Below are 49,881 nucleotides of genomic sequence, written 5' to 3'. Positions count from 1 at the left end.
AGAAGCTTTCGCCGGTCAATTTTGAGAAGCGGTACTTTGAGAGGCTCGCGAGTGTCTAGCAAACTCGTGGCGATTCAAAATTAGGCTTTTCACCTCATGCCATGAAGACCAACATTGCACGGTTTTTACGACTATGGAATTTACGGACGTGCGATCTGAGGAGTCGACTGTCTCCCTAAGAGTCGCTGTGAGTGTCCTGGCCGAATCCGACTTTTCTCATAGACTAAGTGGGTCATCGTGGCAAGTACGGCGCACCGATTCTGCTACCAATGCAACCAGCACGTATGCTGGCGTATTTCCCAACCTGGACGATCTTCCGCCGACTGAGGACAGCAATGCGATCACCGGTTTACTGATCACGATACAATCAGCAATCGGGAGGGCCTTGGTCGAAAATGGCGTCAGCCCCAAACAGGATACTGATCAGATTGGACGAGCTGGCGCCCGACAAATATAATCTTCGCCTCGCGAGACCGCTGGTCACCAACCCTGCACGCCGTTCCCCTACGATCAAGCGGGTCCTCCGCCTGAGCTGCACGATCGCTGTGCCGGCTAAGATAAAGTCAGTAGAAGATTTGTAATCGCAGATTGTCGCACCGTGGGGTGGCCATTGACCCGCAGAGCTTGCGGTCGGCCGTCGTTATGATCTTTTGCATTGGCCCTATTGAAGACTCTGTAGTGACTACAGGTCAAGCGGTTTGGAAATGAAAGAGAAAAGCAATCGATCGAGACTGGCGCTCACACCTTCATCGGACGATTCTGGCCAAGCGGTCTGCGTTCCAAGAATGATGTTTTTTGTTTGCAGGGGCCGGAGACAAACGTCGTAACAACCCGCGCGCCGGGGTAAATATGACCGGCAGCTGAGCGCCGTCGGTACTGTTGGCCAAAACCCAGTGCGTAACAGCTTGTGGCGCTGTCGGCCTCGCGTCCCAAAGCATCGTCGCGCCGCCTTCTTCCTCCGCTTCCTTCTTTAACGCTTCGTAGCTTGCAAGGCACACGCACGAAAAAATATGTGCAAGCATCCACGCTTTCCGCGGCACGGGCCAATCATCTGGATAGGGGGCGGGCCGTGCTTGCAGCCAGCCGAGGATGCCGAAGAATTCCAGCGGCTTTTGTTTCGCGTCCAAATACCTGGGCGTTCCGCACCCCTCCCATAGCATGCGCCAGCGGATAAACGACATGGCGGTGGGGCAGAAGCTCGAAGTTCTTGCGCCGCGCATGTCCCACCAGAGGTGCCGGCACGCGGACGCAACACACCGCCTATGCCCGCCCAGCTGCTGCAGAACTCTTCGTTTAACTGCACGGTATGTCTGCCTGACGACAGCCATTTCCTCTGTAGTCTGGAACCTGTGTTCTTCATCCGTACCCATGCAGTGTTCGCCAATAGACTCCGGTCCGGACCAGTTCAAGCCATAACGTGCCACTGATAGGGGGCTCAGCGGCAAACTCGACTGACCCTGATTTGACTCGAGCTCGGCGAGAACTTGAGCGACGAAAGCCAGGTAGCCAGGGGATTGCTGTTCGCTCCTTCCTGGCAACCGCAGGCTTGTGCAATGCTCGGTTAGCGTTGGTATCTGTTGGGCCGCGGCTATCATGTTGTCATGACCCCGTACATATTTTCGCATCATGTTGATGCGCGTAACGTGCTCAGTACGAACCTCGGGTACCCAGCTTCGAGCGTTCCGTAATCGTGGAGCAAGGTCAAACTGGCAGGTTGGGCATTGGAAAGGCTTTTCGAACGAAGCCGCACTGATTGTGTAGGGTATCGCGGATTCACATTGCACACATCGATCCAAGAGCGCCCGGTTGTGAATGGGACACTGGCTTACCGTGTGCATTTGCGTGACCGGCAGATGCAGGCCCCAAGCCATACACAGCTCACACCACTTAAGCTCCTTTGATGAAGCGCTGAGGTCGGCACATTCCGTGGTCACGAAAGCGGCTTCAACACTGCGTATGTCGGTTTTTAACGCACTTGCCATCTCTGCGAGGTCGAAGAGCCGATGTTCGCGCAGATCGACGTTGACGCTTCGGATCAGCGCCGACCGCTTGCCGCATTTACGGCTGACGAATTGCGTCGCCACTTCTTTACCTGTCAACGCATTGAGCAGCGCGAACTTCATCAGGAGCCCGAATGCCGAATCAAATCCTGTCATCCATTGCACGCGCCAGCACCATTCCGGCTTCGTGATCGCGAAGGTATCTTCGAAGATCCTCACTCTAGCGCCATTCAGGTAGGGGCAGCCCTAACCTAGTCTCTTCACAAGCGAGCACGTAGGTCGAGTCCAGTACAGCTTGATCCCAGATGGCTGTAGAGAAGTCGAATTCGTCGCTGTCGTATTGATAATGTTCGCTGAGTGCGCATTCGACAGCCCTGGCGAAATATGCCATTGGGATCTCTATCGAGTCTGTAAATCCGGCCCCGTGGTGGGCACGCTCGAACGCTTGCCAAACCGCGAGAGCGTGGTCTGCTAGCCGCAGGCCGGCAGCATAAGCACGCGGGTAGAAGAAACGGGTGAATTGCCACGTACTATCCGCTGGGTAGCACGACTGGTCATACGCGGCCAGACAGGTGGCGACCTCCTCAGCTGACCGCAACCCGCCAAATCGCATCTCGGTGACCATGAAGCGCAAAACGATCTGAGTATCGCGTGACTGCCGCAATGCGGACTTCTGATCCAGAATCTGTGGCTGGCCCACGAGAATCGTAATCATACGAATTCCCTTGTGCTCAAGCTGATCGTGAAGATCGCGCAGCCACTCATACTCTATTACCTGTAGTTTTTGGGCCTCATCCGCGAAAAAAACGATCCAGTCTTTTCCAGCTCGGTCGGCAAGCTCGCAGATAAACTCAATGAGCCGGATGCGCTTACGCGAAACTTGACCTGCGAGCGGCTCGCTGTGCCCTACCGCGGCAAGTAGCGAGCACAGGAATGCGCCTTCGGACCCGGCTCGATGCGTTTCACATCGGAAATTAACGCAAATGGCTCCCGGAAACACCTCCTTTAGATAGCGGATGATGTACCGGATCGCGGACGTCTTGCCAAATCGTGGATAGCCGTAAAGGATAGCCCCAGGGCTGCGCAAGCGAATCTGCTTGACAATTCGCCCTGTGACCGTATCGATCGTAGGGGTGGCCACGAGGTATCGCTTGCCGACAATTGGATGGTCGTCAATCTCTATTGGGCGTTGATAGGTCAAGTTCATGGCGCCGCCCCTAGAATGTAAACGTCTTGCGAACTACGAGATTCAATGGAACCACTTTTGCCAAAGCCGGTGCCTCGCTGCGTACCTCTTCGGGTTTCAGGGCCTTTGGGATCCCACGCCCCTGCTCCGCCGGGGCACTCGTTCGTAAGTCAACAAAGGGCTCTTCCTGAACCTCCGTTGGGCTTTGGGAGGGCGTGTTGGCGTCGTCAAGCCGTTGCTGTTTCGCGAGCTGTCCGGCGACGTGCTTGCGGTCTCGCTGTCCCATCCGTAGCCGGACCCACGCCTCCACAGGGTTGTCCCCGTCACGAATCTCCAGTTTTCGCTCGGCAACCAAGCGAAAAATCTCCTGTCTTACCTTGAGCGAGTGTGGAGGTATTCCCCAGGGACGAGCGGCAGTCAGCACACCTAGCTCCCCGCCGTCCGCAAAATACACTTTCACTGTTCGTATATCACGTGGATCGAAATACATCCGCAACTTCTTACCAATCAAAGCCGGACTGCTAGCGAGGATCGGATTTGTATAACGGACATTGCAAAAATTGATGTGCGGCCTGAGGCCCTTTTCACCAGTTCCCTTGACCGTGACGATCTTTGCCTCTTGAAGGATGCAGAGATCTGCCCTCGCGACCTGGGGCATGATCCGGATCTGGCTAGAATGGCGCGCAACGGAATTGGCCATTGCCTCCAGGGGTGTTCGGCCATCCAGTGCGGAATGCGGTTCCCCGTTGTAGTCCGCTACGAGTACTTCGATCATATCCTCGAGTTCTTCTAGCGTGACGAGCAGCCGCATGTTTCCCTTGGGGTCGCTCAGCGCGCGTTCGATGGCTAGCGGATTACTGCCAAGGTTTCCAGGCAAAGAATGGGCGAAGTGGCGCGACACCAGATGAAAAAAGCGCTCGATATGCGGGCGGTCGTTCGGCTCGCCTGGAGGTCCGACATGCGGCCAGCAACCAATGGTTTGGGTAAGCCTTTCGATCGTGTCAGCGGCCAGATGGGACTTCGCATTGTCGCATTTGAACCAGTCCCAACACGCGAATTGCGCCCCTTCCACAACGTCCGAAGGAAATCCGCCGCCTTTTCGGATTGCAAGCGTCGGAATGCCGTACTCCCGCGGCTTAAACGGTGTCAGCGCGGACTGTAACGCGCACGCGACATCGTGCTTCGAGTACTCCCGGCTAAGTGCCAAGTGATAGCCGATGACGCAGCGAGTCGCGACATCAAGGAGGACTAGAATCCATATGCGGTGCATTTCAACTGGCTGTTCGACACCGGTGCTACCACGTAACCTAACTGTCAGGCGCAGATCGATTTTATGTCCATCAAATTCGACCACTTCAAATGCGCGCGTCGCGGCCGGCGCGTGCGGCAAGGAAGAAGGTAACGCGCGCACGCGCAATCCTCCAGCATGCTTGACCGACATTTCGAACGACTCCTTAGAAAGAAACTCGAAGTAGGCATACAGCGAGCGAATGGCAAGGCGGCTTTCCGTAAATGGATACTCGTCTTGCTTGATGCCGGCTTCCTGGCAATGCCTACGGAAGGCCCGATGGATGGACCGCATGGATTTTCGGACCTCCTGTTCCGTTTGAATGTGCCGCGTGCGTTCGACGAACGCGCGTTTGAGATAGGCTTCAATTTCGGGATAGCGCTGCCTTAGTTGCCTAAAGGCCCCAGCTCTCCCCTGCTCATTAATGTGAATCGGGGCGAAGCGCTCATATTCCTTAATCCGAACTCCAGGAACGGCACCCCGGTAACCGTAAAGCCGTCCGTCCTTGTGCGTCGTGGTGCACCGAATGACCAGCCTGGCCAGCGTTTTTCTGTCAATCCCGGTCTCCGCGCTAATTGCGGCGACCGACAGCTCAGGAACTGTTAAATAGAGGGTCAATGCCTGAACTCGGTTTGCGTACACGCTGCGCCGAGCCGGCGAGAGCGCCGACGCGTCGACTGTAGGCCATGTATCCATTTGTCGATACGCTTCAGGAATCTGCTCGCGCCCGCCCTGGATGTGTCCGTAGAAGTGATGCGCGGTCATAGTGCAGAGAATGGTAACGAGCTGGAAAACGGCTGCTGCTCGATGCCTGCGCATGAAGCAAGGCCTCGATGCAGCAGACTGAACGATGCCACCTTCAACAGGATCGGATCGACCTTTGGATAGTGGAGTTGAAGTTCATCCAGCGTACGTGGCTTGGAAAGCTCGAGCAAGACTGAATCTGTCAGTTGCGTCGGGACATACCGGCCAAATGCCGATAGTTCACGTAAGACGTGTCCCCAATTATTAGTCATTATTTGGCGGTTGGACGACGCCGGCTCACTGTCGACTAGATGAACGGCGATCTCACTTTGGTGACACCACTGAACGAAGCCCGGTCCGAAAAGCTCCTGTGGACTGCAGTCAGGATCTTCTCCGGGCTTAAGGATAAAGGAGAGCTCTTCCTTTTCCTGCCGAATCGCGTAGAAATCCACAAGGCGCTTAAACTTACCATCGTTAATTCGTACCGGGCGCTCGCAGTACCAGGTAACGGCCGGGTCCCGCTCAAGATCAATCCATCTGTCGAGCGCTCGCGGGTGGAAAAATGTCAGTGAGCGGCCTATCTTGGGACCAAAGACATCATAGCGATGTGATTTGCCCGGACGCCGCGTTTCGGCTGGGATAGCGAATCGGATCTGCATTGCACAGCCTCTTTGTTATCTCTTCAATAGCCTTTCAACATAGTCTAGGTTATGTAAAAGTCAAGGCGAATTGTCAATACTTTGCGCTGTACAGGCAGAAAGGTTTCCCGGCGATGGGTTGGAATGTAACAGCTTCCAACGTCAGAAAGAAAACTGCAAATTCCGCGATCGGGAATGGCAAAATTTCTTCATCTTTTCGAGACGCGGCAACTCGTTCGCTTCATTGGGAGACGCGAGAATTGGTTGTGCTAAATTTGCTTATACGGACGACGGTGGGTTGGCTGAAAATTCCGCAATCGGGAAGTGGCAAAATTCCTTCAACTTATCGGGAAGTGGCATTTTTGCTTCAAGGATTTGTGAAGCAATAATGCCACTCAAATCGCGGCAACTGATGCGCTTCATAGGGAGACAAGAAATTCTAGCCGTGACAAATTTGCTTCAACGGACGAATATCGTGGGATTTCGACGGTCAGGTCAGCATCGGCTATGATCGCTTGACATGACAGCCGCGAGTGGCGTTCCACGCCCCATGCCCGGTCGAGCATATCTTCCTCGTCCTCGGTTGCGTCTCCGAAGGACGAGAATCCGTTGCGGACGATGACATGGCATGTCGTGCAAGCCCCTACCTTGCCGCACGCGTGCTCGACGTCGATCTTGTTGTCCAGTAGCGCATCACAGATGCTTATCCCAGTAGGGATGGTCAATTCCGCCCCCATTGGCGCAAGTTCTGGATGGGGCAATATCGTGACCTTAGGCATTTGCGCTCTCCCCGGTCCGTCCAGCCGGCTTTCGATATCGGCAGATAAGACACTTGCTGATCAGCGTGTTAGGTCTCCCTGTCACGACTGTTGTTCCAGGCACTGCACCGCTGTTCTCGTCCACGTCGATCATCTGCTCTCTCCGCCCACTTCTCTGACTTTCAGAGGTGTCTGCGACGCTCCCGGCCGCCATGGCGGTGTGTGAGCCAGTGCGGCCGAATTTATGCTCAAACATAAGCGCTCTCCAAGATATAGACAGGGTCACTCTAATCCTTCCAACGATGGAAAGGTCAAGCAGAACTTAACGCAGCTCGGACTTATCCTGAGAGATTGGTTACCGTGACTGTGTGCGGGACGATACAGGAAAAGCTGGTTGAATCGCGCTCAGCCGGAGTGGTCCCTTGCGTCGCGATCACTCGTCCACATCCGTTGCAAGTGGGTGGCCGCTGACACTGGACGGCCAGGAAGCTTTGCGCGGAAGGCGATCACGACTTCGGCGGAGCCGACGGCATTCGGAGCTTGCGCTTCGCGAAAAAAAATCGCCTACAGGCCTTGACCTTACCATCGTAGGAAGCTTCAAGCTATTCCTCAAACAAACATTCAAGAGGTAGTTCAATGGCTTCCGTTGCCCTCCAACAAGGCTCCAATCCATCCTTTTCCGGCGGCACTCGTCTGAGCCTGCAGGTCGACGGCATGACGTGTGCATCGTGTGTCGGGCGTGTCGAGCGCGCGCTGAAAGCGATCCCCGGTGTGCATACGGCCGCGGTCAATCTCGCCACAGAGCGCGCCGACATCACTTTCATCGGCTTGGCCGATTCGCAAGCGGTTGTCCGCGCTATCGAGAGCGCCGGCTACGTCGTCCGCGAAGAGACAACCGAGCTTACGATCGAGGACATGACCTGCGCCTCGTGTGTCGGCCGGGTTGAGAAGGCCCTCGCACAAATCCCGGGCGTGCTCGAGGCCAATGTCAACCTGGCGACCGAGCGCGCTCGGGTGCGCCACCTTGCAGGGATCGTCTCCACGGCTGACCTCGAAGCAGCGGTTGAACTGGCGGGTTACAAGTCCCGCCGCTTGTCCGCCGAGACGGCGAATGCGGCAGATCAGGATGCCGAGCGTCGGGAGATCGAGACGCGGGCGCTGCGGCGCGATTTGCTCATAGCATCCATCCTCACCGTGCCAGTCTTCATCCTCGAGATGGGCTCTCACCTCATTCCCGCCATGCACCATTGGGTGATGGGGATCCTCGGCGAGCAGACGAGCTGGTATCTGCAATTCGCGCTCGCCACCCTTGTCCTGTTCGGTCCGGGTCTGCGCTTCTTCCGCAAGGGCGTACCGGCGTTGCTACGCGGCGCCCCCGACATGAACTCGCTGGTCTCGCTCGGCACGGCGGCGGCTTACGGCTATTCGGTGGTCGCGACCTTCGTCCCCGACGCGCTTCCACCGGGCACCGCCAACGTCTATTTCGAAGCAGCCGTGGTCATCGTGACCTTGATCTTGCTCGGACGCACGCTGGAGGCGCGCGCCAAGGGGCGAACCTCGCAGGCGATCAAGCGCCTGGTCGGACTTCAGGCCAAGACCGCGCGCGTCGAGCGCAACGGCGATACTGTCGAGATTCCGCTCGATCAGGTGACAACGGGTGATGTCGTGCTCGTTCGTCCGGGCGAGAAGATTCCGGTCGACGGCGAGGTCGTCGAAGGCGCTTCTTATGTTGACGAGAGCATGATCACCGGCGAGCCGGTGCCCGTGTCGAAGGGGGTGGGCGCCGAAGTCGTCGGCGGCACGATCAACAAGACGGGCGCTTTCAGTTTCCGCGTCACCAAGGTCGGCGCGAACACGGTGCTCGCGCAGATCATCCGCCTGGTCGAGGAAGCGCAGGGTTCCAAGTTGCCGATCCAGGCGCTGGTCGACAAGGTAACAATGTGGTTCGTCCCGGCGGTGATGGCAGCGGCCACGCTGACCTTCCTCGTCTGGCTGATCTTCGGTCCGACACCGGCGCTGACCTTCGCGCTCGTGAATGCGGTTGCGGTTCTCATCATCGCCTGCCCGTGCGCCATGGGGCTCGCCACGCCGACCTCGATCATGGTCGGTACCGGCCGCGCGGCCGAGCTCGGCATTCTTTTCCGCAAGGGCGAAGCCTTGCAGGCGCTGCGCGATGTGAGCATCATCGCGCTCGACAAGACCGGCACTTTGACCAAAGGACGTCCCGAGTTGACCGACCTCGTTCTCGCCGAGGGCTTCGAATACAACGAGGTTCTGGCTCTCGTTGCGGCGGTCGAGTCCCGCTCCGAGCACCCGATCGCCGAAGCGATCGTGGTAGCCGCAAAGCAGCGGGACATAAGGCTCGCCCCCATCGAGGGTTTCGACGCCACACCGGGCTTCGGCGTGTCGGCCAAGGTCGCCGGCCGGACCGTTGCCGTCGGCGCGGACCGGTTCATGACGCAGCTCGGTCTTGATGTGTCGAGCTTCCTGCCGACCGCCCTGCGGCTCGGCGAGCAAGGCAAGAGTCCCCTCTATGCCGCAGTCGACGGACGCTTGGCGGCAGTGATCGCGGTCGCCGATCCGATCAAGGAGACGACGCCCGAGGCAATCAAGGCGCTGCACGCGCTTGGACTCAAGGTCGCGATGATCACCGGCGACAACGCCGCTACGGCCGCGGCGATCGCCAGGCAGCTCGGCATCGATGAAGTCGCGGCCGAGGTATTGCCCGACGGGAAGGTTGCGGCGATCAAGAAGTTCCGGATCAATGGCGCGCGGGTCGCCTTCGTTGGGGACGGCATCAACGACGCGCCGGCGCTCGCCGAAGCGGACGTTGGGCTCGCCATCGGCACGGGAACCGATGTGGCGATCGAGGCGGCTGACGTGGTGCTGATGTCCGGCGACCTGCGTGGCGTGCCGAATGCCATCGCGCTCAGCAAGGCGACGATCAGCAACATCAAGCAAAACCTGTTTTGGGCCTTCGCCTATAACGCCGTGCTGATCCCGGTCGCGGCGGGCGCGCTCTACCCGGTGAACGGCACGTTGCTGTCGCCGATCTTCGCCGCCGCCGCGATGGCGCTCTCCAGTGTCTTCGTGCTGGGCAACGCGCTCCGGCTCAAGCGCTTCCGGGCACCCATGACGGTTGAAACCCGTACCGAGGCGCCGGGGAGCGGGGCGGCATCGCTCAAGTCGGGCCTGGTGAATGATCGTTGATCCCGCACCGAAGCGCCGCCTGGCTGAACACCAAAACAAGATTGAGGAGGCCGTCATGGCTAGCGCATCTCATCCCCGAGTAATTATCTACACGACACCAACTTGCCCTGACTGCCGGACGCTAAAGGCTTGGCTCGAGGGAGAGGGGATCGCGTTCGAAGAACGCGACCTCTCCGCCCCCGAGACCATGGAGGAAGCCAAGGCGCGCACCGGTGTGCGTGTCGCACCGATCACCTTGGTTGGCGAGAAGGTCTTCTTCGGTACGTTCCCGTCACCACAACCGGGCCTGACGGTGGCACTCGGTCTGTCCAATACTGCCTGAGAGAGAACCATGACGAAACATATTGGGTTACGCCAGGCCGAACGCACCATCGCGGTACCGGAGGGCGTCACAATCCTCGAAGCGGCACTCGCCGACGGCATCGCCTATCCGCATGGTTGCCGCTCCGGCCGGTGCGGGGCCTGTAAGTCGCGCCTCGTCAGCGGTGAGGTCGATCTCCTTGATCATAGCCGCTTCGCGCTCTCGGACGAGGAGAAGGCGCAGGGGCTGATCCTCGCCTGCCGCGCGATTCCGGCAACGGATGCGAGCGTCGCCTGGCTTGGCGGCGACGAGGCGACCCCATCCCATCCACGCCGCCGTCTGAACTGCCGCGTGACGGAGATCGGGGACGCCACACACGACATCAAGCTTATCCGGCTCGCCATCGATGGGGCCGATCCGCTTGGCTTTACGGCGGGTCAATACGCTCGCCTCACATTCCCGGGTGCGCCCACCCGCGACTATTCAATGGCAAGCGCGCCGGGCGATCGAGAGTTCGAATTCCACATCCGCCGAGTGCCGGGTGGGGCTGCGAGCCAGCGCATTCACAAGCTGTTGAAGCTCGGCGATCCGGTGCTGATGGAAGGGCCATTCGGCTCTTCGTACCTGCGCGAGCAGCACGCCGGGCCGATCCTATGCGTCGCCGGCGGCTCGGGCCTTGCTCCGATCAAAGGGATCGTCGAGGCGGCAATGGCACGCTGCATGAAGCAGCCGATCCATGTCTATTTCGGCGCCCGCAGCGAATGCGATCTTTATCTGGTCGACCATTTCGAGGGTCTGGCGCAACGGCACCCCAACCTCACCTTCATGCCCGTCCTCTCCGACGCTCCAATGGAGACGCGCTTGCGCACCGGTTTCGTCACCGATGCCGTAGCCAAGGACCTGCACGATTTTGATGGCTGGAAGGCTTATGTGGCCGGGCCCCCACCGATGGTCGAAGCAGCTATGCAAGTCTGTAAGGCACGCGGGCTGCGGTCTGAGGACCTGCATGCCGATGTCTTCTTTACGCCCGAAGAAGCATCGCCGCGTAGGTAAGCCTGCGGTTTTTTCGGGTGGCATTTTATTAATTCTAGAAGGAGATGATGATGAATATCGGTCAAGCGGCGAAGTTCTCCGGTGTCTCGGCGAAGATGATTCGCTACTACGAACAGATTGGCTTAATCCCGAAAGCCATTCGTTCTGACGCAGGCTACCGAAATTACAGTTCGCCGGACGCACATACCCTGCTCTTCATCCGTCGCGCACGCGACTTTGGCTTTTCTGTCGAACAGATATCGGAACTGCTGGTCTTGTGGCGCGACCGCGACCGCGCGAGCGCCGACGTCAAGACGATGGCACTCTCCCATGTCGCCGGACTAAAGGCGAAGATCGCCGAACTGCAAGCGATGGCGCAAACGCTCGAACACCTCGCCGATCACTGCCACGGCGATGACCGCCCGGTTTGCCCGATCATTGCGGATTTGGCTGAGCAGACTGCCACAGCGGGGGCGGAACAGCCTCCACAGGCTCCACATAGGACGACTCGGTTTGGGGGCGACACGCCCGCCACGTCACGCTGTCGTCCCGCCAGGTTCACTCATTCGTGAGTGTAGGTGAACGCACACAAGCTTTCCCAGCACGATGTTACCCGGCCGAGGTCAGCTTCGTCGATGACCATCCCATCTCGGGTTCGCATAAGCGCGGGGCAGCGTATCGCCGTTGAAGTCCATATAGAAAATTTCGCTAAAAAGGTTTGACCTTGCCACGCTGTCAAACCTCATATTAGTCGGACACAATAACCAACCAGGAGATCAAGATGCTTCGTTTTCACATTCCAAACATGACCTGCGGCGGCTGCGCCAAGTCCGTCACGAAAGCGCTGCTGAGCGTCGACCCGCAAGCCCGCATCGAAACCGACCCGCCTGCGCGTGAAGTCCGAGTCGATAGCGCCTCGAACGAGAGCGCTTTCCGGGCGGCGCTTAGCGAGGCCGGGTATCCGGACAAGCAAGGCCCCGAAGCGAAAAGGGAGATTTGATATGGTTAAGTCCTCTCATACAAGCCAGCACGAGCATGGCGGCAGTTCCGGCAGCCCGTATCGGATGTTCTGGATTAACATGGCGCTCGGTCTGATCGTCATGTACGTCGTGATGTTCTCGATGATCGACGGCGTTCACGATTTTCGGAACAATCTCAACATGTTGTACATGGCGGTGACCATGTGGGCACCGATGGGAATTTTCATGCTGGCTACAATGCCGGGCATGTTTCCCCGAAAGAGCCTGAATACCGTACTCTACGCGGTATTCATTTTCCTCACCATCGCCTCTTTCGCCGCGACACGCGCGCAAACCCTGATCGATGATCGACAGTTCATCGACTCGATGGTCCCGCATCATTCGGGGGCGATTCTCATGTGCCGGGAGGCCGAGTTACGGAATGCGGAACTATTGAATTTATGCAGAGACATTATCGAGGCTCAGCGGAGCGAAATCGAGCAAATGCAGAGGATCAAGAGCCGCCTCGATCAGATTCGGTGACCCGCGCGGATGCTGGCAGCAATCCGGAGGGCATCTAGCTCGTCGAATCCTGCCGCGGCTACAGCGCGATCGAAGGCCGATTTGCCTTTAGTGAGCGTGTAGTCCAGCACGGCCGGGGTCAGGTTACCGTCGCTGCGGCGCCGGCAGGTGACCAGGGGATCTCGGCCGACAGGCGGGTTAGTATCGGTGAGGTTGAGAACGAGTGCGACCGCACGGTTGCGTAGGAAGCACCGTTCAGGCAGCCACGCGATCAACGTGGCTACCCGGCACTACTCACACATCGATCCCGGATGGTTATGCATCCGCGCGCGCGCTTCCGCGGGCATTGACCGCATGTGTTCGTGCATACGTTGCTGGGCGTCCGGCGGCATCGACTGCATCTGTGCATGCATGACCGCCATCCGCTCTTCCGGAGTCCTTGCGGCCATCATCTTCTCGCGCATGCCAGCGCACATCGCTTTCATATCGGCCATGTGCGCTGCCATCGCCCCTTTTTGCCCGCCGTGGCCCGCTTCGCCCTGCCTCATGTGCATCGGCATCGGCATGCAGCCACTCAGCAGGGTTGCCGCAAACGTCCCGCCGAGTGCGGCCCGTTTGAATGTTGTGAATTCCATGTTGCCCTCCACAAGTAATATCAAAGAACGCACAGCTACGCTGCACGCCTCGCACACGTCGGCAAGTCACTATTATGCTCCGATGCGCGCTGCGTGGGACGGTTCATTCACGTCTCCGCGCGCGCTCGCCGAAGTTCCCGCCTGCGCATCAACAGGTACACCGCCGGCACGACGAACATCGACAACAGCGGGGCCGTGATCATCCCGCCCACCATCGGCGCTGCGATGCGCTGCATGATTTCCGAACCGGTGCCGGACGCGATGACGATCGGGATCAGGCCCGCGACGATGACTGCCACCGTCATCGCCTTCGGCCGTACCCGAAGCACCGCGCCGTCGCGAATCGCATCGAGCAGGTCCGCTTCGGTATGTTTGCCGGCATGCACCCCGTCTTCCCACGCGTGCTTCAGGTAGATCAGCATGATGACGCCAAACTCGGCCGCCACGCCAGCCAGCGCAATGAAACCGACCGCACTCGCGACCGACAGGTTGTGCCCAAGTGCCCACAGCAGCCAGACCCCGCCGGCAAGCGCGAAGGGAAGCGTGGCCATGATCAGCACCGCCTCGTCGACACGTTTGAACGTCAGGTATAGCAGCACGAATATGATCAACAGCGTAGCGGGCACCACGACCTTGAGCTTGGCGCTGGCCCGCTCCATGTACTCGAACTGGCCGGACCACGACACGGAGTAACCCGCAGGCAGGTTCACTTCCTTGGCCACAACCTGCTGCATGTCGCGCACGACAGACCCCATGTCGCGGCCGCGGATGTCGACGTACACCCATCCGGACAAGCGTGCGTTCTCGCTCCGGAGCATTGGCGGACCATCGGTGATGCGGATGGTCGCGACATCGCCCAGGCGAATCTGGGCGCCACGCGGCGTGAGGACAGGCAGCTGGCGCAGCTTCTCGATCGAGTCGCGGTATTCGCGAGGATATCGCACGTTGATCGGGAAACGCTGCAGCCCTTCGATGTTCTCGCCAATGTTGTCGCCCCCAATCGCGGACGATACGACGCTGTGCACGTCAGCGATGTTCAGGCCATACCGCGCCGCCGTATCCCTGTTGATGTCAATGTCGATGTAGCGCCCGCCAGTAAGGCGTTCCGCGAGCGCTGACGAGACGCCGGGTACAGGCTTGACGATCCGTTCGATCGCACTGGCGATGCGGTCAATCTCGTGGAGGTCGGTGCCTGCAACCTTGATGCCAACCGGACTCTTGATGCCGGTAGCCAGCATGTCGATGCGGTTGCGGATTGGCGGTACCCAGATGTTGGAAAGGCCTGGAACCTTCACAATACGGTCAAGTTCGGCGACCAGCTTATCGGTCGTCATGCCCGCACGCCACTGGTCGCGCGGCTTGAACTGGATGGTGGTTTCGAACATCTCGAGCGGCGCCGGATCGGTCGCGGTTTCGGCGCGCCCGGCCTTGCCGAACACGCTGTGCACTTCAGGCACCGTCTTGATCAGGCGGTCGGTCTGCTGCAGCAGCTGCGCCACCTTGCCCGCCGATAGCCCAGGCAGCGCGGACGGCATGTACAGCAGGTCGCCCTCGTCAAGCGGCGGCATGAACTCGCCACCAAGCCTTGTCATCGGCCATACCGTCACGACAGCGATCAAGCCTGCCACCAACAGCGTCGCTTTGGGAAAGCGCAGTACCCATTCGAGCAATGGACGGTACAAGGCGATCAGAACCCGGTTGAGCGGATTTTTCTGCTCGTCCGGAATGCGTCCCCGGATCAGATAGCCCATCAAAACAGGAATGAGGGTCACCGCCAGACCCGCCGCCGCAGCCATCGCATAGGTCTTGGTGAATGCCAGCGGCGAGAACAGTCTTCCCTCCTGGGCCTCCAGGGTGAACACCGGGATGAATGACAGTACGATGATCAACAGCGAGAAGAACAGCGCCGGCCCCACCTCCGCCGCAGCGTCACCGATCACGCGCCAATGCTCCTTGCCTTCGAGCTTGCTGCCTGGGTGCGCATGGTTCCATACCTCGATGTGCTTGTGCGCGTTCTCGATCATGACAACAGCAGCGTCGACCATCGCACCGACCGCGATGGCGATCCCGCCCAGCGACATGATGTTGGCATTCACGCCCTGGTAATGCATGACGATGAACGAGATCAGGATCCCGATCGGCAGCGTGACGATGGCGACCAGCGCGGAACGCAGATGGAACAGGAAGACCGCGCAGACAATTGCGACCACGATAAATTCCTCGATCAGCTTTTCCTGAAGATTGCCGATCGCCCCCTTTATCAAGCCCGAACGGTCGTAGGTCGTGACAATCTCGACGCCCGCAGGCAGACTGGACCGAAGCGATTCCAGCTTGACCTTGACGGCATTGATCGTCTCCAATGCGTTCTTCCCCGACCGCATGACGATAACGCCTCCGGCCACCTCGCCTTCGCCATTCAGTTCAGCGATACCCCGCCGCATTTCCGGCCCCAGCTGAATCCGTGCCACATCCGCCAGGCGCACCGAAACTCCCGTTTCCGTGGTCGTCAACGGGATTTTCGCGAAGTCGTCGAGGGACTGCAGGTAACCGCTGGCGCGCACCATGTATTCGGCCTCGCCCAGTTCGAGCACCGAACCGCCGCTTTCCTGGTTCGCCTTCTGCACCGCGTCAACAACGACGCCGTGGGCGATGTTGTACGCCCGCATTTTGGCAGGGTCGAGCACGATCTGGTACTGGCGCACCATGCCGCCGATGCTCGCGACTTCTGCGACGTTCACCACCGTTTTGAGCTCATACTTGAGGAACCAGTCCTGCAGCGCGCGCAGTTGGGAAAGGTCCATCTTGCCGCTTCGGTCGACCAACGCATATTCATACACCCACCCTACCCCGCTGGCATCCGGTCCGAGCGCCGTCTTCGCCTGCGGCGGAAGGCGTGACTGTACCTGGTTCAGGTATTCCAGCACCCGCGAGCGCGCCCAGTAAGGGTCTGTGCCGTCCTCGAACAGGATGTACACGAAGGAGTCTCCAAAGAAGGAATAGCCGCGGACGGTTTTTGCGCCCGGCACCGACAGCATCGTGGTCGTCAGCGGGTACGTGACCTGGTTCTCGACAATTTGCGGCGCCTGCCCCGGGTAGGTGGTGCGGATGATTACCTGGACGTCTGACAGGTCAGGGAGTGCGTCGAGCGGCGCGCGCTGCAGCGACCAGATACCCCATGCCGTGACCATCACGGTTGCCAGCAATACCAGGAAGCGGTTGGAGATCGACCAGCGAATCAGCTTTGCGATCATTTCTTACCGCCTTCGCTTGTTGGCGTGATGGTAATGAGCTTGAACGCCCCATCCGTCGTTGGCCTGAACTCGAAGATCACCGTATCGCCCACTTTCATTGCCGTGGATACGCCACCTTCAGGACGCTGGAACCCCATTGTCATCGCTGGCCATTGCATGCTCGGTATCGGCCCATGGGACAAGGTGATTTCGTCCGCGTCGATACTTTCGATTTTGCCTTCGCCGCGGTGGACCGCGGCGTCAAGTTGCATTGGCTTGTCCGGCATGGGCATGTCGCTCATCCGAATAGCCGTTCCGCGCAGGCTGGCTTCAGAGTCGATCAGGAACTGCCCAGAAACGACAACCTTCTGCCCCACTTCCAAGCCCTTGCGGATCTCGGTCTGGCCATCGCCTTCCGCCCCGATTTCGACGTCGACCGGCGCGAACTTGCCGCCTTCCTGCGCCACCATCACGACGCTGCGCTTCCCGGTCTGGATCACCGCTTCGCTCGGAACGGTCAACACCTTGGAAGCCGCGGCGGGCGCGAACTGGATGGTCGCAAACATGCCCGGCACCAGACGACGACCTGGGTTGGCCAGCTCCACGCGCGCTTTCAGGGTTCGCGTCGCCGCCTCCACCTCGGGAAGAATCGCACTGACCTTGCCCTTCAATACAGTACCCGGCAATGCGGCCGCGCGCGCTTCGACGGCAGTACCTGGCCGCACCTGCGCGGCGACTGCTTCTGGCACCGCAGCGTTAACCCAAACGGTGTCGAGGCCGCTAATGCGGAACATTGGCGCACCCGACATGACGGTCATCCCTTCCTGCACGTTCAGTTCAGCGACGATCCCGCTGATGGGTGCGCGCACGGTCAGCCGCAGATGTACTTTGCCAGTCGAATCAATCAATCGGATCTGCGAATCGCTCATGCCGGCAAGGCGCATCCGTTGGCGCGCCGCATCCACCAGGGATTCCGTCCCGGCGCCACGCATCCGTTTGACGGCAAGGAATTCTTCCTGCGCTGCGACCCAGTCCGGCACATACAGCTCGGCTAGCGGCTGGCCCTTGTTTACCGGATCGAGCGGGGCACGTACGTACAGCCGCTCGACGTAGCCGTTGCTGCGCGCCTGGACGACCGCGACATCGCGCTCGTTGTAGGCAATGCTTCCGACCGCCTCAATCCCGAGCGAAAGCGTACCCCGGGTGACTTCGGCGGTACGGATCCCGAGGTTTTGCTGTACCCGTGGGCTGATGGATACGCCGCCTTCATCGGTGCTCTCATCGGCATACACGGGCACCAGTTGCATGTCCATGAACGGCGATTTGCCGGGCTTGTCGAACTTCTGGCCGGGGACCATCGGATCGTGCCAATACAAGACTTTCCTGCCGGTACCGGCATCGACGGCGCCCTTTGCTTGAGCCGCCGCCGGCGCTGGCGTCCCTGATTGGGTTGCCATCCCCTGCTGCTTCCCGAGCGTGTACAGCCCGTACCCCGCACTGCCGACCGCGATGGCCAAGATCAGCGCTACCATGACTTTCTTGTTTTTCATTTTGGGTCCTTGTACATGCGCGCGACTGAATGTGCCGGCCTGCTGTCTTGCGGAAATACGAAATTGAGCTGGGCCCATAGTTGGGCCGCCTCCGCCTCCAGCTGCAATGCCTCAAGACGCACCGCCAGCTCAGCGTTGCGCGCGGCGAGCACGTCGGCGAGCGCGGCTTTACCACCGCGGTACGCCGCCAACTGCGCGGCTGACCGGGACTGCGCCAGCGGAACGAGTTCCCGCTCGTAGCGGGTGTGCCGTTCGCGGCGGGTATGCCATTCATTCAACATTGCCCGCACTTCAGCCACCCTCTCTAGTAACGCGTCGTCACGCTCGGCTTTTGCCTGTTCGACCTGGGCGAGCTTCGACGCCAGCTCGCGGTCTTGCCGGTTCTTCTGATTCCACTGCAGCGGGACCGACACGCCGAGCGACACCATGTTCGAATAGGCCTGGCCGCGCTGCTGGAACGCCACTTCGACGGTCCAGTCTGCCTTTTTGTCGGCGCGCGCCAGCTTCGCTTCGGTCGCGCCGATTTCTTCCTGCTTGTTGAGTACGGCAATATTCGGGTGATCGGCGAGCTGGATCTCCAGTGTCGCCGGGTCGAGCCGGACGGCACTGGTTGCAGGCTTATCGGCGAGCGGCCGTTGCGCTGCGTCGCCTACACGGCGCGCCAGCTTAATGGTGGCGTCGGCAATGCTGCCACGGATTTCGCTCGCGCGGTCGTCGAACGCCACCAGCGCACTGCGCGCATTGAAGAGATCCGCCTGGGTGCCGCGGCCTGCACGGTAGGCAGCCTCCGCTGCCTGCACTTCGAGCTTCGCTTGCGCCGCCTGTTCGCTCACGGCAGAAGCCATCGCCTCGGCATAAGACCGCGCCAACCAGGCCATTGCTGTGTCGCGCTGGATTGCGGCCGACGCCGCCGCTTTTTCGGCAGCAGACTTTTCCGCTTCACGCTCGTAACGTTCGGTGCGCAGTTGCCGCTTGTCGGCGCGGGTAAGGTCCTGCATGAGGCCAATTCGCCGCTGGGTCATGAAGTCACGCGTCGTACTGAACTGGTCCGGCCCGTTGATCGGCAGGTTGTCGAGACCGATCTTCAGGACCGGGTCCGGTAGCCGGCCTGCGGCGACTGCCATTTCCCTCGAAGCCTGGGAAGCCAGGTCCTTTGCGGCAAGCAGGCGCGAGCGCTCGACGGCGAGCCGCGTAGCCTCTTCCAGCGTTAATGGGGCATCAAACGCAAACGCGACGTTGGACAGCGCGCCAAGTAAAGCGGCCAACACGACTGCGGCGGGCCAGCGAACAGCTGGGATTTGCGGCCGCCCGGCCGCTTTGAAAAACAGGGATGACATGAAGCCTCCAGAATGCAATGGACAACATCGCCAGCGCAAACGCGCAGCGATTAGAAAGCAAAGCAAGCTGGAGGATTAAATGCGGAAACAGCAGTTGCGAATGGCAAGCGGGGGCGCCGTCGCGTGGGTCAGGAAGGTCGTGCGCGGGAATGCGAAAGCAGGAGGATGAGTGGCATCCAGCGGAGTCACCGGAAGGCCAAAGCCGACCGCCAGGAATGGCTGCAGCGGCGGGACTGCTGGCTTGTCGAGCGACTGATTCCCGCTCTGGCCATACGCGTGACACAGGCTGGGCTGCTCCGGATCCATCTCGTGGCATCCCGCCATGTCTTCCATGGGCAGGGCAGCCATCGCCTGGCCATCATGCGACGGGCAGGCGTACGACGCGACAGCAAGCTGCATGAACAGGATGCTGAACAACGCGATAACCGCAGCTACCAGGCGGGATGAACGGGATAATTTCATGGTCAACGGCGATGCTACAAGGGCAAGCAGGTACTGTCAACACTTTGCTGGCGGCACACGAGACCGCAGTGAGAAACGCAGAGAGGACATGGTATCAGCCCTACGGGGCACGTTTGACCAGTGTCTGCAACGCCTGCGTTTGTTCTTTTCTCTCAGTTCCACTCGCCGTCAGGACGCTTCGGGTGCGCCACGTCGCTAGCGCTTGAACACGTCTATATAAAAAACTTGACCAATTGGATTAGGGACCTTATAAACCTTAAAGTAACTTTAAGGTCACGAACAATGCCACATACTTTGACAATTGGCCAATTGGCCACAGCGGCGACGACGCCAGCAGCGACGATCCGATACTACGAAAAGATTGGCTTACTTTCCGCGCCACTGCGATCTGGTAGCAACTATCGGCGTTACGGGAGCGAGGATCTTGCTCGTCTGGTTTTTGTTCGGCGGGCGCGTGATATCGGATTCACGATTGACCAGGTGCGGAGTCTCCTGGCCTTTTCTGACCAGCGCGACGGTGACTGCTGCACCGTCATGGCGTTGACTGAACAGCATCTGTCGGCCGTTGAACAAAAGATCGCTGACCTTGTCGCCATGAAAAATTATTTATCCAAGCTCTTACCTTTGTGTGGTGGCGGCCGTGTCGCCGATTGCCGAATTATCGACGCATTGACGCTGCCGAAGTAAGTACCGATGCCGACCCGCGATTGTGTTTAGATGCGTACCGATCCCGGCGCCTTTGGGTGTAAGCGCGCCTCGCGCTTGACGTTAAAGCAGGTTCAAGGTTTAACCTGCTTGTATTAGCGTTCAGGATGCCTCCCAATGAAACAAGATCATGCAAACGTATCAAGTCCCCGTCACAAGAGCGTGTTTTTTGTATCGAAGATGGACTGCCCCTCAGAAGAGAATCTGATCCGGCTTGCACTGGGAAAGGTCCCAGACATCGATAGGATGTCGTTCGATCTGGCCAACCGTACTGTGACTGTCCTGCATCAGGGCGAGTCAACTGCGCTTCTTGATGCGTTGCTACCTTTGCGGCTTGGCGCCGAGCTGCGCGACTCGATGCCTTCATCGGAACCGGGTAGTGGCGGCGCCGCGACCTACCGCGTGAGCACATTGGCGATTCCAAAGATGGACTGCCCATCCGAAGAGAATATGATCCGGATGGCGCTTGCCGATATCGATGACGTGAAATCTCTCGATTTCGATCTCGCCCAGCGACAGCTGCGCGTCTCACATACCGGCGCCGTGGCCCCAATTCTTGCGAAGCTGACGCCGCTTCAGCTCGGCACACGCCTCCTCGGCTCCGTTGAGGAACGTGGCAACATTGAATTGGGTGACGACGCCGCCGGAGACGCTTCCGAAGCACGGACGCTTCGTTTGCTGCTTGCCATCAACGGGCTAATGTTCGTGATTGAATTGGTATGGGGTCTGATCGCCGAGTCGGCTGGGCTAGTGGCCGACTCGCTTGATATGTTCGCCGACGCGGCCGTGTATGGCCTGGCGCTGTATGCTGTCGGGCGAGCGGCTTCGCTAAAGACACGCGCGGCACACCTCGCCGGCTGGCTGCAACTGGTGCTCGCGGTCGGCGCGTTGAGCGAAGTGGTAAGGCGAAGCTTCTTCGGAAGCGAACCAGAGTCGGCACTGATGATGGGTATCGGTGCTATCGCGTTAGTTGCGAACGTAAGCTGCCTGGTCCTGATCGCTAAAAAGCGTCACCGCGGCACCCACATGAAAGCGAGTTATATCTTCTCCGCAAACGACGTTGTCGCGAATATGGGTGTAATTGTTGCCGGCGCACTGGTCACCTGGACCGGGTCTGCATACCCGGATTTGATTGTCGGTACCATCATCGCCCTGATCGTTTTAAATGGTGCCCGACGCATCCTCAAGTTGAAGTAGTACTTGAGACTCATCCTCATGCTGATGCCGTTCGACCGGGCTCACTCGAACGGTTCCTCACCAAGCTGTTTGCGCTGTTCACTTCACACGGCGGTGCGACCGAATAAGCGCGGCTGCAAACGCAGTCCCGCAACGCAGCGGATGATCTTTGAACTGCATCACACATTGAGCCGGCGCGCCGCCCTGGTTCCAAGGTAGACTCAACCCTAATGAAACGCATTGTCATCATCTTCCTGATCGCTCTCCTCCCCCTCCATGCCGCGTGGTCGGCGGGAATGTGTGGCATGGCTGGCGACAATGGCGTCGCACCGCTTTCGTCAGTAGTCTTTGTCGACATCCAAGACCGTGAGACGCAAAAGCCCGGTTTCGTGGGCGATCCCGGTTGTTTTCCCACATGCCACTTCGTTTGCGAGCCACCTGCTGTTGCCCCAGTCGGTAGCGTCGATGCAAATATTCTCCTGCCTGTTGAGCGCCTGACACGTGCGTCTGCAGCGCATCTTTACGCTTCCCACATTCCCGACGGGCCGACACGGCCCAAATGGACGGCCGCCAGCTAAGCTGGCGGACGCCACCGGTACGGTTTGACCTGAAACAACATAACAGGTCACTTTCGACTTAGTCCGTGCGCTTATGCGCGCCCCTGAAGGCACCCCGCACATCGGCCTGCTTGGCTCAAACCTCCAAGCTACGTGACAGTGCGCGAACGCAAGCCATGGCCATGCGATCGGTCGCCACATGCATCGACGATAACTTGTGGTCAGGCATGCCATTGATCGCGGAGCGGTCAGCCCTGTCGCCACGGTGGCGCGCTCGTTCCTTCGCGACTGACGGTCGCTGGATTCAAGTCGCTGTCGAGCTTAGGGCCAGTTCCTACGCCATGAGGCGCGCGCACGGGCGTTGCCTGACTGTTTAAACGAGTAGTACGGCCGTCCTGGGGCACGGGCTACCGATGTTTCGGAAACCCGGTGCCGGGTAAAGCAAGGATGTTCTCGACAAAATAAAGGGTTAGGAATCCTACTTGAGCCGTAAATGAAGCACTGATTGCCCCACGCAATCGATTTTGATTGCCCCAACCAAAAGGAGTTCATGATGAAAACAACATCAATCGCAGCATTATCTTTTCTTGCCTGTCTTTCGATTTCTCAGACAGCCGCGCACGCATCAGAGCGCAACGACAGAGGGGCCCCTACTAACCAAGCCGACGAACGCGCGAACCGGCAACACCCGATAGCCGCGCCGTTCGGTTACGCAACGAATGCCACCCCAGAGCGGGTGATCACTGTGGTGCGCGGCAAGACCCGGCATATCAACGTTACTCGACTGGAATCTGTCCGCATTATTGACGGCGATTCGAGTGTCACTTGGATGTTCGATACGCTAGGCTTGCCGTCCTTTTCTCTCGAGAAAATTTTACCAGGGTCGACGGGCATTACAGTGTATGTAGACGAAAATCCAATGTACTCAGGGTAAGGTCGCGGCGTTAATCATTCCAGACTGATGGAAAAACCTCAGTTTGCGACCGATCCGCAAGGAGCATTTATGAGGGCCTTGCCTTAATGCCGGCAAGGCCTCATTCCAGCACTTCAGTATCAAACCTGCAAAGCGAACCACACGCATGCCGAACGGATTCAATGCACGAGTTAAGTGGACGAAAACCTAACCGCGTGTGCAAGGTCCGACTGTCGGCAGGCCATTGCGCCACGGCTCGCTTTCAACCTGGGATTGGCTGCCGTGACTGCATTATCCGTTAACCATGTTGCTCCGGCTCCCCAGATAGCTTCCTAAGAATGCCGCACTCGTTAGATAAACCTTCGCTCCGGCAGCGCGATCGCAGGGCATGTAGCTCCCGCTCGAGGACATGTAGCTCCCGTATTCGCTCAGACACCTGTTCAATATGCTGATCAATGACAGCGTCGACACCTCCACATGCTTCCGCCGGCGTGTCGGCAAGCTGCAAGAGCCGCCTGATCTCATCGAGGGACATGTCCAGCAACCGGCACTGCCTGATGAACTGCAGGCGCCGTATTAACGCGTCGTCATACAAACGATAGTTCCCTGCCGAACGGGATGGCGCCGGCAGCAACCCGTCGCGCTCATAGAATCTGATTGTCTCGACCAGGCAGCCCGCGCGCTGAGCTAATTCACCAATTTTTAGCATCTTAAACCTTCGTTGACATCGGTTCAGTGGATCGGATAAGGGTTGACCTTCAAGCAGCTACAAGGTGTTAAATGTCCCGATCCAAACATAAGCATGAGTTTCCCCATATGAAATACTCCATCTGGCGCAAGTTCCTCTTCATCGCCGTCCTGTACAGCTGTATGACCGGTGCGGCTAACGCAAATCCCAATTCGTCCGAGCAGAACGCCCGACAACTCTGGCAACTGCTCGATTATGTCGCGGTGGACTACAGCGGCGCGGTTCAGAACGGGACAGTTGTCAGTGCGATGGAATATCAGGAAATGCAAGAATTCTCCGCTCGAGCTGAAACCCAGACGCAGGCACTGCCCCGGCGCCCTCTGCATTCAGAACTAGCTGCGGTTGTGACCCAGCTTAATGAAGCGGTTCAGCGCAAGGACTCACCACAGCGCGTCAGCCAGCTAGCCAGGGAGGCGAACAGGCTGCTCTTGCTGGCCTACCCCTTCCCTGTTGCACCACGCAGCGCGCCAGACCTGTCCCGCGGGGCTGCACTGTACAAAGCGCAGTGCGCATCGTGCCATGGTGCTAACGGGGCCGGCGACGGAGGTCTTGCAAGCAGGCTTGAGCCAAAGCCTATCGCGTTCACCGATCGGGAACGAGCTCAGTCGCGTTCAGTCCTGGCACTATATCAGGTGATTAGTCAGGGTGTTGATGGCACCTCAATGCCAGCCTTTGCCAGTCTGTCAGAGCAAGACCGCTGGTCTCTGGCATTCTATGTCGGGACACTGGCCTTCGGCGACAAAGACCTTGAAGCCGGCGAGACGGCGTTCGCGCAAGAAAAGGCTATTTACAAAGCGCTACCGGACATGGGCGCACTCGTAATGGCAACGGAAGAGGAGCTTGCGAAGGGATTGCCAAAAGGTACCGCCGGAGCGGCGCTCGCATACGCCCGAACACATCCAGAGATCGTCAGGGAACACCAGGAGCGTACAGGAATCGACCTTGCACGCAAACTCCTGAAGGACAGCTTGCACGCGATGAAGGGCGGCGACCGCGCAACGGCAACAAAGCTGGCGTTGTCCGCGTACCTGGATGGTTTTGAACCGCTTGAGGCGACGCTCGACTCGACCGATCGCCAGCTGCTGGTCGACGTGGAGAGAACCATGCAGCTGTACAGGGGCGCGGTCGCGGAAGGTAACCTTGCACGTGCAACGGAAAACGCACAACAGCTGGACACTTACTTTGCGCGGGTGGAACTGGTCGTAGGCGAAAACAAGGCTAACGCCAGCACCACGTTCGTCGGTGCACTCACCATTCTCCTCCGCGAGGGCGTCGAAGCGCTGCTGATCGTGACCGCCATGGTCGCTTTCCTGCGTAAAGCCGAGCGCCCCCAGGCACTTCGATACGTTCATGCAGGTTGGATTTCCGCCCTGGGCGCCGGAGTGCTGACCTGGCTCATCGCTACCTACGTAGTCAGTATCAGTGGTGCAAGCCGCGAAGTAACCGAAGGTTTGTCGTCGCTGTTCGCCGCGGCGGTGCTACTGTCCGTGGGCCTTTGGATGCATCAAAAGGGTCAGGCTGGACAGTGGCAGGCTTACCTGAAGGAACACCTCACCGCGGCGACGCAAAAACGATCGGCATGGGCATTGTTTGCTCTTGCTTTCATCGCAGTGTACCGGGAAGTCTTCGAAACAGTTCTTTTCTACTCCGCGCTTGCGACCGAGGGCAACGGATCTGCTTTGCTCGGAGGATTCGTGACCGGGCTGGTTCTGCTGTCGGTGATTGCCGTCGTGTTCTTGCGCACCAGCGCACGCATGCCGATCGGTAAGTTCTTCTCGTTCAGCTCTGTGTTAGTGGCAGCTCTGGCAGTGGTGCTGGCCGGCAAAGGTATTGCGGGTCTCCAGGAAGCTGGATGGTTGATGGCCACACCGATGGATGGGCCGCGCTTGCCTGTACTTGGCATCTACCCGACCATTCAGACCTACGGAGCACAGGCCGCCCTGCTTCTTGCAGCAGGACTTGGGTTCGGCTTTAACCTGGTAAGAGTTCGCAGGTAAAGATTGGATAGCGCCCGGCGAGCACCTCACGCAAGCCCGGCGCGCAAAGATATGATCATTGCTTTCTGTCGGGTTTCATGCGGTAGCGCGGGCTCCGCGCAGCGCGTGAAGAACAATTGTCGCGGCACCCAGCGTAATGCCAATGTCAGCGATGTTAAAGGCCGGCCAGTGGTACGTCCCTGCGTAAATGTCGATCCAATCAACGACTCCCATGCGCGCAGTCCGATCGACAAGGTTGCCCACCGCACCGCCAAGAATCATCGCTAATCCAGCCCTTTCCGTAGACCCTGCTGCCGGTTTTCTTATCATATGGATCAGCAGCATCGATGCGAGCACGGCCACTGCGATGAAAAAGTAGCGTTGCCAGCCGCCCGCGTTAGCAAGAAGACCGAATGCTGAACCTTCGTTGACCGCGTGCACGATGTTTAAGGACTGCATCAACTCGATCTTGTGGCCGTACGGGAGTCGCTCGACCACAGCAGCCTTGCTTATAAGGTCAATAGCAGCGATCAGTCCGGCGAAAACTACCGCAACGAGCGGCGTGAAAGGCTTGTTCATGGTGTCGGTTGGGTATTGTTGACGGTCAGATGTTGAGGGCACGCTTGTCAACGGCAAGCGCAGCTTCCCTGATGGCTTCATAGAGAGTCGGGTGTGCGTGGCAGATGCGTGCGATGTCTTCGGATGACGCTGAAAATTCCAGGGCCATCGCCGCTTCGCCAATCATTTCCGAGGCCAGCGGACTGACGATATGCACCCCTAACACGAGGTCGGACTGGGCGTCGGCGAGCACCTTGACGAACCCCTGTGATTCTCCATGGCCCAGGGCGCGACCGTTCGCCGAAAATGGGAACTGTCCCGACTTGAAAGCACGGCCCTCGCGCGCCAGTTCCTGCGCTGTCTTGCCAACCCATGCAGCTTCCGGACTGGTGTATATAATGGACGGGATCGCGTTGTAGTTCACATGACCGGCCTGCCCTGCGATGATCTCGGCCACCATGATTGCTTCCTCTTCAGCCTTGTGCGCGAGCATCGGCCCACGAACGACGTCACCAATGGCGAACACCTTAGGTAGCGCAGTTCTGCAGCGCTCATCGACTGGGACATACCCGCGCTGGTCAAGCTCCAAGCCGATCGCATCGAGGTCGAGCCCGTCCGTACTTGGCACCCGTCCAATCGCAACAATTACCTTGTCGCATGTGAGCTCTTTGGACGCTCCTGCATGGTCACGGTACGAAATTCTGGCCCCTGCTCCATTGAGCGCGATATCGCCTATGGCCGCGCCAAGTTCAAACTTCATTCCCTGGCTCGACATCAGCTTGAGCATCTCCTTTGACACCGCGGTGTCGCAACCCGGCAGAAAGTCTGGCATAGCGTCCAGCAGGGTCACATCCGCGCCCAGCCGTCGCCATACCGAGCCCAGCTCTAGACCGATAACGCCAGCGCCGATAACGCACAGGTGCTTGGGTACCTCGCGAAAATCCAGTGCCCCTGCGTTGTCGCAGACAATCATATTGTCGATGCGGGTGCCGGGAAGCTGTCGCGGCTTTGATCCTGTTGCAATGATCACGTGCCGGGCCCCAATCCGTTGCGAGCGCCCCTCGCTCGATAGTTCGAGGTCATAGGTTTCGCCTTGCGTGCCGGCGAACCTCGCACGCGCTTTGATAAAGTCGACCTTGTTTTTCTTGAACAGATATTCGATACCTTTGGCCATCTTCGTAACCACGCCGTCTTTCCGGTCCACCATCTTGTTGACGTCAATCGTTGCATCGCCGGTGCTGATCCCGTGTTCCGCGGTATGGTGAACGACCTGTTCGTACAAATGGCTCGACGCAAGCAAGGCCTTGGACGGGATGCACCCCACGTTCAGGCACGTCCCGCCAGGACGCGGCTGGCCATCGGGGGCTGCATAAGGATTGGATTCAATGCAAGCGACCGATAGACCGAGCTGTCCGGCGCGGATTGCGGCGATATATCCCCCAGAACCCGCGCCAATGATCACTACGTCATATTCCTTATCCATGTCCGGACCTTTCCGATTTACGAGCATGAGGGGTGCCCCTGGTGGAACCTCAAATTCCTTCCGCAAAGCCGTCTTTTGGCCGTGCGAAGCGCTGATACAGCGTTGGCAGTACGAAGAGCGTCAGGATCGTCGCCGAGATCAGTCCGCCGATGACAACGGTCGCCAAGGGACGCTGTACCTCGGCACCGGCCCCGGTAGCAAGGGCCATCGGAACGAATCCAAGCGAGGCTACCAGCGCAGTCATCAATACAGGCCGCAGGCGCCGGAGTGCGCCTTCCCGCACTGCCTGCTCCCACGGCAAGCGTTTCGCGAGGTCGTCAATTGAGCCCGCCATCACCAGCCCGTTCAGGACAGCAACACCGGACAGCGCGATGAAACCGACAGCTGCCGAAATCGAGAACGGCAGCCCACGCAACCAGAGTGCCGCGATGCCTCCGATCAGAGCCAGTGGCACACCGGTGAACACCACGGCAGCAGCGGGCCAGGAGCCAACGGCTGAATAGAGCAAGACGACGATGAGCGCAAAGCAGGCCGGTACGACGACCGCCAGACGCAGGCGTGCGCGCTCTAGATTTTCAAACTGTCCACCCCAGGTGAGCCATACGCCGGCAGGAACACGCACGTCCGCATTGATACTGGCACGCGCCTCACTGACCACGCCGGCGATGTCGCGACCTCGCACGTTGGCCTGCACGACAACCCGTCGCTTGCCGTTCTCCCGGCTGATCTGGTTTGGCCCCTTGGCCGTTTCCAATATCGCGACCGACCCCAGCGGAACAAAGCTACCGCTCGGCGTCAGCACAGGCAGCAGGCGTAGGGCGTCCGCGTCGTTTCTGGTCTTTTCGCCCAGCTTGACCACTACGTCAAAGCGGCGGTCCCCCTCATAGATCGATCCGGCTTCGCGCCCCGCGACGGCTGCCGCCAGAGTGTCGTACACGTCTTGCGCGGTGAGCCCAACACGCGCCATGGCGTCTCGGTCCAGGCGGGCATCGAGCAGTGGGAGCCCCTGCACCTGTTCCACACGTACGTCTTCCGCACCCTCCACTGCGCGCAGTTTCGCCGCAACCTGTTCTGCTGTACGGACCATGACGTCGAAGTCGTCGCCAAACACCTTGACAGCGATGTCGCCACGCACGCCCGCCAACAGTTCGTTGAACCGCATCTGGATCGGTTGGGTCAACTCGTAGTTCTGGCCTGGAATGCTTGCGACAGCATGCTCGATCTTCTCCACGAGCTCGGCTTTGCTCATCCCAGGTTCCGGCCACTCCGAACGGTCCTTCACAATGACAAACGTATCGGTGATGTTTGGCGGCATCGGGTCAGCGGCCAACTCAGCCGTACCAGTTCGTGAAAAGACGAGCTTCACCTCGGGCAACTTCGCGACAGCCTTCTCTACCGCGAACTGCATGGCCTGGCTCTGGTCGACGGATGTGCCCGGAATCCGGGCCACTTGCAACAGCACGTCCTGCTCGTCCAACGTCGGAAGAAATTCCTGGCCAAGTGTGGAGAACAGGCCGATCGCGCCTGCAAAACCGACGGCAGCCAGTACCCCGGTCAGCTTGGGTCTGGCCAAAGCACGGTCCAGCCAGGGTGCATAACTCGACGAAACGGCTTTGACTAACTTGTTTTCTTTCTCGTCGACATGCCGGGACAGCCAGAGCGCGATCGCAGCCGGAACAAACGTGAGCGAGAGGATGAAAGCGAACACCAACGCAAGAATTACCGTCACGGCCATCGGTGCGAACATGCGGCCCTCCACGCCCTGGAATGTCAACAGTGGGACGTACACGAGAATAATGATCGCCTGACCATAGACGCTTGGGCGGATCATCTCGCGCGCGGCTGCCGCAACGGTTTCCAGCCGCTCGGACCGGGACAGCACCCGACCGGTGGAATGCTGGCGTTCCGCAATACGGCGAAGAGCATTTTCCACGATGATCACGGCGCCGTCGACGATCAGGCCAAAGTCCAGCGCCCCCAGACTCATCAGGTTGGCCGACAGCCCTGCTTCGAGCATGCCAGCCGAGGTCAGAAGCATGGTGACCGGGATGACCGCCGCGGCGATCAGTGCCGCACGCAGGTTCCCGAGGAGCGCGAACAGCACGGCGATCACCAGCAGCGCGCCCTCGGTCAGGTTCGTGGCCACTGTCTTGATGGTGGCGTCGACCAACCGGGTGCGATCGAGCACCGGCCGGATTACCATGTCCGGCGGCAGCGATCGCGCAATCTCCTTCAGACGGACATCCACCGCAGCGGCGACCGTCCGGCTGTTCTGGCCGATGCGCATCACAGCAGTGCCCACGACGACCTCCTGGCCGCCTTCAGACGCGGACCCGAACCGCACTTCCTGCCCTAGGCCGACAGTAGCGACGTGCGAAACAAGCACCGGCGTGCCGCTGCGTGTTGTGATGACGGTTTTTGACAGTTCCTCGGTTGAGGTAATGCGCGCGTCGGCCTTGACCGTGAGGGCCTCGCCGTTTTGGAATACCACGCCGGCGCCGACACTGGTGTTATTGCGCTCGAGCGCCTCGCCCAGCATGGTCAAACTGATGCCCAAAGCCGCAAGCCGTTGCGGATCGGGCGTCACTACGTACTGCTTGACGTAGCCGCCGATGACGTCCACACCGGCGAGCCCTTCGGTGTTCTTGAGCTGGGGCGCGACAATCCAGTCCTGCACTGTGCGCAGATAGGTAGCCTTTTCGGCCGGACTGCGCAGCACTTCCCCTTCCGGCGTGACATAGCTGCCATCGGCCCGCAGCCCGGCACCGGAGCCAGTTTTCGCCCCTGGCTTGGTTGCGAACTCCACCGTCCACATGTAGACATCCCCAAGGCCCGTGGCAATCGGTCCAAGGCTCGCGCTCGCGCCTGCTGGCAACGACCGCTCCACGGCGCGTAACCGCTCGGCCATCTGCTGACGCGCGAAATAGATGTCGGTGCCGTCCTTGAAGACCGTAGTTACCTGTGCGAATCCATGCCTGGTCAGCGACCGTGTGGACTCCAGTCCTGGTATCCCGGCAAACGCGGTTTCGATCGGATACGTGACCTGCCGCTCGACGTCGGCGGGCGCAAGGGAAGGCGCAACGACATTGATCTGCACCTGGGTGTTGGTAATGTCCGGTACCGCGTCGATGGGCAGGCGGGTTAACGCGAATGCGCCGACGATGGACAACAGGATCGTTCCGATGAGCACGTGCCACCGCCGGGCAACAGAGAAGTTGACGATGCGAGCTATCATGATTGGGTATCCTCGAGGAGCCGTTGGATGAGGTAATTAGTCATCGTCCCCTGCCTCGCCTTTGCCATGTTCGGCCTTTAAAACATAGGTATTGCTTACTGCGATCTGTTCGCTACCATCCAGGCCGGACAGCACCCTGACGTAGCCGGCCGCACTAGCGCCGAGGACAACGTGCTTGATCGCGAATCCTTCTTTCGCCCGAACGAATACGCTCGGCTTGTCCTCGACGGTTTGCACTGATGTACGTGGAATGGCCAGTTGGCCGGCGCCGGCGTTGCCCTCAAGTGCGATCGACGCCCGCACCGTTTCGCCGATGCGCCACGCCCCCTGCTCATTCGATAACCGCGCAATGGCGCGCACCTGGCGCGTGGCGGGATCTAGTACACGCGATACATGGGTAATGCGGCCCGCGCCAGTGCGGCCATCCGTTGAGACGGCCACGGCCGCTCCCACCGTCACGCGGGCTGCGTCGTCCGGCGAGAGCGAAAGTTCGGCTGACAGCTCGTTGAGATTTGCTACCTCGAACAGGTGCGCGTTTGGCTCGACGACGTCGCCCAGCGCGATCTGCCGTGCCGTCACGTGGCCCTTTATAGGCGAGCGCAACGTCAAGCGATTCAGCGGTCCACCGGACTCGCCTCCCGCGGCGGCAAGCTGCTGCTCGGCCAGCCGCAGACGCGTGCGGGCTTCCTGCGCGGCAGTGCGGGCGACTTCGAACTCCTGGCGCGAAGTCACTTTCTCGGCATACAACCGCTCCTCGCGTTTGAAGGTTGCCTGTCCCAGCTCATGTTGGCGCTTTGCAATCTCCACGTCCGCTTTGAGCTGGGCCACGTCGCGGCTCTCGATCACGGCCAGTGCGTCGCCTCGGCCGACCGCCTCACCAAGGTTGCGGCGAATTTCGACCACCCGGCCGCCTACTGAGCTGGACACGATCGCGGAATGCTTCGGATCCGCGGTGATCACCGCCGGGGCCTCGAACGCGCCAGCAAACGATTGACGTACCGGCAAGACGTCGATTCCGGCGGCGCGGATCTGCTGGTCAGAAAGCGCAACGAAGTCCTCCTTGCCCTCGCCTCCCCCTTCTTGCTGCGCAGACTCGGCATGCTCCTCGGCCTCGTCTTTCTCTGTCTGTATCTTCGGCTGTCCTTCGCTCTGCTTGGCGGTCGGTTCGTTTGGCTGTGTTGCTTCGGGCTTGGGAGAGCAGGCGCTCAACAGGATAATAGCGGCGCACAGGCCCGATCGGAATACCACTTGCATGGGTCAGTCCTTATAAATTGGTGAGTTGTAACCTTGTAACCAAGCCAGACGAGCCCGGGCAGTGTGCAGCGCCGCCAATGCATCAACGGCCGCCTCGCGTGTTTCGGCCACAGAGCGCTCGGCTTCGATCAGCTCGAATTGCGGGAATTTGCCCTCGACATAGCCAATCCGCGCGATACGCGCCGCTTCCTCAGCAGCGGCAAGTGCCGGACCGTTGGCAGCGCCGGCCGCTGCGAGCGCGTCGGCAACCTCACCGTCGGCCTGCGCAATGGACTGTTCGAACGCCAGCGCAACAACACTGCGCGCGGCATCCGCGCGCTCATATTCGGCTTGGGACCGTGCGAGCCCAGCATTGCCAGGGTTAAACAACGGCAACGGGATCGACAGCGACAGGACCGCCGCCTTGTCGGAAGACTCGCCGTAACGACGCATGCCGGCAGACAGCGTGACATCTGGAACGCGATCACGCCTGGCGGCGTCGACCCGGGCATTGGCGGCGGCTACTTCGGCCTCGGCCGCGGCGAACTCCAGCCCTTGCCCTGAGACAGTAGTGACATCGCCGCGTTCGATTTGCTCAAACCAGGCGGATGCGATGGTGACCGGCATCGAAGCGCCCGTATGGCGTGCAATCGTGGTACGCGCCAGCTCGGCTGCACGCGTGGCTTTGCCAAGGCGAACAGCCGCATTGATGCGAAGCACACCAGCTCGTTGTTCTTCGATCGGCGATGCCTTGCCAGCGCGCACGCGTTCTTGCGCGACTATAAGTGCGCGCTCGGCTAAGTCGTGGCTCGTGCGTGCGACCAACAGCCGCCGCTCACTGGCGGCAAGCGCGATGAATGCTTCGGTTACTCGAAGCGTGGCATCCGCTTGGGCCGTTCGCACTCCTATCGCGGCCGCCGTGCGCTCCGCCTCTGCTACGCGAACTCTGGCGCCGCGTTTGCCTGCCAACTCAAGCGGCATCGACAACGACACCGTCTTCTCTCCCGCTCCGAAACCAGCATAGCGGCCGGACCCCATCACGTTATCGGCCTCAACGGAAAGTGTAGGGTTCGGGCGTAGGCCGGACAGTTGCATGTTGGCGTCCGCCGCGCGTAAAGCCGCGGACGCCCCTTGCAGATGGGGTGCCTGAAGCTGTGCTTTCGCAACAGCCTCGCTAAGTGTGAGGGCAACGACCTCGGCCAAGGCCGGCCGTGCAGCTGCACAGATGACCAGCAGCGCTGCAACAGAGACGTGGATCTTGACGCGCATGATTTGCATTGACGGAATAGTAAAGTGACTTTATAAACCTTGAAGTCACTTTAAGGTCAAGTGCTTGCCAACTTTTACTGGGTAAGGCGCCGCTCGGCTGCGAAGGCCTTTGACCGTTAAACGCGGCCTATGACGAAGGCGCCCTGTGGATCGGTCAGGACATTAGGCGCGTAGCGGGGTAGCTGGGACATCTCGACCTGGGCACGACCATGGTGTACAGGGCACACGAGCCGCTGTTGTTGATCCTCGCCTCGAATAAGATCGTCCCTGCAACTTGCTGGTAAGGGGCCAGCCTGAAGACCCATCGAGGTCCTCGTAGATCCATTGCTGTCGATCAACAGCTGCGGGCTTTGTGGAAACCTCAAATTATCGGCGCACTATTATCTTGGTTTCATTCGCGAGCTTCCTGCAATTTCTCAGAGAGCCGCGCTGGCCGTTCACAGCGCCACGATGGTCGCTCGGGCCCTGATAATGAGTTAGCAGGATCAGCGGTCGGACTTGGACTGGCGACGACAGATTGCTACACTTGGCTAACGCGCGTTGCATTTTCCCGGATCAGCCTACCATCTCCTTTCGGACATCTTTCCTGGATAACTTTAATTGATGGAGGAATAAAATGGCAACCGAACAAAAAAATTTGAAGGAATGCATTGAAGCATGTGAGGAAGCGATCCACGCTTGCCAGTCGTGCGCTGCAGCAGATATCCGTGAAGGTAGCTCGAACTGCGCTTTGATCAATCTTGATTGCGCGGATATCTGTTCGGCGACGATGAATGCGTTGGCCCGGGGGTCGGAACATCACGGTGATTTCTGCGCGCTCTGCGCCCATATGTGCCGCGAGTGCGCGGCAGTTTGCGCTATGCATGCCAAGGAGCACGCGCACTGCGCACAATGCCAGAGCGCTTGCGAGAAGTGCGCGGCCGAATGTGACAAGCATGTAAAAGAGGCCGATATCTGAAGTCCTCGCGATCGAGATGTCCCGCGCGCTGCTTTGCAGGAGAACCGCCGCGCGCGGCGTTATATCAGTGGGAAGCATTAACGATCAGCATGCTGGTGTGCGCACAGTGTGTCTGGCGGCCACGAAACCAGTTATAATTAAACCCATGCTCAAGCGATTCCTTCAGATGCTAATTGTTGCACTAACGCTCCAGCTTACATGGGGCGTCTCCAGTGCCTATTGCATGCACGAGAGCGGAAAAGCAAGTCAGCACGTAGGGCATCATCAGCACCAACACCAAAGTTCAAACGCAGATGATGATGATGGCGACGATGCCAAGCCGTCGAAAATCGGAGGTGATCCCGATTGCGCGACATGCACGCACTCTTCAGTCGGCGTCTTTGCCTTCGACGCGACACAATTACTTCTTTCCACGTCTATTCACGAGATACCCCCCAATCTTGCTAGACAGCCGGCGCCCTATCTCGGTGCGCCGGAACGTCCTCAGTGGATGGTCGCCGCCTAATCCGGCGACCTGCTCCCTCCCTTTTCCAATGTAAGTTCGGATACGTGTAGGCGTACTTCGCCGGATTCTTCTATCAATCCATTGGAGAATCTATGCGATTTCAATTCGTGCCGCTTGGGCTTGCGGTGCTATTTCTACAGCCTATTTCAGCAGTTGCACAGAGTGCACCCGTCAGTTCAAAAACACCCTCATCCATAGTCTCGGACATGGATGAGCCAGCCGTCACGCTTTCGCTTGCGGCGGCGATCGAACGGGCGTTTCAACACAATCCTGGGCTACGCGTAGTCCAGCGAGATATTGACATAGCCCAGGGCCAGCGAATCCAAGCCGGCAAGATGCCCAACCCAGAGGTGTCGTATCTCCGTGAGGGCCAGCAAAAGGAGCAGCGCACTACTACTGTCCAAATCAATCAGGAGATTGAACTGGGCGGTAAGCGCGCGGCACGGATTGCGTCCGCTGAACGAGAGCGTGACATCGCTCTCGCAGACGTCGCTTCGTACCGTGCCGGCCTGCGCGCTGACGTTGTCACCGCCTTTTTTGATGTGCTGGCGGCGCAAGAACGTCTCACGCTTGCGGAAGCCTCCCAGGAATTATCTCAGCGGGCTACCGGGGCGGCAGCACGCCGGGTCCTTGCGGGCAAGGTGTCACCAGTTGAGGAAACCCGCGCACGGGTTGCCGAAGCGAGCACCAAGATCGAGCTTAGTCAGTCGGCCAACGAGCTAGCACTGGCAAAGCAACGCCTGAGCGCGACATGGGGCAGCAAGGTTGCGAGCTTTGACCGGGTTGAAGCTCCGTCTATCCCTGTCGGCGTACATCCGACAACGGCAGAGCTGCTCGAACACTTGCCTGGTGCGCCACAGCTGACCAGGGCGCGATTAGAGGTTGAGCGGCAAAGGGCGTTGTCTGACATTGAGCGCGCACGGCGCATCCCCAACCTGACATTAAGCGTGGGTAGCAAGCGTGATGAGCAGATTGGGGGCCGTCAGACAGTCGTCGGATTGGCCATTCCGCTTCCATTATTCGACCGGAATCAAGGCAATCTCTTGAGTGCATTGCGCCGCACTGACAAAGCGAAGGATGAACTAGTCGCTGTCGAAAACAACTTATCGGTCGAGCTCGCGCAGGCATCGCTTCGCCTCGACTCTGCCAGAGGCGAACTGGTGATCTTGCAAGGGGAAATTCTGCCCGGTGCGCAAAACGCCTATGAGGCAGCCACCAAGGGATTTGAGCTCGGCAAGTTCAGCTTCCTGGACGTGCTCGACGCACAGCGAACCCTTTTCCAGTCGAAAGCCCAATACATCCGCGCCCTTGCCGAGTCGCATCGCGCTGCGGCCGATATCGAACGAGTTGTCGGCAACGTCGAACAACATGGTCGCCTGTTGAACCCGGCCGTCCAGAATCAGGAACAAAAATGAAAATGCCAAACATCGATAAAAAAAGCCGTACCGCCATCGCAGCGGTCCTGGCCGTAGGCACAGTTCTGCTAGCACTCATACTCCTGGTAGGGAAAACCGATAACGCTGTCGAGCAAGATGAGGGGAAGGCAGCACACACCGAAGCAACTGGCCACGCCGACGTCGAACATCATGGAGCCGAAGGCGACACGAAGCACAAGGATGAAAAGGAACATGCAGACCAAGAGCATCACTCTTCAAAGTCCCAAACCGGCCCGCATGGGGGCAAACTTTTTGTTCAAGGCAAATTTGGGGTGGAGGTCTTGCTTGCCGAAGAAGGCGGCGAGGCCCGCCATCGCTTGTGGTTCTTCGACGATCGCAAACCTGTAGCGCCGGGGACAGTGGTCGTTACCGAAGAACTGAGGCGGCCGCTCGGTGAAATCGAAAAGATTGTTTTTGCGGTCGATAAGGATAGCCAGTTGTCGACAAAGCCAATCGCGGAACCACATATTTTCGAAGCAAGGTTTGTGGCGCGCCGAGGAGATGACGTCCTCCAGTTTGCAGTGGAAAGCGAAGAGGGAAAAATTGAAATTGCTGATGCCCAGCTGAAGATCGCGGGTGTCACCATCGCCGCGGCTGCGCCTGCATCCATCAGCAGTGCGTTCCAGCTCTCAGGCGAAATCCGTTTCAATGAAGATCGGACAGCCCACGTCGTGCCCCGTTTGGCCGGAGTTGTTGAGAGCGTTTCCGCGAATCTTGGCCAGACGGTGAAAAAGGGCGACGTCATGGCAGTCATTGCCAGCACTGACGTGTCTGAAATGCGCAGTGAGTTACTGTCGGCGCAACGTCGGCAAGCACTTGCCCAAGTAACGTTCGAACGTGAAAAGAAACTGTGGCAGGAGAAAATTTCGGCCGAGCAGGACTATCTGCAGGCCCAGCAAGTGTTGCGCGAGGCGGAAATCGCGACGCGTAACGCGAGGCAGAAATTGTTGGCGATCGGCGCATCGACCGACACTTCCGGTGCACTCAGCCGTTTCGAACTGCGCGCTCCGTTCGACGGCGCCATCGTCGAAAAACATATTGCGCTCGGCGAAGCGGTAAAGGAAGACGCGAATGTCTTCAAGATTTCGGATCTGTCGTCAGTATGGGCCGAGGTCATCGTGCCCGCGAAGGACATTGGCGCTGTTCGTGTTGGCGAAAAGGCCGTAATCAAGGCTACGTCGTTAGCCCAAAGCGCCACTGGCACGGTGACTTATGTCGGCGCTCTTCTGGGGGAACAAACCCGCACAGCCAAAGCAACGGTTACCTTGGCCAATCCGAACAATGCGTGGAGGCCGGGTCTGTTCGTCAACGTGATACTCACTGCCGACAAGCGCGATGTTGCCGTTGCCGTGCTGAGCGAGGCAATTCAGACCATTGAGGACAAGCCCACCGTCTTCGCCCAAATCGACGGCGGGTTCATAGCCGTCCCGGTCGTGCCAGGACGCAGCGACGGCAAGTACACCGAGATTGTGAGCGGGCTTAACGCCGGCACCCAATATGCAGCCCGTGGCAGTTTCGTCCTTAAGGCCGAACAGGGCAAGGGCAGCGAAGAGCATGCTCACTAAGCGGGAGAAAACAAATGTTTGAACGAATTATCCGCTTTTCCATCGAACACCGATGGCTTGTAATTCTCGCTGTGGTCGCGATGATGGGTATTGGCGTCTACAGTTACCAGAAGCTGCCCATCGACGCGGTCCCGGATATCACCAACGTCCAGGTTCAGATTAATACTTCAGCGCCTGGCTACTCGCCTCTGGAAACGGAACAGCGCGTAACGTTTCCCATCGAAACAGTCATGGCAGGTCTGCCGAATCTCGAGCAAACACGTTCATTGTCGCGGTATGGATTGTCGCAGATCACAGTCATCTTCGATGAGGGAACGGACATCTATTTTGCGAGGCAACTGGTTAATCAGCGGCTTCAGGAAGCAAGGGAGCGTCTTCCTGCAGGCGTGACGCCAATGATGGGGCCGATTTCGACAGGCCTGGGTGAGATTTACTTGTGGACCGTCGAGAGTGAACCTGGGGCGAAAAAGGCCGACGGCACGGCGTATACGCCGACGGATCTGCGGGAGATCCAGGACTGGATCATTAAGCCTCAGTTACGCAACGTACAGGGTGTAACCGAGATCAACTCGATCGGCGGCTATGCGAAGGAATACCACGTTACGCCAAGCCCCACAAAGCTCGCTTCGTACAGCCTCACCCTGAACGATATCGTTACCGCGCTGGACCGCAATAACAATAACGTCGGTGCCGGCTACATTGAGCGGCGCGGCGAACAATTTCTGATTCGCGCCCCTGGCCAGGTTCGTACTGTCGAGGACATACGCAACGTTATTCTGAGCAACGTGCAGGGAGTTCCAATTCGGATCCGCGATGTCGCTAATGTAGAAATTGGCCGAGAACTAAGGACTGGTGCGGCCACCGACAACGGTAGGGAAGTCGTTCTCGGCACCGTGTTCATGCTGATCGGGCAAAACAGCCGCGTTGTCTCCCAGGCTGTCGACAAAAAGATGGCGGAGATCAACCGCACCCTTCCGGCCGGGGTGAAGGCTGTCACGGTGTATGACAGGACAGTGCTGGTCGATAAGGCGATCAATACGGTGAAGAAGAACCTGCTTGAGGGCGCGGTACTGGTCATCGTCATCCTGTTCTTGTTCCTTGGCAATATTCGTGCGGCCCTAATCACGGCCATGGTCATTCCATTGTCCATGCTGTTCACGTTCACCGGAATGGTCACGTACAAGGTCAGCGCAAACCTGATGAGCCTTGGTGCCCTCGACTTCGGCATCATTATTGACGGTGCTGTCGTCATCGTCGAAAACTGTGTCCGGCGCCTCGCGCACGCACAGGAACACCAGGGGCGCCCGCTGACACGCACAGAACGATTCCACGAAGTGTTTGCCGCGGCCCAGGAAGCGCGACGTCCTCTCCTGTTCGGTCAGCTCATCATCATGATCGTCTACATCCCGATCTTCGCACTGACCGGGGTCGAAGGAAAAATGTTCCACCCAATGGCATTCACAGTCGTCGCCGCACTTGTTGGTGCGATGATCCTGTCGCTGACATTCATCCCCGCTGCGGTCGCCTTGTTTATCGGCGAACGGGTCGCGGAAAAGGAAAACTTCCTGATGGGCTATGCGAAACGCGCCTACACGCCGTTGTTGGCAAAAGTCATGCGCAATAAGGCTGTCGTGGTCACTATTGCCGTTGTCCTTGTTGTCCTGTCGGGAGCCCTTGCAACACGGATGGGTAGCGAATTCGTGCCAAGCTTGAACGAAGGCGACTTCGCCATTCAAGCCCTGCGCATTCCTGGAACGAGCCTGACGCAGTCGCTGGAGATGCAGAAACAACTTGAGGCGGGATTGAAAGCGAAGTTTCCCGAGATTGAACGCGTTTTCGCCAGGACGGGCACCGCCGAAATCGCGTCTGACCCCATGCCGCCCAATATTTCCGACGGTTATGTCATGCTGAAACCGGAGAGTCAGTGGCCCGCACCCAAGAAAACGCGGGACGAACTCCTTGCGGCCGTTCAAGCCGAAGCGAACAAGTATCCGGGAAACAGCTATGAGTTTTCGCAACCAATTCAGCTGCGTTTCAATGAACTGATCTCCGGCGTCCGAAGTGATGTGGCCGTCAAAATATTCGGCGACGACATGGACGTGTTAAATGACACGGCGAATAAGATTGCAGCCGTGCTCGGCAGAGTGGCAGGCGCCACCGAAGTCAAGGTGGAGCAGACGACCGGGTTGCCGATGCTGACTGTGAATATCGATCGCGAGAAGACGGCGCGATACGGTCTTAATATCGGCGACGTGCAAGAGACTATCGCCATTGCCACCGGCGGCAGCGACGCAGGTACGATGTTCGAAGGCGACCGACGATTCGACATCATCGTTCGGTTACCGGAAGATCTTCGCACCGATCTGGACGCCTTGCGTCGCCTTCCTATCGCCCTGCCCGGCCCATCCGCATCCGGCCCAGATGGCGAGGCCGCCGTCAGTTATATTCCCCTGGCAGAAGTTGCGACACTTGATTTCGCGCCGGGGCCAAACCAGATCAGTCGCGAGGACGGAAAGCGACGGATTGTGGTTAGCGCGAACGTTCGCGGGCGAGACATTGGTAGCTTCGTCCCTGAAGCCGAAAAGCTCATTCAGAACGAAGTCAAGATCCCACCGGGCTACTGGACCAGCTGGGGCGGCACGTTCGAGCAACTGCAATCCGCCACCCAGCGTTTGCAGATTGTCGTTCCGCTCGCCCTCTTCCTTGTCTTTGTTCTTTTATTCGTGATGTTTAACAACGTCAAAGACGGCTTGTTGGTATTTACGGGCATTCCGTTTGCACTGACCGGCGGCATCCTGGCGCTATGGCTGCGCGATATCCCAATGTCGATTTCTGCGGCCGTCGGGTTTATCGCGTTGTCCGGCGTCGCCGTCCTGAACGGCCTTGTCATGCTGTCCTTCATTCGCACTCTCCGCGAAGAGGGAATGGACCTGGACCAGGCAATCACGGTTGGCGCGCTCACCCGTCTGCGCCCGGTCCTCATGACGGCGCTTGTCGCATCGCTTGGCTTCATCCCAATGGCAATAGCGACCGGCACCGGTGCCGAAGTGCAGCGCCCGCTCGCCACGGTGGTCATTGGAGGAATTATTTCATCGACCATCCTGACGTTGCTGGTCCTTCCACTGCTCTACCGTTTAGCGCATGGAAAAGACGAGAGTCTTGAGGATTTTACCCGCCATGCAGAAACGGACGATTACGTGAAACCACTACCTCAGCAGTAACATAAACCTTGCCTTTTCGGGCATCGATCAGACACGTCGATGCCCGGTTAAACCGAAAAATGAAAGGAGCACCATTGAGCTCGAATCATTCTCACGAAGTAAGCAAAGGCCAAAGCGAGAAACCGCTGTGGATTGCCCTCGCGTTAACGGGATCTTTCCTCATCGCCGAGGTGGTGGGGGGTATCCTTACCAATAGCCTCGCGCTCATTTCAGATGCATCACATATGTTCACGGATGCCGCCGCCCTCGCCGTCTCGCTCGCGGCGATTCGGATCGGGCGCCGACCTGCCGACAACAAGCGCACGTTTGGATACTATCGTTTCGAAATTCTCGCTGCCTCCTTCAACGCGATACTGCTTTTCCTCGTCGCGATGTACATTATTTTCGAGGCATATCAGCGCATCGGTAGTCCGGCAGAAATCCAGTCGGGAACAATGCTAGTGGTCGCTTCAATTGGCCTCGTCGTTAATCTCATCAGCATGCGTCTGTTAGCCGCCGGAAAAGATGAAAGCCTTAACATCAAAGGCGCCTACCTCGAAGTCTGGAGCGATATGCTTGGCTCGATTGGCGTTATTCTGGGGGCGATACTGATAAGGGTCACCGGCTGGTCCTGGGTGGACTCGGTAATTGCGGTGGGAATCGGCCTTTGGGTTCTGCCGAGGACATGGGTATTGCTCAAGGAAAGCGTCAACGTTTTGCTTGAAGGTGTTCCGGAGGGCGTAGGCGTCGAGGACATTAAGGCAGCGTTACTCGGGCTTGCAGGTGTCGTCAATCTGCATGAATTTCACGTCTGGTCCATCTCGAGCGGCAAATCCAGCCTGACCGTCCACCTCGTCAGCAGCGAATCACCTGAACGCTGGCCTGCGGTCATTGCAAATGCGAAGACTTTGCTCGCAGAGCGCTTCGACATCCATCATGTGACGATCCAGCTGGAGAATTCGGTCTGTGATCAAGGTCTGACGGACCATTTCTATTCCCCCGGTCCGCCGAGTGATGCTGCCGACTCGGCGGCCCGGGCGGATCGCGCCATGCGCCTGCGCCAGGGAGGGACCGATTGATGGGGCACTCAGACCTCGAAGACAAAGCGTATTTAATTATGCTGATTGGCGCGGTGGTGTGTGTTTTGGGGATTTTCCTCTTCCTGAAATGGTTCGACGCGCCGGCAAAGGGAAAGCCCTCAAAAAAGGTCCTGTCCCCCACAACACACGACGATCGCAAGCGGAAAGGCAAGCGAAAGCCACACCGATGATTCAACTAGAGCCCCACTTCTGACGCACGAAGTCGGGTCACGTGCCCTACGTGCGATGAAGCGATTCGCAGAAATTTCGCCAAGCACCAGCTCCCTATTCCAAGCTCGACCTCCGAGAATAATATGACTAACACTGCCAAGTTACGACTCGAACTACCCTTAATTCTTCCTGGAATAGACGACCAGCGGGATAAGTGCGTCGCGCGTCTCATTGCTGCCCTAGAGGGGAGGCCGGGCATTTCCGGTGCTCACATTCTCCCGGAGTTACCGACGACCGGACCCGAGCTTTGTCTGCACTACGACCCGGCGGAATTTTCCTTGGCAAGAGTGAAGGAAATTGTCCATTCTTCCGGCGCCGAAATTTCCGCGCGATACGGGCACCTGACACTGAAGACCAATTCGCCGATGCATGCGCGTGCAGCGCGTTCCATCGCCGACAGTCTTCGCGCCACGCCGGGCGTCATGGAGGCCGAGGTGGCACCGTCGGGAGTCGTGCGCCTCGAATATGACCGTTCTGTCGTTTCCGAGCGCGATCTACTCGACAAAGCAAGTCTCCTGGGCGTCGTTGGAACGAAAATTCCGGTGCGTGTACACGAGCCATCGACGGTTCTCCCGACCTCAGCAGGTGGCATCTTGGCTGCGAGGACTTCGGCCGCTGAAACTTCCGCGCGTTCTGAAGGCGCGCCTGGTGACTCCGAGGCGCCCCATGACGATCATGACCACGGCAGCCATGCTGATCATGCTCATGAGAAAAAGGGTAGTCATGCGGGACATGACCATGACCATGGCGGACCATTTGGCGAAAAATCCGAGCTCGCGTTTTCGTTGATAGGAGGGGCTCTACTCGCGAGCGGATGGCTGTTGGGTCGAAACGAAATTGGCCCGGTCTGGACTGCCACAGCGTTTTATGTCGCCGCCTACCTTGCGGGCGGATACTTCACTGTCAAAGAAGCGATTGACAACCTTCGGGCTCGTCGATTTGAAATCGACACCCTCATGCTCGTGGCCGCCGCCGGAGCGGCGGCTCTTGGCGAATGGGCCGAAGGCGCGCTGCTGCTGTTTTTGTTTAGCCTGGGTCATTCCCTTGAACATTATGCGATGGGGCGTGCGCGCCGCGCCATCGAAGCGCTGGCAAAACTTGCCCCGGAAACGGCCACCTTGCGACGTGACGGCGGCACGACGGAAGTGGCGGTTAGCGCCTTGCAAATTGCCGACATTATCCTGGTGAGGCCGAATGAGCGGATCGCAGCCGACGGTGTGGTTGTTGTGGGCACGTCCAGCGTCAACCAGGCGCCGGTTACCGGAGAAAGCGTCCCGGTGGATAAGCAGCCCGTCGCCAACGCGTCGGCTGCCCTCGCTGCATTCGATCGTACCAGTCCGGAAAACCGCGTTTTCGCCGGGACGATAAACGGGGCAGGCGCCATTGAGGTCATGGTCGCGCGTCGGTCCGAGCAATCGACCATGGCACGGGTCGTCAAGATGGTGACGGAAGCTGAAGCCCAGCGTTCGCCTACCCAGCAATTTACAGAGCGTTTCGAGCGAATCTTTGTCCCGACAATCCTGGCGCTAGTCACACTCTTGCTGTTCGCGTGGGTTGTGATTGATGAGCCTTTTTCGACAAGCTTCTACCGCGCGATGGCGGTCCTGGTGGCCGCAAGCCCGTGTGCGCTCGCCATCTCGGTCCCGAGCGCGGTCCTGAGCGGTGTCGCGCGAGCCGGCCATGGCGGTGTACTGGTGAAAGGCGGCGGGCCTCTCGAAAACCTCGGCACGCTGACGTCCATCGCCTTTGACAAAACCGGCACCCTGACCGAGGGAAAGCCGCGGCTGACGGACATTGTTGCCGTAGCCGGGGTGGACGAGAAAGAATTGCTCAACGTCGCCCTGGCCGTTGAAGCGCAAAGCGATCACCCTTTGGCCATCGCGGTTGTTTCCGGCGCCCGTGAACGTCTGGGCACCGGGGTGGTCACGATAATCGCAAGTAACGTCAAGAGTATTACCGGAAGGGGCATTCAGGCCCAGGTCGATGATGAGGTGGTTCACATCGGCAAGCCAGTCCTGTTTTCGGAACTGCCCGACTCCGCCCTCCCCGCCACATTGGCCGCCGAAAACCAGCGGTTGGTCGATGGCGGGCGATCGACAATGATTGTTCGAAAGGGGCAACGCTTCCTTGGGGTCCTCGGCGTGATGGATACACCAAGGCCTGGGGCCGCCCAGGTCATGCATGAGCTGCGCGCATTGGGTATTGAGCGCCTGATCATGATTTCGGGTGACAACCAGCAAGTCGCCGATGCTATCGCCACAAGCGTCGGATTGACCGAAGCGCAAGGCGATTTAATGCCGGAACAGAAAGTGGATGCCATCAAGGCGCTGCGCGCGAAACACGGCAAGGTAGCCATGGTCGGCGACGGGGTCAATGATGCCCCAGCGATGGCAAATTCAACCGTTGGGATTGCAATGGGCGCGGCCGGATCCGATGTCGCTCTGGAAACGGCCGATGTCGCGTTAATGGCGGATGACTTGGGGCAGTTGCCGTTTGCGGTCGGACTCTCGCGAAGCACCAGTCGGATTATCAAGCAGAATCTTTGGGTGAGCCTCGGCGTCGTCGCGGTGCTCATTCCCGCGACGATCCTGGGCCTGAACATCGGAACAGCCGTCCTGTTTCACGAAGGCTCCACCTTGCTCGTCGTAGTGAATGCACTTAGGCTTCTCGCATATAAAAAGGCCCCGGCCAGCCAAGCATCCGTTCCCAACGGTGTCCTGGCAGCCGACGCATAGCCATCGCCAAACGTGCGCGTCCCCTGTGGGTCGCGCGGCAGCTGGAGAGCCTGTCCGTTGGGCCACCAATGAACGAGACATGTGAGCAAGCGAAGCCTCTTAAGCTGCTAACGAACTTGCCATGAGCCTGACTGGACTGACCGGTGCTACAGGCTCACCGCTCGTGGAGTTTGCAATGGCGGTACTTGCACGTCAGAGGGGCAACAGGTCGGTCGGGTTTAGAAGATGCATGCTAGGGCCAACCACACCCTCATCGAGCTGATAGCGCGTCGATGTTGTGCGTCCAAATGATTTTTGGCTGGAAGCTAGCCGGTACTCTGGACCGGATCCTATGCCACGCGAGGCACACGATGCGGGATTGCGGCAGCTGCGCCTGATGTAAGCCGGGTGTGGTGCCCGGTTGCGTCGACATGATCGTCGGTCAGAACGAACAGCATGACGATCAGTAGGAAAACAGCTGCGTACCCGGTGAAAGCCTTCTGCTTTGATGTATGAAGGCTAAGCAGGTACGCGAACAAAAAAAGTCCGATTGACGCGGGAATCAGTGACGATACACCAGCCATTCCGGTCGTCCATCGCAGGACCAGGACAACCGTTATAGTTTCTGCAAAGCCCGTGGCCAAATACAAGATGATTCTTTGGGTTGGGGACGTTATGCGCATGGTCCTATCGTTCAGTGGTACCGAATGTACGATTATAGAGGGCCTTAGGGGCTTGCTATGTCACGCTAAGGTATGAGATGCAATGCGGAAATATGGCAAGCCAGAGACCGCGTAACGAGCGATGCTTTTCTGTTAGCAAGGCTATGATGCTTTGCGTATTGTGCCGCGCCCCTTGCAAAAAGCAAAGTGCTGAGTGACAGGTGCCATATCGTGCCCAATAGATGCGCTACCCAGTGCTTCAGCCAGGACTTCCTCCCAGGTAACGCGTCCACGCGCTGGCCCGGCGAGTTGGTAAGAACCGGGGTATTCGAATTTCTTAACCGATCGGAGCGCCAATGGTACAAATCACGGATGAGATTAAGGTAGGGATCGATGCCCCAATCGTCCTGTTTGGTGGAACGTCCTCGAATCTCTCGATCTTGCGCTGCGGACCTGCGAAGAGTTTGTCCGCGTCACCGCGAAGCTGGGAATCATGCATTTCAAGGGAGGCGAGGGAAAAACTGGAATGAACTCAGGAATTCGGAGAGCTCGACCAACGTTTACTGGATCATCGGCACACTGAAACAGTCCACCGAGCTCGTTAGCGTGAACGTGCTTGCGGAACCTTGCGGTCAGGGAACGCGCGGTCCCCGCATCAACCTCGCGGGACTTCGTGTTCGCCTGGCGATTCCTGGTTTTCATCTCGCCCACGAAACGCTTGCAAAACGCTCGGTATGAGGGGCCTTCGACAGGCGTTCTTTCACACCTTTTGAAGAGCCTGCCTATATGGAGGCGGGCCGCAAGAAATTTTTCAACCAAGCTCAATGCTCCCTTTCTCACCGGATGAAACGCTACAGGCAGACACTAACCGTAGCTGGCCAATGCCATCAGCGGCGGGGCTATTCATCATGACGCTGAAAACCAGCAGCGAACGCGCATATGGCTCTATTGTCGCGCAGCAACACGCGAGAGCGCCAGCGAGTTGATCAAGGCGACGTTAAGTCAAATAAGCTAGAGGCTTCCAATTGCCATAGTCTTCGGGGCAAAAGTGCAGCTATTGCCTGTCAGAATTTCTGCCTGCGCTTTGTGTGATTGAGCTTCTTCAAGGCAAGCTTATGGTCCCCGAGCGCTAGCTGATTCGCTCCTATCGAACGCCGGGGTCAGCGTGCTCCCCGGATATTTGCTCTCGCAAATATCCTTTATTTCGTTTTATTCCAGTTCAAATAAAGGCGACTAACGCCCGCGCCAGGCCGGCGGACCGCTGTGCTAGTTATAGTTGCGGTGCACGACCAAATCAAAACCACGGTTGCCTTTCCAGCGCAATCAACATGGCGGACCATCAGGTTGCCGTTGTGGGTATTGATCTGCCCGACGCGTTCCCGCGTCGGCTATTCCTGGATCGAACCCGCCTCGCGCAGACCGGGGGGGAACTCGTCCGCTGAGCTGGTGTGCACCGGTAAATAATGCCCTATGGCGGTGATCGCGTCGGGTGGAACATATGGGAAAGTCTACTCAGATAACGCATGGAAATCCCCGGTCATAAGATGATTAACAGAAACATGGTTGATAAAAGATTATATTCCATTTAGGTCCTCGGGGAATTGATGGGGACAACGGCTGGGTTCGACGACACAACTTTTGGCGGGCTAGGCATGGGCGATTACAGGCAAGGGCCTGCGCAAAAAGGCATCTGGGAGCGTATCGCCGTCGACATTGCCCCGAGACAGGGCGCCCGGACAAGTGAACGAGTTTTGGCATTGGTGGGGTTCAGCGTGCCCCACCTATAGATTTTGCAGGTAGACCAGCAAGCGGAGACATTGAAGCATCCGCGTCCCCGCGGCAGCACACTGAACGACTGTTTCACCTGTTTGGGGTTGGCGCGCCGCGCAAGCTTCTCCTATGTATCAGTCTTATGCCGCCCCCAATTCCAAGGCACGCGAAATAAGCGCATAAGGCGCGAAAATTCGCCTCGACAGAAGATTCAGGTCCACTAAGGATCGCACTCGCGTCGCAAGGACTATTACGTGTTTCGTACATTTTAGCCATGAATTTGCGTAAATTCGAAAACACGTAAAACCAGTGTCATTATTTCCGACGAGTCAATACATTCAAGGCCTTAGCTCGAAAAAACGGTACTAAGACTTACATGCGAGCGTTATAATTCAGCCGTATTTCAAGGATCCCCGTGCGACGACTCATCTGTCTCTTGCTGCTGATGTGCCTGCCCTTGCAAAGCTTCGCCTTGCAAGCGGGATCCTTCGTGTTCGGTGCCGATGTGAACCTGGCGCACGAAATCGCGCATGAAGAACAAATTCAGCATCACCATCACGACAATGACGATTCCGTCCATTATGACGACTCCGACGAGTCGGCCCAGCACACCCTGGATCATTCCAATTGCCAGCAGCCTGCCGGTGTGTGGATATCAAAGCAGCCACCATCGCCTGACCAGCTCGGGTCAATAACCGCGCCCGAATTTTCCTGCTTCATTCCCGATCCCTACCTGGACAGTCCGCTTCGTCCGCCTGTCCTCGCCCTCGGCTAAGCCGCCGAGGGAGATTACCTACGTAATCCACACGCCCGGGCCGCGATGATGTCGCGTCCCGGCGCACGCCCTCGGTGATTGTTTCAATCATCCGTCGGAGTACACATGCGCGTTGCTCGCTTGTCCTTTTTTATTGCCGCTGCCGCAGTCGCGTGGCCGTGTCTTGCCGTCGCCGCACCCGCAGCGCCGCCCGTCGGCGCGGCAACCCTGAAATCCGCCGTCGAGGGCGCATGGTCGCGCTCGACCGCCCTGAGCACCCTGATAGCGCGCCAGGACGAAACGGCTGCCGCCCGCGCTTCCGCACGCTCGTGGATTGCCGGCTCGCCAACCCTGGGCCTTTCGCAACGCGCGGACCGCGGCGCCAGCCTGCGTGACCAGCGCGAATCGGAGGTATCCGTGGCGGCGCCGTTGTGGCTGCCCGGACAGAGGTCGGCGCGCGAAGCGGCCGCCGCGCGCAGTACCGAAGAGGTATCGGCCCAGCTGCGCCAGGCGCGCCTCGAGATTGCCGGCGAGGTGCGCACACGGCTGTGGGAGGCTGCCGCCGCCCGCGAGGCGCTCGCTGAGAAAGAAGACCACCTTCATCACATGGAAGATTTGTCTTCCGATGTGGATCGCCGCGTAACCGCTGGCGACCTGGCGCGCAGCGACGGCCTGCTTGCCCAGCAAGAGGTACTGGCCGCGCAGGTGGACGTCGCGCTTGCCAGGACCCGTGCGGCCGAAGCGCTGGCGCGCTACCGGGTGCTGACCGGCATCGCCGACCTGCCACCGCTGGAACCAGAATCGTTGGTCCACGCAGTGCTACCGGCAAACGCCCGCCTAACCGCCGCCCGGGCCACCGAATTGCGCGCGCAGGCAGGTTTGCGGCTCGCCGAGGCGACCCGCAGCGCTGCGCCAAGCGTTGCCATATCGGTGCGCCGCGAGCATGAGCGCAACCTGGGCGAACCGACCAACAGCATCGCACTTGCCGTGCAGATTCCGCTGGGCAGCGAGGCGCGCAATCGCCCGGCGGAAACGCTGGCGCGCACCCAGATCGCCGCGGCGGCGGCCGAAGCGGCCCAGGCGGAAGCCCTGGTCGAATCGGATTCTGCCCTGGCCCAGGAACAGCTGCGCAACGCGGAGGCGGCACTGGCCTCTGCCACACGCCGCGCCGCCGCAATGCACGAACACACGGCCCTGATCGAAAAAGCATTCCGCCTGGGTGAACGCCCACTCGTCGAGGTGTTGCGCTCGAACGCGCTGACGCACGAGGCCGATGTGGCAGTACGCCAGCAGCGCGTGGCG

Annotated in this window: 36 protein-coding genes and 1 pseudogene (1 of these 37 running past the window's edge); 20 read left to right on the top strand and 17 right to left on the bottom strand. The window is 58.9% G+C overall.

All coding sequences use genetic code 11. The features are described from left to right. Nucleotides 1-746: 746 nt before the first annotated feature. Genes I4X03_RS21365 through I4X03_RS21350 form a run of 4 tightly spaced genes read right to left on the bottom strand, consistent with a single transcriptional unit; the run spans nucleotide 747 to nucleotide 5,877 of the window. Complete coding sequence (locus I4X03_RS21365) at nucleotides 747-2,219, bottom strand: hypothetical protein (RefSeq protein WP_223470534.1); 1,473 nt, start codon at nucleotides 2,217-2,219, stop codon at nucleotides 747-749. Nucleotide 2,220: 1 nt separating this feature from the next. Continuing rightward, nucleotides 2,221-3,207: an AAA family ATPase gene (locus I4X03_RS21360; protein WP_223470532.1), complete on the bottom strand. Its 987-nt coding sequence runs from the start codon at nucleotides 3,205-3,207 to the stop codon at nucleotides 2,221-2,223. A 10-nt stretch (nucleotides 3,208-3,217) separates the two neighbouring features. Continuing rightward, complete coding sequence (locus tag I4X03_RS21355) at nucleotides 3,218-5,239, bottom strand: TnsB C-terminal domain-containing protein (protein ID WP_223470530.1); 2,022 nt, start codon at nucleotides 5,237-5,239, stop codon at nucleotides 3,218-3,220. Continuing rightward, nucleotides 5,236-5,877, bottom strand: coding sequence for a hypothetical protein (locus I4X03_RS21350; protein WP_223470527.1), 642 nt, complete (start codon nucleotides 5,875-5,877; stop codon nucleotides 5,236-5,238). The genes I4X03_RS21355 and I4X03_RS21350 overlap by 4 nt, the downstream gene beginning before the upstream one ends. On the opposite strand from I4X03_RS21350, the gene I4X03_RS21345 reads away from it, so the two are divergent. Then, a complete protein-coding gene (locus I4X03_RS21345; protein WP_223470525.1) occupies nucleotides 5,877-6,245 on the top strand; it encodes a hypothetical protein in 369 nt (122 codons plus the stop codon). The two genes, I4X03_RS21350 and I4X03_RS21345, sit on opposite strands and share 1 nt — an antisense overlap. Nucleotides 6,246-6,275: 30 nt before the next feature. On the opposite strand, the gene fdx is transcribed toward I4X03_RS21345, so the two are convergent. After that, nucleotides 6,276-6,635: an ISC system 2Fe-2S type ferredoxin gene (fdx, locus tag I4X03_RS21340; RefSeq protein WP_223470523.1), complete on the bottom strand. Its 360-nt coding sequence runs from the start codon at nucleotides 6,633-6,635 to the stop codon at nucleotides 6,276-6,278. Nucleotides 6,636-7,250: 615 nt separating this feature from the next. Between fdx and I4X03_RS21335 the strand changes: the two genes are divergently transcribed. The 6 genes and pseudogenes from I4X03_RS21335 to I4X03_RS21310 all read left to right on the top strand — a co-directional run bounded on the left by I4X03_RS21335 (nucleotide 7,251) and on the right by I4X03_RS21310 (nucleotide 12,659). Continuing rightward, a complete protein-coding gene (locus I4X03_RS21335; protein WP_223470521.1) occupies nucleotides 7,251-9,824 on the top strand; it encodes a heavy metal translocating P-type ATPase in 2,574 nt (857 codons plus the stop codon). Beyond that, nucleotides 9,814-10,146, top strand: coding sequence for a glutaredoxin family protein (locus tag I4X03_RS21330; RefSeq protein ID WP_223470519.1), 333 nt, complete (start codon nucleotides 9,814-9,816; stop codon nucleotides 10,144-10,146). Before I4X03_RS21335 ends, I4X03_RS21330 begins: the two co-directional genes overlap by 11 nt. 9 nt (nucleotides 10,147-10,155) lie before the next feature. After that, a complete protein-coding gene (locus I4X03_RS21325; protein WP_223470516.1) occupies nucleotides 10,156-11,178 on the top strand; it encodes a 2Fe-2S iron-sulfur cluster-binding protein in 1,023 nt (340 codons plus the stop codon). Nucleotides 11,179-11,228: 50 nt separating this feature from the next. Beyond that, nucleotides 11,229-11,609 (top strand): annotated as a pseudogene (gene cueR, locus I4X03_RS21320) (Cu(I)-responsive transcriptional regulator); the annotation flags it as partial. 329 nt (nucleotides 11,610-11,938) lie between these two features. Continuing rightward, the gene (locus tag I4X03_RS21315; RefSeq protein ID WP_223470512.1) at nucleotides 11,939-12,157 is read left to right on the top strand and encodes a heavy-metal-associated domain-containing protein; all 219 of its coding nucleotides are present in this window, start codon (nucleotides 11,939-11,941) and stop codon (nucleotides 12,155-12,157) included. Between the two features lies 1 nt (nucleotide 12,158). Continuing rightward, the gene (locus I4X03_RS21310) at nucleotides 12,159-12,659 is read left to right on the top strand and encodes a DUF305 domain-containing protein (RefSeq protein ID WP_223470510.1); all 501 of its coding nucleotides are present in this window, start codon (nucleotides 12,159-12,161) and stop codon (nucleotides 12,657-12,659) included. A gap of 269 nt (nucleotides 12,660-12,928) precedes the next feature. On the opposite strand, the gene I4X03_RS21305 is transcribed toward I4X03_RS21310, so the two are convergent. From I4X03_RS21305 to I4X03_RS21285, 5 genes are all read right to left on the bottom strand, one after another. Next, nucleotides 12,929-13,273 carry a hypothetical protein gene (locus I4X03_RS21305; RefSeq protein WP_223470508.1) on the bottom strand — a complete coding sequence of 115 codons (345 nt, stop codon included), beginning with the start codon at nucleotides 13,271-13,273 and terminating at the stop codon, nucleotides 12,929-12,931. 107 nt (nucleotides 13,274-13,380) lie between these two features. After that, a complete protein-coding gene (locus I4X03_RS21300; RefSeq protein ID WP_223470506.1) occupies nucleotides 13,381-16,524 on the bottom strand; it encodes an efflux RND transporter permease subunit in 3,144 nt (1,047 codons plus the stop codon). After that, entirely contained in the window at nucleotides 16,521-18,053 is a 1,533-nt protein-coding gene (locus tag I4X03_RS21295) for an efflux RND transporter periplasmic adaptor subunit (RefSeq protein WP_223470504.1), read from the bottom strand. The genes I4X03_RS21300 and I4X03_RS21295 overlap by 4 nt, the downstream gene beginning before the upstream one ends. After that, nucleotides 18,050-19,390 (bottom strand): TolC family protein, encoded by a 1,341-nt coding sequence (locus I4X03_RS21290; protein ID WP_223470502.1) that lies wholly within the window; start codon nucleotides 19,388-19,390, stop codon nucleotides 18,050-18,052. The genes I4X03_RS21295 and I4X03_RS21290 overlap by 4 nt, the downstream gene beginning before the upstream one ends. 75 nt (nucleotides 19,391-19,465) lie before the next feature. After that, nucleotides 19,466-19,852 carry a hypothetical protein gene (locus I4X03_RS21285; RefSeq protein ID WP_223470500.1) on the bottom strand — a complete coding sequence of 129 codons (387 nt, stop codon included), beginning with the start codon at nucleotides 19,850-19,852 and terminating at the stop codon, nucleotides 19,466-19,468. 282 nt (nucleotides 19,853-20,134) lie between these two features. Here I4X03_RS21285 and I4X03_RS21280 point away from each other — a divergent pair, with 282 nt between their 5' ends. From I4X03_RS21280 to I4X03_RS21265, 4 genes are all read left to right on the top strand, one after another. Next, a complete protein-coding gene (locus tag I4X03_RS21280) occupies nucleotides 20,135-20,539 on the top strand; it encodes a MerR family transcriptional regulator (RefSeq protein WP_223470497.1) in 405 nt (134 codons plus the stop codon). Nucleotides 20,540-20,674: 135 nt separating this feature from the next. Further along, nucleotides 20,675-21,754, top strand: a complete 1,080-nt coding sequence (locus I4X03_RS21275; protein WP_223470495.1) for a cation efflux transmembrane domain-containing protein — start codon at nucleotides 20,675-20,677, stop codon at nucleotides 21,752-21,754. A gap of 209 nt (nucleotides 21,755-21,963) precedes the next feature. Then, the gene (locus tag I4X03_RS21270) at nucleotides 21,964-22,311 is read left to right on the top strand and encodes a hypothetical protein (RefSeq protein WP_223470493.1); all 348 of its coding nucleotides are present in this window, start codon (nucleotides 21,964-21,966) and stop codon (nucleotides 22,309-22,311) included. 532 nt (nucleotides 22,312-22,843) lie between these two features. Further along, nucleotides 22,844-23,224 carry a CzcE family metal-binding protein gene (locus I4X03_RS21265; protein ID WP_223470490.1) on the top strand — a complete coding sequence of 127 codons (381 nt, stop codon included), beginning with the start codon at nucleotides 22,844-22,846 and terminating at the stop codon, nucleotides 23,222-23,224. Between the two features lie 277 nt (nucleotides 23,225-23,501). Here the strand turns inward: I4X03_RS21265 and cadR are convergent, their stop codons facing one another. Next, on the bottom strand, nucleotides 23,502-23,912 hold the full coding sequence (cadR, locus tag I4X03_RS21260; protein WP_223470480.1) for a Cd(II)/Pb(II)-responsive transcriptional regulator: 411 nt from the start codon (nucleotides 23,910-23,912) through the stop codon (nucleotides 23,502-23,504). A 107-nt stretch (nucleotides 23,913-24,019) separates the two neighbouring features. On the opposite strand from cadR, the gene I4X03_RS21255 reads away from it, so the two are divergent. After that, nucleotides 24,020-25,948, top strand: coding sequence for a cytochrome c/FTR1 family iron permease (locus I4X03_RS21255; protein WP_223470478.1), 1,929 nt, complete (start codon nucleotides 24,020-24,022; stop codon nucleotides 25,946-25,948). 75 nt (nucleotides 25,949-26,023) lie between these two features. Here I4X03_RS21255 and lspA read toward each other — a convergent pair whose 3' ends face one another. From lspA to I4X03_RS21230, 5 genes are read right to left on the bottom strand one after another with little or no spacing between them, the layout of a single operon-like run. Then, nucleotides 26,024-26,506, bottom strand: a complete 483-nt coding sequence (gene lspA, locus I4X03_RS21250; RefSeq protein WP_223470476.1) for a signal peptidase II — start codon at nucleotides 26,504-26,506, stop codon at nucleotides 26,024-26,026. A gap of 25 nt (nucleotides 26,507-26,531) precedes the next feature. Next, a complete protein-coding gene (lpdA, locus tag I4X03_RS21245) occupies nucleotides 26,532-27,968 on the bottom strand; it encodes a dihydrolipoyl dehydrogenase (RefSeq protein WP_223470474.1) in 1,437 nt (478 codons plus the stop codon). A 49-nt stretch (nucleotides 27,969-28,017) separates the two neighbouring features. Next, on the bottom strand, nucleotides 28,018-31,203 hold the full coding sequence (locus I4X03_RS21240; RefSeq protein WP_223470464.1) for an efflux RND transporter permease subunit: 3,186 nt from the start codon (nucleotides 31,201-31,203) through the stop codon (nucleotides 28,018-28,020). A 36-nt stretch (nucleotides 31,204-31,239) separates the two neighbouring features. After that, entirely contained in the window at nucleotides 31,240-32,457 is a 1,218-nt protein-coding gene (locus I4X03_RS21235) for an efflux RND transporter periplasmic adaptor subunit (RefSeq protein WP_223470461.1), read from the bottom strand. A 3-nt stretch (nucleotides 32,458-32,460) separates the two neighbouring features. After that, a complete protein-coding gene (locus I4X03_RS21230) occupies nucleotides 32,461-33,705 on the bottom strand; it encodes a TolC family protein (RefSeq protein ID WP_223470458.1) in 1,245 nt (414 codons plus the stop codon). 616 nt (nucleotides 33,706-34,321) lie between these two features. On the opposite strand from I4X03_RS21230, the gene I4X03_RS21225 reads away from it, so the two are divergent. From I4X03_RS21225 to I4X03_RS21200, 6 genes are all read left to right on the top strand, one after another. Then, nucleotides 34,322-34,663, top strand: a complete 342-nt coding sequence (locus I4X03_RS21225; RefSeq protein WP_223470456.1) for a four-helix bundle copper-binding protein — start codon at nucleotides 34,322-34,324, stop codon at nucleotides 34,661-34,663. A gap of 597 nt (nucleotides 34,664-35,260) precedes the next feature. Further along, nucleotides 35,261-36,583, top strand: coding sequence for a TolC family protein (locus I4X03_RS21220; RefSeq protein WP_223470454.1), 1,323 nt, complete (start codon nucleotides 35,261-35,263; stop codon nucleotides 36,581-36,583). Next, nucleotides 36,580-38,169 carry an efflux RND transporter periplasmic adaptor subunit gene (locus tag I4X03_RS21215; protein WP_223470452.1) on the top strand — a complete coding sequence of 530 codons (1,590 nt, stop codon included), beginning with the start codon at nucleotides 36,580-36,582 and terminating at the stop codon, nucleotides 38,167-38,169. Before I4X03_RS21220 ends, I4X03_RS21215 begins: the two co-directional genes overlap by 4 nt. Before the next feature lie 14 nt (nucleotides 38,170-38,183). After that, complete coding sequence (locus tag I4X03_RS21210) at nucleotides 38,184-41,390, top strand: CusA/CzcA family heavy metal efflux RND transporter (protein ID WP_223470450.1); 3,207 nt, start codon at nucleotides 38,184-38,186, stop codon at nucleotides 41,388-41,390. Between the two features lie 74 nt (nucleotides 41,391-41,464). Then, nucleotides 41,465-42,448, top strand: a complete 984-nt coding sequence (locus I4X03_RS21205; RefSeq protein WP_223470448.1) for a cation diffusion facilitator family transporter — start codon at nucleotides 41,465-41,467, stop codon at nucleotides 42,446-42,448. 314 nt (nucleotides 42,449-42,762) lie between these two features. Continuing rightward, the gene (locus I4X03_RS21200) at nucleotides 42,763-45,414 is read left to right on the top strand and encodes a heavy metal translocating P-type ATPase (protein WP_223470446.1); all 2,652 of its coding nucleotides are present in this window, start codon (nucleotides 42,763-42,765) and stop codon (nucleotides 45,412-45,414) included. Between the two features lie 329 nt (nucleotides 45,415-45,743). Here the strand turns inward: I4X03_RS21200 and I4X03_RS23380 are convergent, their stop codons facing one another. Next, nucleotides 45,744-46,076 carry a rhomboid family intramembrane serine protease gene (locus I4X03_RS23380; protein ID WP_223470444.1) on the bottom strand — a complete coding sequence of 111 codons (333 nt, stop codon included), beginning with the start codon at nucleotides 46,074-46,076 and terminating at the stop codon, nucleotides 45,744-45,746. A gap of 2,164 nt (nucleotides 46,077-48,240) precedes the next feature. On the opposite strand from I4X03_RS23380, the gene I4X03_RS21185 reads away from it, so the two are divergent. Both I4X03_RS21185 and I4X03_RS21180 read left to right on the top strand, forming a co-directional pair. Next, nucleotides 48,241-48,600, top strand: a complete 360-nt coding sequence (locus I4X03_RS21185; RefSeq protein WP_223470442.1) for a hypothetical protein — start codon at nucleotides 48,241-48,243, stop codon at nucleotides 48,598-48,600. 105 nt (nucleotides 48,601-48,705) lie between these two features. Continuing rightward, nucleotides 48,706-49,881, top strand: partial view of a TolC family protein gene (locus I4X03_RS21180; protein ID WP_223470440.1) — the 5' portion only. Its footprint extends 51 nt past the window's final position; the window shows 1,176 of its 1,227 coding nt (coding positions 1-1,176); its start codon is at nucleotides 48,706-48,708; its stop codon lies beyond the right edge, outside the window.

It is taken from the genome of Massilia soli, from assembly GCF_016809835.1.
GTDB lineage: Bacteria > Pseudomonadota > Gammaproteobacteria > Burkholderiales > Burkholderiaceae_D > Telluria_A > Telluria_A soli.
Note: the sequence above shows the minus strand (reverse complement) of the source record. Positions and strands in the feature narration are given on the sequence as shown.

Bases quoted from the DNA above. Each gene is read 5' to 3' on its own strand.
- I4X03_RS21360 (WP_223470532.1), bottom strand. From the start codon at position 3,207: ATGAACTTGACCTATCAACGCCCAATAGAGATTGACGACCATCCAATT.
- I4X03_RS21355 (WP_223470530.1), bottom strand. From the start codon at position 5,239: ATGACCGCGCATCACTTCTACGGACACATCCAGGGCGGGCGCGAGCAG.
- I4X03_RS21350 (WP_223470527.1), bottom strand. From the start codon at position 5,877: ATGCAGATCCGATTCGCTATCCCAGCCGAAACGCGGCGTCCGGGCAAA.
- fdx (WP_223470523.1), bottom strand. From the start codon at position 6,635: ATGCCTAAGGTCACGATATTGCCCCATCCAGAACTTGCGCCAATGGGG.
- I4X03_RS21335 (WP_223470521.1), top strand. From the start codon at position 7,251: ATGGCTTCCGTTGCCCTCCAACAAGGCTCCAATCCATCCTTTTCCGGC.
- I4X03_RS21330 (WP_223470519.1), top strand. From the start codon at position 9,814: ATGATCGTTGATCCCGCACCGAAGCGCCGCCTGGCTGAACACCAAAAC.
- I4X03_RS21325 (WP_223470516.1), top strand. From the start codon at position 10,156: ATGACGAAACATATTGGGTTACGCCAGGCCGAACGCACCATCGCGGTA.
- I4X03_RS21315 (WP_223470512.1), top strand. From the start codon at position 11,939: ATGCTTCGTTTTCACATTCCAAACATGACCTGCGGCGGCTGCGCCAAG.
- I4X03_RS21310 (WP_223470510.1), top strand. From the start codon at position 12,159: ATGGTTAAGTCCTCTCATACAAGCCAGCACGAGCATGGCGGCAGTTCC.
- I4X03_RS21305 (WP_223470508.1), bottom strand. From the start codon at position 13,273: ATGGAATTCACAACATTCAAACGGGCCGCACTCGGCGGGACGTTTGCG.
- I4X03_RS21300 (WP_223470506.1), bottom strand. From the start codon at position 16,524: ATGATCGCAAAGCTGATTCGCTGGTCGATCTCCAACCGCTTCCTGGTA.
- I4X03_RS21295 (WP_223470504.1), bottom strand. From the start codon at position 18,053: ATGAAAAACAAGAAAGTCATGGTAGCGCTGATCTTGGCCATCGCGGTC.
- I4X03_RS21290 (WP_223470502.1), bottom strand. From the start codon at position 19,390: ATGTCATCCCTGTTTTTCAAAGCGGCCGGGCGGCCGCAAATCCCAGCT.
- I4X03_RS21285 (WP_223470500.1), bottom strand. From the start codon at position 19,852: ATGAAATTATCCCGTTCATCCCGCCTGGTAGCTGCGGTTATCGCGTTG.
- I4X03_RS21280 (WP_223470497.1), top strand. From the start codon at position 20,135: ATGCCACATACTTTGACAATTGGCCAATTGGCCACAGCGGCGACGACG.
- I4X03_RS21275 (WP_223470495.1), top strand. From the start codon at position 20,675: ATGAAACAAGATCATGCAAACGTATCAAGTCCCCGTCACAAGAGCGTG.
- I4X03_RS21270 (WP_223470493.1), top strand. From the start codon at position 21,964: ATGAAACGCATTGTCATCATCTTCCTGATCGCTCTCCTCCCCCTCCAT.
- I4X03_RS21265 (WP_223470490.1), top strand. From the start codon at position 22,844: ATGAAAACAACATCAATCGCAGCATTATCTTTTCTTGCCTGTCTTTCG.
- cadR (WP_223470480.1), bottom strand. From the start codon at position 23,912: ATGCTAAAAATTGGTGAATTAGCTCAGCGCGCGGGCTGCCTGGTCGAG.
- I4X03_RS21255 (WP_223470478.1), top strand. From the start codon at position 24,020: ATGAAATACTCCATCTGGCGCAAGTTCCTCTTCATCGCCGTCCTGTAC.
- lspA (WP_223470476.1), bottom strand. From the start codon at position 26,506: ATGAACAAGCCTTTCACGCCGCTCGTTGCGGTAGTTTTCGCCGGACTG.
- lpdA (WP_223470474.1), bottom strand. From the start codon at position 27,968: ATGGATAAGGAATATGACGTAGTGATCATTGGCGCGGGTTCTGGGGGA.
- I4X03_RS21240 (WP_223470464.1), bottom strand. From the start codon at position 31,203: ATGATAGCTCGCATCGTCAACTTCTCTGTTGCCCGGCGGTGGCACGTG.
- I4X03_RS21235 (WP_223470461.1), bottom strand. From the start codon at position 32,457: ATGCAAGTGGTATTCCGATCGGGCCTGTGCGCCGCTATTATCCTGTTG.
- I4X03_RS21230 (WP_223470458.1), bottom strand. From the start codon at position 33,705: ATGCGCGTCAAGATCCACGTCTCTGTTGCAGCGCTGCTGGTCATCTGT.
- I4X03_RS21225 (WP_223470456.1), top strand. From the start codon at position 34,322: ATGGCAACCGAACAAAAAAATTTGAAGGAATGCATTGAAGCATGTGAG.
- I4X03_RS21220 (WP_223470454.1), top strand. From the start codon at position 35,261: ATGCGATTTCAATTCGTGCCGCTTGGGCTTGCGGTGCTATTTCTACAG.
- I4X03_RS21215 (WP_223470452.1), top strand. From the start codon at position 36,580: ATGAAAATGCCAAACATCGATAAAAAAAGCCGTACCGCCATCGCAGCG.
- I4X03_RS21210 (WP_223470450.1), top strand. From the start codon at position 38,184: ATGTTTGAACGAATTATCCGCTTTTCCATCGAACACCGATGGCTTGTA.
- I4X03_RS21200 (WP_223470446.1), top strand. From the start codon at position 42,763: ATGACTAACACTGCCAAGTTACGACTCGAACTACCCTTAATTCTTCCT.
- I4X03_RS23380 (WP_223470444.1), bottom strand. From the start codon at position 46,076: ATGCGCATAACGTCCCCAACCCAAAGAATCATCTTGTATTTGGCCACG.